Origin of the sequence: Alishewanella sp. WH16-1 (assembly GCF_001441695.1) — a bacterium.
In the GTDB taxonomy this organism is placed as follows: domain Bacteria; phylum Pseudomonadota; class Gammaproteobacteria; order Enterobacterales; family Alteromonadaceae; genus Alishewanella; species Alishewanella agri.
In genome coordinates this window covers 1-57,671 of sequence record NZ_LCWL01000122.1, presented here as the reverse complement: position 1 = coordinate 57,671, position 57,671 = coordinate 1, and the positions used below count along the sequence as shown (strand labels likewise).

The window sequence follows — 57,671 nt, the reverse complement described above, 5'->3', positions numbered from 1 at the left end:
AAACTAAATGCACGAAGGTGTAATGAAGGCGTGGTTAGAGTCTTCACATCTTGGCGGTGGTAACATGGCCTATGTGGATGAACTCTATGAATCCTACTTAGCAGAGCCCACCAGTGTTGGTGACGAATGGCGCGAATTCTTCGCCAAGTTACCAAAAATCGATGGGGTCGATCTCGAAACCCGGCATAGTGATGTCCGGCAACAGTTCGCTGAACTCGCTAAAAACAAACACCGTGAAGTGGTGGTGGTTAACAGCGGCAGCGGTGCCGACAGTCGTCAGGTTAAAGTGCTGCAATTAATCAACTCCTACCGCTTCCGTGGTCACCAGCATGCCAATCTTGACCCGTTAAACCTGTGGAAACAGCCGCGGGTACGTGATCTGGAGTTGTCATTCCATGACTTGTCTGAAGCTGATTACGATACCGAGTTCCATGTTGGATCATTCGCTGCCGGTCAGGAAACGATGAAATTAGGCGATTTGCATAAAGCCCTGGAGCGCACTTACTGCGGTTCTATTGGTGCTGAGTATATGCATATCGTATCGACTGACGAGAAACGCTGGATCCAGCAACGTCTGGAAAGCATTCAGTCACAACCACGTTTTGATAAAGCCACTAAACTACAGATTTTAAAAGGTCTGGTCGCTGCTGATGGCCTGGAAAAATATTTAGGTTCGAAATTCCCGGGTGCCAAGCGCTTTGGTCTGGAAGGTGGCGATGCCATGATCCCGATGCTCAAAGCGATGATCCACCGTGCCGGTGAGCAGGGTGCACAGGACTCTGTTATTGGTATGGCACACCGTGGCCGCTTAAATACGCTGATTAACGTACTGGGTAAAAACCCGTCGAAACTATTTGACGAGTTCGCCGGTAAATACGAAGTGGTGGGTGCCGGTGACGTGAAATACCATATGGGTTTCTCGTCTGACTTTGAAACCAAAGGCGGTATCGTTCATTTAGCTCTTGCGTTTAACCCGTCGCACCTGGAAATTGTTAACCCGGTCGTGCTGGGTTCAGTGCGTGCCCGCTTAGACCGTCGTGGTTGCACTGATGGCTCCTTGGCTCTGCCAATTACTATTCACGGTGACTCTGCGTTTGCCGGTCAGGGTGTGGTAGCTGAAACCTTTAACCTGTCGCAAACCCGTGCTTTTAAAGTGGGCGGCACCGTCCGCATCGTGATTAACAACCAGGTTGGTTTTACCACCTCGAACCCGGAAGACACACGTTCTACACCGTACTGTACCGATATCGCTAAGATGGTACAGGCACCAATTTTCCACGTTAATGGTGATGATCCGGAAGCCGTGGTACTGGTGGCGCAACTGGCTGTTGATTACCGCAACACCTTTAAGCGTGATGTGGTGATTGATCTGGTGTGTTACCGTCGTAATGGCCACAACGAAGCGGATGAGCCGAACGCGACCCAGCCGCTGATGTATCAGAAGATTAAAAAGCATCCAACGCCACGTGAAATCTATGCTGAGAAACTGCAGTTAGAAGGTGTGGTCACAGCTGAAGAAGTGAAAGCGCTGATCGATGGTTACCGCGATGCATTGGATCAAGGCGATTGCGTGGTTGAAGAATTACGGCCAATGGCACCCACTTCTGTAGATTGGACGCCATACCTGAATAAAGATTGGGATAGTCCTTATGACGCCAGCGTAGCAGTGGATAAACTGGTCGCATTGGGTGAAAAAGCGATTCAGGTGCCGTCAACGCATGCCCTGCAACGGCAGGTCGGTCGCGTCTATGAAGACCGCGCGTTAATGCTGAAAGGTGAGAAGAAAATCGACTGGGGCTTTGCCGAAATTCTGGCCTATGCAGCCACTGTTGCTGAAGGTAGCCGGATCCGGATTGTCGGTCAGGACTCTGGCCGCGGTACTTTCTTCCATCGCCATGCGGTACTGCACAGTCAAACCGATGGCAGCACCTACACACCGCTTGAACATATTGATGAAAAGCAAGGCGTGTTTCAGGTCTTCGACTCAGCACTGTCTGAAGAAGCGGTATTAGCCTTTGAATATGGTTATGCCACGGCAGAACCTCGCGCCATGGTGATCTGGGAAGGTCAGTTTGGTGACTTCGCCAACGGTGCCCAGGTGGTCATTGACCAGTTCTTAAGCTCAGGCGAGCAGAAGTGGGGCCGTCTCTGTGGTTTAACGCTGTTATTACCACACGGTTATGAAGGTCAGGGCCCGGAGCACTCTTCAGCCCGGTTAGAGCGTTTCCTGCAACTGTGTGCCGACCACAATATGCAAGTTTGTGTGCCAACCACACCGGCTCAGGTATTTAATATGCTGCGTCGGCAGATGGTGCGGCCAATGCGCAGGCCACTGATCGTGATGTCGCCAAAATCGTTACTGCGTCACCCACTGGCAACCTCTACGCTGGAAGAGCTGGCGTCAGGCGTCTACCATAACGTGATTGGTGAGATTGATGAGCTGAACCCGGCCGATGTGAAACGCGTGGTGTTCTGTAGCGGTAAGGTGTACTACGAACTGCTGGAAGAGCGGCGTAAGCGCGAGCAGAAAGACGTGGCAATTATCCGGGTTGAGCAACTGTATCCATTCCCGCATCAGGAAATGGCGCAAGCACTGGCAGCCTATCAGCATGTGACTGATTTCGTCTGGTGTCAGGAAGAGCCACAAAACCAGGGCGCCTGGTACTGCAGTCAGCATCACTTCTGGGCCGCTATTCCGCAAGGCGCTAAGCTGACGTATGCCGGTCGTGAAGCCTCGTCTTCACCGGCTGTTGGTTACCTGTCGGTACACAACAAGCAGCAGCAAGCGCTGGTAAATGACGCTCTGACCCTGAAATAAAACGCTTTGCAGCCCGCTGTGGCGGGCTGTTATAACTGATAAGACCAACCGTTAAAGGTGAAAAAGTGGAAATTAAAGTACCCGTATTACCGGAATCTGTTGCAGATGCAACTATCGCCACCTGGCACGTAAAAACCGGTGAAGCCGTAAGCCGTGATCAGGTATTAGTCGATATCGAAACGGACAAAGTTGTGCTGGAAGTCGTCGCTCAGGCCGATGGCGTGATGGGCGAGATCCTGCATGATGTTGGCGCCACTGTAACGGCTGAGCAAGTCATCGGTAAGATGTCTGCCGGTGGTGCGCCAGCTGCGAAAGCAGAAGCACCAAAAGCAGAGGCTGCACCAGCCGCCGCTGCGCCAGCTGCCAGCGATGACAGTGATGATGCGTTAAGCCCGTCAGTGCGTCGTTTAATTGCCGAAAAAGGTCTGGATGCCAGCAAAATCAAAGGCACCGGCAAAAACGGCCGCGTTACCAAAGAAGACGTTGAGAAATTCCTAGCCGCCGCACCTGCTAAAGCCGCCGCGCCTGCCGCTGCTGCACCAGTGGTTGCTGCCGGTGATCGTAGCCAGAAACGCGTACCGATGACCCGTCTGCGCAAGACCATCGCCAATCGCTTACTGGAAGCGAAAAACTCTACCGCCATGTTAACTACCTTCAATGAAGTGAACATGAAGCCGATTATGGATCTGCGTAAGCAGTACCAGGACGTATTTGAAAAGCGTCACGGTATCCGTTTAGGTTTTATGTCGTTCTATGTTAAAGCCGTGACCGAAGCGCTGAAACGCTTCCCGGAAGTGAATGCGGCGATCGATGGTGATGATATTGTTTATCACAACTACTTCGATGTCAGCATCGCGGTATCTACGCCTCGTGGTCTGGTCACGCCAGTACTGCGTGACTGTGACAAGATGAACCTGGCCGAAATCGAAAAAGCCATTAAAGATCTGGCTATCAAAGGCCGTGATGGCAAACTGGCGATGGACGATCTGATGGGTGGTAACTTCACCATTACTAACGGTGGCGTATTCGGCTCTCTGATGTCTACCCCAATTATCAACCCACCACAGTCAGCGATTCTGGGGATGCACAAGATCCAGGACCGCGTGATGGTAGTCGACGGTAAGATGGAAATTCTGCCAATGATGTATCTGGCGCTGTCTTACGACCACCGTATCATCGATGGTAAAGAGTCTGTAGGTTTCCTGGTAACCATTAAAGAGTTACTGGAAGACCCAACCCGTATTCTGCTGGATATCTAAGCGGTAAGAGCGGATAAAATGCTGTGGTGCTAACCACAGCATTTTTAATTAAAGCAGGTTGGCTGTATAATTCGCGCCGACTAACAAGACGGGCTGCAGTTGCTGTAGCTTTCAATCACAAATGAACGGAAAATAGCCATGAATTTGCACGAGTATCAGGGTAAGCAACTGTTTGCCCAATATGGTTTGCCTGTATCTAAAGGCATCGCTGCAGCCACTGTAGAAGAAGCAGTAGCCGCAGCCGATCAGATCGGCGGCGATATGTTTGTTGTTAAGGCTCAGGTTCACGCTGGTGGCCGCGGTAAAGCGGGCGGCGTTAAGCTGGTCAAGAGCAAGGACGAAATTCGCGCCTTCGCAGAAAAATGGCTGGGTAAGAATCTGGTAACTTACCAGACAGACGAAAAAGGTCAGCCGGTTAGCCGTATTCTGGTAGAAACCTGTACTGATATCGCCAAAGAGCTGTATTTAGGTGCGGTAGTGGATCGTTCTTCACGCCGTATCGTGTTTATGGCCTCTACCGAAGGTGGCGTGGAAATTGAAAAAGTTGCCCACGAAACCCCGGAAAAAATCTTAAAAGCCACTGTTGACCCGCTGGTTGGCGCTCAGCCATACCAAGGCCGTGAACTGGCATTCAAACTGGGCCTGGAAGGCAAGCAAGTTAACCAGTTTGTTAAAATCTTCTTAGGTTTAGCTCAGCTGTTCCAGGATAAAGACCTGGCGCTGTTAGAAGTCAACCCTCTGGTTATCACGCCTGCTGGCGATCTGCACTGTTTAGATGCCAAGCTGGTAATCGATGGTAACGCCTTATACCGTCACCCGGATTTAAAAGCGATGCAGGATCCTTCACAGGAAGATCCACGTGAAGCGCATGCTGCTTCATGGGAACTGAACTATGTGGCTTTAGGTGGTGATATCGGTTGTATGGTTAACGGTGCCGGCTTAGCTATGGGTACCATGGACATCGTAAAATTACACGGTGGCCAGCCAGCTAACTTCCTCGACGTTGGCGGCGGTGCGACCAAAGAGCGCGTTGTAGAAGCATTCAAAATTATCCTGTCTGATGCTGCCGTTAAAGCAGTATTTATCAATATCTTCGGTGGTATCGTGCGTTGTGACATGATCGCTGAAGGTGTGATCGGCGCCGTAAAAGAAGTCGGCGTTAAGGTACCAGTAGTTGTGCGGTTACAAGGTAACAACGCTGAACTGGGTGCGAAAGTACTGTCAGAAAGTGGCCTGAACATTATTGCTGATACCGACTTAACTGGCGCTGCCCAGAAAGTGGTTGCAGCTGCGGCCAAGGCATAAGGGGTAAGCAATGAGCGTTTTAATTAACAAAGACACCAAAGTAATTTGTCAGGGTTTCACTGGCGCCCAGGGTACTTTCCACTCTGAGCAAGCTATTGCTTACGGTACTAAGATGGTTGGCGGTGTAACGCCAGGTAAAGGCGGTCAAACGCATTTAGGTCTGCCAGTGTTTAACACGGTAAAAGAAGCGGTTGATGCCACTGGCGCCGAAGCTTCTGTGATCTATGTACCAGCACCATTCTGTAAGGATTCCATCCTGGAAGCAGCTAACGCCGGTATCAAACTGATCGTCTGTATCACTGAAGGTATCCCGACGTTAGATATGCTGGATGCCAAAGTAAAATGTGACGAATTAGGCGTACGCTTAATCGGCCCGAACTGCCCGGGCGTCATCACACCGGGTGAATGTAAGATTGGTATTATGCCAGGCCACATTCACAAGCCAGGTAAAGTCGGTATCGTGTCACGTTCAGGCACCCTGACTTATGAAGCCGTTAAGCAAACCACGGATTACGGTTTTGGTCAGTCTACCTGTGTTGGTATCGGTGGCGACCCAATCCCGGGTTCTAACTTTATCGATATCCTGAAGTTATTCCAGGAAGATCCACAAACTGAAGCCATCGTGATGATCGGTGAAATCGGTGGTTCTGCTGAAGAAGAAGCCGCGGCTTATATCAAAGCCCACGTCACTAAGCCTGTAGTATCTTACATTGCCGGTGTCACTGCACCTGCTGGTAAGCGCATGGGCCACGCTGGCGCCATCATCTCTGGTGGTAAAGGTACTGCCGATGAGAAGTTTGCTGCGTTAGAAGACGCCGGTGTAAAAACCGTGAAGAGCTTAGCCGATATCGGTAAAGCCCTGAAAGAGCTGACTGGCTGGTAATTATTACTGTCCGGTAATGCAAACAAAACCTGCCATTGGCAGGTTTTGTTATTTTAGGCTCTTTTTTTCGCCAATTCCTGATTTTTAGTTGATTTTTGTTCCCAGCGCTTTAACATGAAATCAGGCAATTCAGCGCTGATTCAGTTTCGTGTTGCCATTTAATAATAAATATCAGGGAACTCTCTATGAAAAATCCTTTACCATTATCCAGGAAAAATCCGCTGGCGCTGGCTGTCGGTGTGATTTTGACCGGCTCCATGTTTCAACTGCAAGCGCAAGAACAGAACACTGAGACCGAGCAAGCAGAAGAGAAAGCCGAGCGTATTCAGGTTATCGGCAGTCGGATCCGTACCGACGGCTTAGATCAGGCAACACCCATCGAAATTATTAATGCCAGTGTCGCTGCCAGTCAGGGTATTAATAATTTAGGCGAGTTGCTGCGTAATTCTACTGTCGCTGCGGGCTCGAACCAGATCACTGCCGCTGCCTCGACTGCTTTTGTAACAGAAGGTGGTGTTGGCTCTGAAAGTATCTCATTACGGGGTTTAGGTGCTAACCGTACTTTAGTGCTGTTAAACGGTCGTCGTGCTGGCCCTGCTGGTACCCGTGGTCAGGTAGCGTCTTTTGATCCTAACGTATTACCGTTGTCTGCTATTGACCGGGTTGAAATTCTGAAAGATGGCGCCTCATCTCTATATGGTTCTGATGCAGTAGCGGGTGTTATCAACATCATCACCAAAAAGGTGACGAGAGTACGCTGAACTTTAACACCTCGCAACCGATGGATAGTGGCGGTGAGAACTTTCAGTTAAACGGTACCTATGGTAAGACCTTCGGCCGCGGTTCATTCCGGGTTGTTGGTGACTATAAGATGCAGAAAGAACTGGCCCAGGGCCAGCGCAGCTTCTTTAATTGTGCTGAGCGCTATATCTTTGATGCTAACACAGGTGAGCGCGCAGATCCGATCGATCCAAGAACCGGCAATTACCACTGTAACGATTTATTGTGGGGTCATATCTGGATTTACGATTATCAGGGCGATGGGGGTAACGTACCTGGTGGTGCTAAGGCGCAGTTTGATTATGATGGTAACCTGGGGCAGTTTATTCCGGGTTTTGCTTCTGATCCAAATAATCCAGACTTTATGGTTACTCCACCGGGCTGGTTCCCGGTCGCCTATGACCGTTTATCAGATTCGGTAACCAATGCGGATCATCCGTTCCAGGACTTAGAAACCCTGATTCCAAAAAATGAACTGATGACCCTCTACGCGCAAGGCGACTATGAGCTGACCGATAATACCAGCCTGTATGGTGAAGTGTTATTAAACCGTCGTACTACAACCACTAATGGTTATCGCCAGTTCTGGAGTTATAAGTACAACGAAGACTTCTTTGCGGGTGATCCATTAAGTGCAGGCTGGACTGGCGCACAGTGGCTGAGCCCAACACCGATCACTGATCACTCCGGTGAAAAGATTACCGTTGATTATCGTCGCTTTGTCGTTGGTCTGAACGGGGACTTTGGTAACTGGTACTGGGATTTAGCCTACCAGAATAGCTATAGCAGTGGTGATTACAAGTCAAAGTTAATTTACGATGATGCTATTACACCGTACAACTTTAGCTCAGGTTCTTGTGCCGGTGAAGTGACGCCGGTGCGTGGTGTGCCTTGTATCGATGTGCCCTGGTTAGATCCACAGTTCCTGGCCGGTAATATCTCGCCAGAAGTACGGGCTTTCCTGTTCGGTGAACAGACCGGTAATACCGTCTATAAACAGCAATCTGTAGAAGGCTTTATTTCTGGTGATTTAATGGAATTACCGGCTGGCCAACTGGGTTCTGCTTTCGGTTTCCAATATCAGAAAGATTCTATTAATGACGTTCCTGGCCCTGAAACCTTGCGTGGCAACGCCTGGGGTCAGACTTCAGCGGGTATTACCACGGGTGAACATAACAGCCGTGCTGTATTTGCTGAATTGCAGGTGCCGCTGGTTAAGAGCCTGCCATTAATGGAGTCGCTGGATCTGACACTATCAGGTCGCTGGACCGACGTATCTTCTTACGGTAGTGACAGTACCTATAAAGCGGGTCTAAATTGGAATATCGCGAATGGTTTCCGGATGCGGGCCTCTCGTGGTACCTCATTCCGTTCACCGGCACTGTTCGAATTATATCTTAACAACCAAACCAGCTTTGTTGCGCAGCGGTCAATTGACCCTTGTATTAACTGGGGCGATGGTTTAGCTGCAGGCACAACACGCGAAATCGTTGCCAACAACTGTGCTGCAGATGGTATTCCGGCAGACTTTGCCGGCGGCGCTATTACTGCGACGGTCACCACTGGCGGTGGTGCTGGTCAGTTAGGAGCTGAAACCTCAGTATCTGAAACTATCGGTTTAGTTTGGTTACCTGAGTTTGATACTCATCGTTTTAGTGCATCAGTCGACTATTTTGATATTACTATCACTGGTGAAGTAACAAACCTGTCTGCAGGTCAGATTGTTGGTAACTGTTACAGTTCAGAAACTTTCAGTACGGAGCCGCTGTGTACACAGTTTGACCGGGATCCAACCGATCTGCGGATTACCGATGTAAGGGGTGGTTATTTAAATATCGCGACTCAGGTTAACCGGGGTTTAGATTTTACCGTTAACTACGGTACTGATACGCCTATTGGCCGCTTCTCTGCCACTTACCAACATACCCGTCAATTGGAAGCATCACGTCAACTGTTCGCAAACAGTGATCCAATTGACCGTACTGGTGAGTTCGGTAGTCCAAAAGACGTGGGTAACCTGATGGTAGGTTTAACCTATGAAGACTGGACCTTTAATTGGAATGCGCGTTATGTTGGCGAGGTATCAAACTATGAGCGCTATGGTGTGGGTACCTATCGTGATACCGGTAGTTACCGCGGCCAGACGGTGAAACTGGTACTTCACTCAGATGCCGTGATTTATCATGCCTTCTCAGTGACCAAAGAGTTTACTACCACTGGCCTGGATCTGACCTTTGGTGTGGCGAATGCGTTTGATAAAGAGCCGCCAAAAGTCAGTGCTATCGGTGGTGTAACCCGGCTAGGTACTTCAGCATTCTATAGTCAGTACGACTGGTTAGGTCGTCGTCTGTTTATGAATGTGTCTTACAATTTCTGATTGTAAGTTAAGTTAAAAAATGCCGACTTCGGTCGGCATTTTTGTTGCTAACCCCAAGGCAGTTACTGCTTAAAATAAGTCTTTCGTGTATGGGATCTCGTCTGTATGCCAACAGTTTTAGCAAAACCTGATACATTAAATGATATCAATGGCCAGTTCAGCCAACCGCCATTACAACAGCCGGTATTTCTAAACTCAGTACCAAAATGTGGCACGCATTTGCTGCGCAATATTTTTCGGATGTTTGTACCAGTGGCACAACAATACCATCAAGCCTTCGTTCAGATCCCAAACTTAAAACAATGTTTACCGGCTTTTAGCCTTAGCCAACCGATGTTGAGTTGGGGGCATTTATTGTTTTCCGATGATTCTGCGCTGGCGACACAATCGGCGGTACATTATGTGATCGTGCGTGATCCCTACGATTGGGTGCTTGCCCGGGCCCGGTTCTTTCTGTCAGATACTTTTAAAGGTCAGATGGATCATTTAAAAGGCGGGCGGGTGAAAATCGAAGAAATGCTAAATATGATGATTTTTGGCATCTATCAAAAGGCACCAACACTGAATGAAATCTACACCCATAATGCTATCGCCTGGCTGGGTACCGGCGTGAAACTGGTGCGTTACGAGGATGTCATTACCCATCTGAAAAACCTGGATAGTCCGGCCGCAGAACATTATTTCACTGACTTACTGCAGCCGGTATTGATTGAGGGTAAGTTACCAGCAGACTGGCGGCAGCGTATCGAGTTAGGTTCAGATCGCAAGCAAAGTGGCACCTATCGCGAGAATCTGGCTGGAGCGACAGTCGAATTACCTGATGAATTGCCCGTGATGCAAAAGCAGCTTGTCGAATATGCTGCACCGGGATTGCGTCGTATGCTTGGCTATTTTTAATTTTAGTACCATGACGCCTATCGTTCAGGACTTACAGCGACTAACCCGGCTTGAGCGGGCCTGGTTGGCCAGCTTTATGGGTATTATTGTTTTCACGACGTTGTGGTTCAGTGCCAGCGGAACAGACTGGCAGAGTTGGCAGTCAATCACGTTAAACTGGCTGATCAGCCCGCTGAGTGCAATCAGTGGTGTGCTTTGCGTCGTGATGGTGGCCAAAGGCTTACTGTCAAACTGGATTTGGGGCCTAATCAGTGCCAGCAGTTACGGCCTGATTGCCTGGACCTCCGGCTATTATGGTGACTGGTTATTAAATTGGTTTTATTTTTTACCGGCACAATTCTTTATTTATTATAGCTGGCGCCATCAGTTACACAGTGAAACCCGGCAGGTCCGGGTGCGGCGTCTCGGTTGGCATTGGCTATGGGTGTTGGTCGTTGTAGGGGTTGGTGTTACCGCTTTGGCGCAAATGCTCAACGGCCTGGATGGCTTTATCAGCGACGCGCTAAAGCGCAACTCTGCGGTCTATGAGAGCCTGCAAACGCTGACGGGTTTTGGCCTGAGCGGCCCCTTACTGGATGCCAGCACGGTGGTACTGCAAATTACCGCACAATTATTAATGATCCGGATGTTTGCGGCGCAGTGGCCATTCTGGATAGCCACCAATGTGCTGACCATCTTTGCCTGGAGTTTGGTCTTGCTGACCACACCCGACTCAGCGCCTTATGCGGTTCCCACCTTATTAATGTGGATCGCCTTTTTAATTAATTCAGTATATGGTGCCGTCAGCTGGCATCGCGGAGCGAAAGCAGCGTGAACAGAGTAGGGGTTTTCCCGGGTAAATTTTTACCGCCACACCGTGGTCATCTGACCGCCATTTTACGCGCCCATGCGCTTTGTGATGAACTTTATGTGGTGATCAGTGAACGGCCGCAGGAAGATGGTGAGCTCTGCGCCCAGGCCGGTATTCCTTATATCGATGGCGTACTGCGCCAACGCTGGTTATCGCAGGAGCTGCAGGGGTTGGGTATTAAGGTGCTGTTACAACAGGAAGGACAGATTCCGCCTTTTCCACAAGGGTGGGGCGAGTATGCGGCCTTATTACGGCAAAGTGTACCGGTGCCGTTTCAGCTGATCTTTGGTGGTGAAGAAAGCTACCGCACTGGTCATCAGCAGCATTTTCCGGATATTCAGTATCAGGTGTTGGATCCACAGCGCACCCAGTGGCCGATTAGTGGCACTGAGATCCGCAACCACCCCTATTTACACTGGGATTATATTGCTGGTGCCGCGCGGCCATTTTTTGCCCGCAAGGTGTTGATAACCGGTCCGGAGTCCTGTGGTAAAACCACCTTAACCCGTAAGCTGGCAAAGGTGTATTGCACCTCCTGGTCAGAAGAGCTGGGGCGGGATTATCAGGAAGAAGTGGTCGGCGGTAATGGCGATCTCTTTAACCTGGAAGATTTTAACCGTATTACCCACCTGCAGTATGAGCAGGATTATCAGGCGCTGCGCAGTGCCAACAAAGTCTGTTTTTTTGATACCGATGCGGTGGTCACTGCCTTTTTTAGTCAGGTGTTTCTGGGGCAGTTGGCCAGCCGTATCGAAAGCTTTATCGACCCCAACAAGTATGACTTGATTATCGCACTGGAGCCAACGGTGCCCTGGGTGGCGGATGGTATGCGAGAACTGGGCGATCCCGGTGTGCGTCAACAAAGCTTTGAGCAGTTACTGGCGCTTTATCAGCAGTATGGTTTCCCGGCGGAGCGGATCCTGCGGGTCAGTTCAGCTAATTATTATGAACGGCTTGAGGCTTGTATCGGCGCTGTTGACGCTTTGTTGGCCGCCAGGTAGCCGTGGGGCGAAAATCTCAGTAGGCATTGCAGCCAGATATAGCCAGCGGGCTTTTCGCTGCTATAATGCCGCATCATTTACGTCTTCGTTTTATAGGATTATGCAGTTTATGTCGGACGTCGCGAATCGCCCAACTAACTTTATCCGGCAAATTATTGATGCCGATCTGGCCAGTGGCAAACATCACAGTGTGCAAACCCGTTTTCCGCCCGAGCCAAACGGTTATTTGCATATCGGTCATGCGAAATCGATTTGTTTAAACTTTGGCATTGCCGAAGACTATCAGGGCCAGTGTAATCTGCGCTTTGACGACACCAACCCGGAAAAAGAAAACGTTGAGTTTGTGGAATCGATTCAGCGCGACGTGAACTGGCTGGGCTTTCAGTGGTCAGGTGCCGTACGTTACTCTTCTGATTATTTTGAGCAGCTGTATGGTTATGCGGTTGAGCTGATCAACAAAGGCCTGGCCTATGTTTGCTTCCTGAATGCGGAGCAAATGCGTGAGTATCGCGGTAATCTGACCCAGCCTGGCAAACCCAGCCCATACCGCGACACCAGCCCGGCAGAGAATCTGGCGCTGTTTGAAAAAATGCGTGCCGGTGGTTTTAAAGAGGGTGAATGTTCCCTGCGCGCAAAAATTGATATGGCCTCCAGCTTTATCTGTATGCGGGACCCGGTGATTTACCGGATTAAATTTGCCCATCACCATCAAACCGGTGATAACTGGTGCATTTACCCGATGTACGATTTTACGCATTGTATTTCGGACGCGCTGGAAGGTATTACGCACTCGCTGTGTACGCTGGAGTTCCAGGATAACCGCCGTCTTTATGACTGGATCCTGGATAACATCACCATTCCTTGTCACCCGCAGCAAATCGAATTTTCGCGCTTGAATCTGGAATTTGCGGTGATGAGTAAGCGTAAGCTGCAAACTCTGGTTGAGCAACAGCTGGTCAGTGGCTGGGATGATCCGCGGATGCCGACCATTGCCGGTTTACGTCGTCGTGGCTATACGCCATCCGCGATCCGTGAATTTGCCAAGCGCATTGGTATTACCAAACAAGATAACGTCATTGAGATGAGCGCGCTGGAAGCCTGTATCCGGGAAGATCTGGATGCGACAGCACCGCGGGCCATGGCTGTACTCGATCCAATCAAGGTGACTATTACCAACTATCCGGCCGACAAGCTGGAGTGGTTAACTGCGCCAAACCATCCAAAAGAAGATATGGGTGAGCGTAAACTGCCATTTGGCCGTGAGCTCTATATTGACCGTGCTGACTTCCGGGAAGAAGCCAACAAAAAGTATAAGCGGCTGGTGTTAGGTGGCGATGTGCGGCTGCGTAATGCTTATGTGATCCATGCCGATGAAGTGATTAAAAACGAGCAGGGCGAGGTGGTCGCGCTGAACTGTACTTATTTGCCGGAAACCCTGGGGGAAAACCCGGCTGATGGTCGTAAGGTTCGTGGCGTGATCCATTGGGTTGAACAAAGTCAGGCGCTGCCAGCCGAGTTCCGGGTGTATGACCGTCTGTTCAGCGTACCCAATCCGGCGGCTGAAGATGACTTTATCAGCACGGTAAATCCTAACTCACTGGTTGTGAAGCACGGCTTTGCCGAACCCTCGCTGCAAACCGCCGTAGCGGAAAAAGCTTATCAGTTTGAGCGCGAGGGCTATTACTGCGCCGATAACAAGGACTCACAGCCAACTAAGCTGGTATTTAACCGCACCGTCGGCTTGCGTGATAGCTGGGGTAAAGACGAAGAGTAAGCTGCGTTAAAGGCGGCAGGCGCAGGCCTGCCGCTACCTCTGTTGTTTTATCAATAGCTATTTTGGCAACTGTTATTTCTTTAACAGCATGCCAACCCCGATAATGGCGGCAATAGCACCACCTACTAAAAACCAAATGGCATTATCAGTGGGGTTGCCAGTAACCATTTCGGTTACCTGTGACGCGGTAGAGTTGTACTCGGTATAGCCAAAGTACAGTAGGATGGCACCTGCCACCAGTAAAGCCAGTCCGATTATCTTATTCATCACATTCTCCTGTTGTGTTGTGGCATTAAAAGCAGTTAACTTTAGGCAGCTAGGGCGTGTTGACGTTTGCTGCTTAGATTTTGTTCGCACTGGCGGCGCTTTGATCGCGAAACGAGGAGCGCAGTTTAGTTATTCTAAATAAGTGACGAGTGCCAAAGAGCAAAGCGCCGCCAGCGCGAACCCTTCGGGCAGCGTTTGGCTGGCGTTTCTACTGCGTTATCGCTTGTTCATGTAGAATAACTACACATCACAAGCTCTGCCTTGTATAAACACCAGCCAAACGGCTGCAAAAACAAGCAGCAAACGTCAACACGCCCTGCTAAATTGGTCAACATGCTGTGCTAACTGTAGCTAAATTGGCTTAACTTTGGGTGAATTCTTTAGCGGATGACGTGATGGAAATTTTTTTAGCCGTTTTATTCTTTGCTTTTTCGACCACGATTACGCCGGGACCGAATAACATTATGATGATGTCCTCTGGTGTGAACTATGGTGTTAAAGCCAGTTTGCCACATTGGTTGGGTATTTGTCTGGGCTTCCCGCTGATGGTGCTGCTGGTCGGTCTAGGCTTTGGTCTGGTGTTTGAACGCTACCCGCATTTACATCAATTAATCAAAGTGGTTGGCACCGTCTATCTCATTTATCTGGCCTGGCGGATCGCCAGCGCCCGGCCGGAGACCATCGCTACCGGTAAAAGTAAGCCTTTTAGCTTTTGGCAAGCCGCAGCGTTTCAGTGGGTGAATGGGAAAGCCTGGGTTATGGCTTCCGGGGCGGTAGCGGCCTTTACCACGGTAACAGGGGTGTACTGGTGGCAGGTAGTGATGATTACGTTGGCCTTTTTGTTAGTGGCTTTTCCTTGTGTCGGCGTGTGGTTGCTATTTGGTGCGGGTTTGCGCAAGGTTCTGAATAACCCGATCGCACAGCGGATTTTTAACATACTGATGGGTTTGATTTTGTTACTGTCTGTTTTTCCTGTGATACTGGAGCTTTGGCGCTATTATTTTAGCGCGGCAAACTAGACGATGTGGGCGCTTAACTGATGAATGCAGCAGCTGAAAAAATCAGTTTGGAACATGAAGCAGCACGCATTTTTATGCGGCATTATGAGCAGCGTTTTGGCGTTAAGATGCGGCATATCTGGCACAATGAACCGCGGCGTCCGGATGTGTCCTGTTACTATGACAATCAGCGGCTGGATCTGGAGATTGCTCATTTATATGGTAGCGAAGCCGAAGCCATGCATATACTTGGGCGCGAACTGAGTCAGCAAACACACCAGGAGTTACTGGCACTGCTGCGCTTACCGGTCGAACAGCGCATGCTGGAAGCCTTAAACCGGATTATTTGTAATAAGGCGCAAAAATATTACGAAAGTGAGAAAGTCTGGTTGGTGATCCGTAACGCTAACCCCCTGTGGCGGCGCGAGGATATGCTGGCGCACTGCAACAAATTGCACTTACCCCAGCAACACCCCTTTGAACAGATTTGGGTGGTGGGTGATATGTTGGGGGTATCCGGTATTTTACCGTTATATCCCAGGGCGTTGTTGCAAGCGGAGGCGCAGCGTTGTTAGGCATTTACCGCCGTTTTGCGCGGCGACTTTACCCTTGGCGCAGCCTGTTATTGCTAGCGGCATTGGGCGCCGGCCTGGCTTTTGTGGCGGTATTATTTACCGGTGCAGAGCAGGGGGCTTATTTATTACCCTTGTTAGTAACCGCCTTACTCTGCGGTTGCCTGTTATTAATGGTGCAGTTATTTTCAAAGCTGCCGCGCGGGGATGTCAGTCGCTGGCGGCGCTGGTTAACGGCGCTGGTGCAATGGCTAATGGCGCTCATACTCACTGCAATCTTACTGGTTTGGTTTTTTCTGTTTTTAAAAACCCTGTCCGCTATAATCCGGCAACTGTTTTTTTAGGTTGTGATTATGTTATCCGCTCAGTTACCGGCCCCGCGCTGGGAAATCTTTTGTAGTGTGGTTGATAATTTCGGTGATATCGGGATTTGTTGGCGCTTAAGCCGGCAACTGGTGGCCGAATTTCGGTTAACGGTGACCTTATGGGTTGACGATCTGACAAGTTTTCAGCGGCTGTGTCCGGAGGTTAATTGTCAGGCAGAGCAACAACAGTTGTCCGGTGTCGATGTCCGGCACTGGCATAGTGATATCGACTGGCAGCAACAGCAGCCGGCCAATGTCATTATCGAAGCACTGGCCTGCACCATTCCTTTTGCTTACCAGCAGCAGATGGCGGCGCAAAGGCTAAAACCGCTGTGGCTGAATCTCGAATATTTGTCGGCAGAAAGCTGGGTCGAAGATTGCCATACCCTGGGCTCACCGCAGCCACAGTTACCTCTGGATAAGTACTTTTTTTTTCCGGGCTTTACCGCTAAAACCGGCGGTTTGCTGTGTGAGCAGGCTCTGGTGCGGACACTGGATCAGTTTGCACAGGATAGACAGGCACAACAGCAGTTTTGGCAGCAGCTAAAGCTTGACGACGCCCTGCAGTATTCGCGGCGTATATCCTTATTCGCCTATGGCCAGCAGCAACTTGGCACGCTGTTTCAGCGTTGGCAGCAAGCTGGCAGCACGACACTCTGTCTGATCCCGGTCGGGCAACTGGCAGAGCAGGCGATGGCAATTTGCGCCGGGCTGAAGCCAGGGCAGCCCTGGCGGCAAGGGCAATTAACGCTTTGTATTCTGCCGTTTTTACCGCAACCTGAGTATGACAAGTTGCTGGCCGCCTGTGATATTAACTTTGTGCGTGGTGAGGATTCGATTATCCGTGCCCAGTGGGCGGCAAAACCCTTTATCTGGCAAATCTACCGCCAGGATGAGCAGGCACATCTGGATAAGTTAGCGGCGTTTTTTAAGCGTTATACTGCCAACTGGCCCGGGAGCCTGGCGGCTGCACTCTGGGATTTTTGGTTGCAATGGAATACCGAACAACCGCTAATTGACAGTTGGCAGCAATTCGAAAGTCAACTTGATGAAATTAAGCAAAAAAATCACGAGTGGCGCCAGCAGTTAATTGCTAATGGCGATCTTGCGACTAACCTCGTGCGTTTTGTTGAAAAAAAAATTATAATGCCACGCAATTTTTCCTAACCAGAAGATCTTTCAATTATGATGAAGACAGCTCAAGAAGTCCGCGCCGGCCAGGTTATTATGGTAGGTAGCGAAGCCATGGTGGTTTTAAAAGCCGAATTTAACAAATCAGGCCGTAACGCTGCTGTGGTAAAAATGAAGTTAAAGAACCTGCTGAACGGTCAGGGCATGGAAACAGTTTACCGTGCCGATGACAAGTTCGAGCAAGTTATGCTGGAAACTAAAGAAGTTACCTATTCCTACTTCGCTGATCCAATGTATGTGTTTATGGACGCTGAGTACAACCAGTACGAAATTGAAGCCGAATACATGGGCGAAGCGCTGAAGTATCTGGTTGATGGTATGGAGTGTTCAGTCGTGTTCTACGGCGAGCGTCCAATCTCGGTTGACCTGCCAACAGTAGTGGTACGCACTGTGACTTACACTGAACCAGCCGCCCGTGGCGATACCTCTGGTAAAGTGATGAAGCCAGCCAAAATTGAAACCGGTTTTGAATTGATGGTTCCAGCCTTCGTTGAAGAAGGTGACAAAATTGAAATCGATACCCGTACTGACGAGTACCGTAGCCGCGCCAAGTAATGGCAGGTTAAAAAAAGGCGCGTTAGCGCCTTTTTTACTTCATTCGCAATGCTGCCGCTTAGCTGGCAAATCCGACCCGGACTGATACTATGACTAACAACGATATTTTGCGTCGTTTACGCTTTATTTTGAACATCAATAACAGCAATCTGGCAGCGACCTTTGCCTTGGGCGGTCTGGTGGCCAGTAAAGAGCAAATTATCGGCTGGCTGGCAAAAGAGGAAGAGCCGGAGTTTGTTGCCTTACTCGATATCGAACTGGCGCAGTTTCTGAATGGCCTGATTACCAGTAAAAGGGGGATGCGTGAAGGCGAGCAGCCGGTGGCAGAGAGTCGCTTGAATAACAACCTGATCCTGCGTAAGTTAAAAATTGCTTTTAATCTGCGTGATGATGACTTTCTGGAATTGCTGCAACTGGCTAACTTCCGCTTAGGTCGCTCAGAACTCAGTGCCTTTTTCCGTAAACCTGATCACCCTCATTACCGGCAATGCCAGGCACAGGTGCTGCGTAACGTGTTAAAAGGCTTGCAGTTAAAGTTGCGGCCGACTGCAGCGGGCTAATCAGCTGCTTTGTTGCAGAATATCGCCCAGCGTAATATCCGGGTGACTCTTCTTTAGTTGCGTTAGGTATAGCAGGGCGCAACTATAGGCATCTTCCAGTGCATGATGCTGGGCACTAACCGGCAAGTTATAGCGCTGCAGACACTGTGGTAGCCTGAGTGCGTCTTTCTTCATTACGGTGCCTTGCTTCTGCATGCGGTGCCATTCGATATTCAGGGTATCAATAAACTGCATCCGCGGCGCCTTACCATACTGTCGTTGAAAAGCCAGCTGCAAGAATGCCCGATCCAGCCGGCAGTGGTGCGCCAAAAACAGATAGCCGGGATAATCGGTCAGTAATTGCTGTAATACGTCGCTTAACTCACTGGCATTTTTCAGATCTTTATCATGTACACCATGATAAACCGCACTTTGACCGACGCTGACCGGAGGTTTAATTAAAAAATGTTTAGCCTGGCTTAGCTCAATCTGCTGTTTAACGATAGGAACCCAGCCAATACTGACAATATGGTCCTGGCGGGCATGCAGGCCGGTCATTTCCAGATCAATCGCCAAATAGTTACACTGACGCGCCGGGGTGGTTAGTGCTGGTAAGGCAACAGCATTAAACTGTTTAACCTGCTCATACAACGGTGATTTTTTTATTAACCAGCCAAGCATATTACATCTCTTTACAGAAGCGGTGTTTTACTGAGGATTGCGCATTGTTAATTACTGCAAAGCTATCTTTTAGTTGATGGCGTTGTAAACCAGATAATACCGCCGGATCAAGCAAGTTACTGGCATCATGCCCCTGAGCAATATCATGCAGGTGTTTATCCCAGCGTAACTGTGCCAACACATCAAAAGCATCAGACAGGTTCTGGCTTTCTTTACTATCAATCACGCCGATCGCTGCCAGTTGTTGCAAGCGTTGCCGGGTATTCACTTCGGTTATACCATTTGCCAGCGCATACACCCGCACGATATCGGTAATCAGGCTGATACCGCGCTTTTTCAGATCCAGACCTTTTTTCTGTTTACCATCATGTTCCAGAATAAAGTTACGTAAAAAACTCAGTGGTGCCGTACGTTGCAGCGATGTTTGGGTCAGTTGCATCAAGAACAACGCATGGTTAGTGCGGGCCAGAATGTCCTGTTGTAAGGCGTTAAACAGCCCCTTTGAGCCTTCAACTACCCGCATATCAAAAAAGATGCTGGCTTTTAAGATCGCATCCGGCGTTGGTGAGGAGATCCATTTGGCAAATTTACCGGACCAGCCTTTCAGACTCATTCTAAGCTCGGGATTGCTGGCCATAATATTACCCGGACAGAGTTTAATACCGCAGCGGGCCAGGCCCTGACAAACGAAATCAGCCAGACGGGCAAAATACTCACCGATCTCGCCGGTCGGTTCTTTCTCCAATAATAAGGCATTATCCTGATCAGCATTAATGCTTTGATCCATTCGTGCCTGGGAGCCAAAACATAGCCAGCTAAAGACGCAAGGGGCAGGGCCCAGCTCTTGTTGTGCCAGCTTAATTAAGCGTTGGGTCAGAGCATCGGTAATGGTAGTAATAATATGGCCCGCCTCATGCGCCGGTACCTGTTGTTTGCCCATTACCAGGGCCAGATTATTAATCTGCAGGGCACACTGCTCCAGGCCATCAATACTGGGCTGACGGTGGATTTCGCCAATCAGGTAAACCGGGTGATCCTGCTGCGAGCGAATAATGTCGGTCGCGGTAATCATACTGAAGCTTAAACCTTGCTCCAGCACCGGCAGGTGATGAATATTAAAGCGGCTCATTAACTGTACTGCTTCGAACAGATAAGCGTGTTTATCGATAGTATGTGGCTTTGGCGTCATCACTTGTTGCACTGGTGTGGTCGCCGGTAAATTAGCTGCCAGGACCCGGGTGCGTAAATCACGGTCAGTCAGAATGCCGGTGAGGCGCTCGTCCTGCTCGACTAATAATGACGACACCCGCTTTTCTGTCATCAGTTGTGCGGCTTGCTGCACGCTGTGCTCGCCACTAATCGAAACTTTACGGGCTTGCACGATATCGGACACTTTTAAGGTAAAGCGGGAGCTTTGTTGTTCTTTATACTGGTGTAAGCGACGGCCAAATAAGCGCTGAAAGAAAATATCAATATTTTTATATTGATAGCGTAATTGATGGAAAGCATCAGCGGGTAGCCAGAATAATAAGCCATCCTCTTCGCATATCAGCTGGTCATTATCTGCCAGCCCGGTTAACAACAACTGATAACCGTAAAAATCGCCTTCTTCGAGTTTGGTGAGCAGCTGTTGCTGATCGCTGTACAGAGCAAAAATTCCGGTACGAATAATCAGCAGCCGCTCTTGGGCAATTTCGACATTTTCGCCAGCCTGGCAGTAGTAAACGCTAAGTTGCAAGGCCAGTTCTGCTAACTGCGCACTGTCGAGCTGATCAAACGGCGTGGTGCGCGCTAAAAACTTACTAACCTCAGTGACTTCCATCAGGGCACCTGTTTTACTTAGTTTTAGCCTTGGCACAGACCAAGGCGAGTAACGGATCTTCAGCCTCTAGCGGGCGCCAATCTTCAGTTAACGCATCGCCCGGCGCCGGTATCTGTAGCGCCTCAGTAAAATCGGCTCTGGCATTGGCGGTGCAATGGATGACTTGCGGCACCCGGCGGGCACTCATCCGGCGTTCGAAAAAATACAGATCAACCAACATCAGCTCCGGGTTAAGCTGATTCACTGCAGCATTTTGGATATCTGCGGCAATAAAGCGCAGCGTTTGCGGATACCAGAAGCTCCAGGGGCGCCACGGTGCCGTTTCCTGTACTGTTCTGACGACTTCTACACCTTCGGGTAAACGACTACTTTGATGTTCAAACCAGCTATATTCGCTGTGGATCTGAAAGCCGAGCATACCGGCACCGGCAAATACCGGTATTAACCAGCGGGGGGCTTTTTTACGGCTGAGGGTACGGATAAACAGTGCGATACCTGCAGCGCCAAGACCGGCAAAAATCGTTGCAATAAATTCCCACAACATAATGGATTTCCTAAAAAATTCGGGCTTTCAACTGAAAGCCCGAGTGTACTGCAGAACAACAACGGATAGCGACTATTGTTGTTCTGCACCTGCTGTTAATGGTCGACAGCTTTTCCTGCGCCGCGTGGGTAACGCACGCTTTCAACCAGATCCTGTACCCGTTGTGGTGGAGCCGCAGTCACTGAAGACACCGCGAAGGCCACAGCAAAGTTGATCATCGCACCAACTGCACCGAAAGACAGTGGCGAGATACCAAACAGCCAGTTATCAGGGGTATTCGCGAAAGTCGCGGTACCTGGGATAAAGAACCAGCCTAAGTACAGGAAGATATAGATAACGGTGGATAGTAAGCCTGCCAGCATACCGGTGATAGCGCCGACATTGTTAATCCGCTTGGAGAAGATACCCATCATCAGTGCCGGGAAGATAGAGGCTGCTGCAATACCAAACGCCAGTGCGACTACCTGGGCGGCGAAACCGGGCGGGTTCATACCCAGCCAGGTCGCGACCACGATAGCAACCGCCATCGAGATCCGCGCGGCTAACAGTTCGCCTTTCTCACTGATATTTGGATTAATCGACCCTTTGATTAAGTCATGGCTGACAGCTGATGAAATGGCCAACAACAAACCTGCTGCCGTTGACAGTGCAGCTGCCAGACCACCGGCGGCAATTAAGCCCAGTACCCAACCTGGCAGATTAGCAATTTCAGGGTTAGCTAATACCAGAATATCGTTGTTTACTGTCAGCTCATTACCGGCCCAACCACGTTCTGCGGCTTTTTCAGCAAAAGCTGGCGCATCATTGTAATGTTGGATCCGACCGTCATTGTTCTTATCTTCAAACTTGATTAAGCCGGTTTTTTCCCAGTTTTTAATCCAATCCGGGCGCTCAGCATACTGAATCGCATCGGCAGTAGGACCCGCTGGATAGATAGTATTTAACAGATTCAGACGTGCCATAGAAGCCACAGCAGGTGCAGTTAAATACAGCAGGGCAATAAACACCAGTGCCCAACCAGCAGACCAACGGGCGTCGGCTACTTTAGGTACAGTGAAGAAACGGATAATAACGTGTGGTAAACCGGCAGTACCAATCATCAGTGACAGCGTGAATAACACCATGTTCAGCTTGTTGGATACATCCGCGGTGTAATCCTGGAAGCCGAGCTCACGCACGATCTCATCCAGTTTTTGCAGTAACGGCACACCTGATTCAACGTGAGTATCAAACAGACCCAGCGGTGGCAGGAAGTTACCGGTTAATTGCAGTGAAATAAAGACTGCAGGAATAGTGTAGGCGATGATGAGTACGATGTACTGGGCAACCTGAGTGTAAGTGATACCTTTCATACCACCCAATACCGCGTAGGCAAATACCACCACCGCCGCAATCATCAGACCCGTATTACTGTCTACTTCCAGGAAGCGTGAGAACGCCACACCAGCACCGGTCATCTGACCGATTACATAGGTTACTGAAGCGATGATTAAACAGGCTACGGCCACTAAACGTGCGCCAGAGCTGTAGAAGCGGTCGCCGATAAAGTCTGGCACGGTGAACTTACCAAATTTACGTAAGTACGGGGCCAGTAACATGGCCAGTAGCACGTAGCCGCCGGTCCAACCCATCAGATAGGTTGAGTTGGCATAACCACCGGCAGCAATTAAGCCGGCCATTGAAATAAACGAGGCCGCTGACATCCAGTCGGCGGCCGTTGCCATACCATTCATTACCGGGTTAACGCCGCCGCCGGCAACGTAGAATTCTTTGGTTGAGCCAGCACGGGCCCAAATTGCGATGCCGATATAGATCGCAAAAGACCCGAGAACGAAGATTAAGTTAATTGCAAATTGACTCATAAGCGCCTTACTCCTCGTCTAAGCCGAATTCTTTATCCAGCTTATTCATTCTCCAGGCATAGAAGAAGATTAAGGCGATAAAGGTGAGAATCGAACCCTGTTGTGCAAACCAGAACCCTAAGTCAGTACCGCCAACACTAATGCCGGCCAGCATTGGGCGCAGTAAAATCCCAAAACCGTAAGATACGACAGCCCAGATCACCAGGCTGATGACTATGAGGCGCAGGTTTGCGCTCCAATAAGCGGCGGCATTCATGTTATGATCTGCCATAGTTGTGTCTCCTTTAGTTTATTTTTTATAGAGCAATCTTAATCTAGCAGTAGTTCGCCATGGCGCTAGCCCGACTTTAGTCGAAGGCAGGGCACCTGGCATTGACAGCTAGCCCGGGCACAACCACAGTTAGCTAAAAAATAATAACGGAGAGACGTGTGACTGTCTGGACTGTAGCCCTGTTGGCCTTGCTGTACGTCGGTGGATTGTTCTGGATTGCCAACTGGGGCGAGCGCCATGCCGACGATCGTCTGATACGAAAGTATGGGGGCTTAATTTACAGTTTGGCGCTGGCGGTGTACTGCACATCCTGGACCTACTATGGTGCCGTTGGTACAGCCGTAACCCGTGGCTGGGATTATATGGCAATCTACCTTGGACCGATCCTGCTGTTTGTTTTTGCCCAGCCGTTTTTATTCAAGCTGCTGTATGTCTCGAAAAAGCAAAACGTTACCTCTATTGCTGACTTTATTTCAGCGCGTTATGGCAAAAGGCGGAACATTGCGACGCTGGCCGCGGTAATTTGTTTAATTGTTGTTGTACCCTATATTTCACTGCAGTTAAAGGCGGTCGCCGGCTCTTATCAGGTATTACTGGGTGGTGTCTTTGATGACAGCCAAGTGGTGTGGTATCAGGACAGTGCCTTGTTAAGTGCTGTCGCGATGGCGTTCTTCGCGATTTTATTTGGTACCCGCAAACTGCACTTAACAGAACAAAACCGCGGCGTGATGGTGGCAATTGCCTTTGAATCGGTAGTGAAACTCTTTGCACTGCTCACGCTGGCGATTGCAGTTTATGTGTTTATTCTCGATACCGATCAATCAGCGATCCGTGCCTTTACCGAGCATTCCATTAAGCAACAAGAGAAACTGGATACGCCGGGTCTGGTAGAATTTATTACCAAAACCATACTGGCAATGGTGGCGGTGTTTTTACTGCCGCGACAATTTCATGTCGCCTTTGTCGAAAATGTTTCGCACCATCATTTACGGCATGCCCGGCGCTGGTTCTCCGGCTATTTATTGCTGGTCACGCTGGTGGTCATTCCGATTGCCGTAGCCGGCATGCAATTATTTCCGGGGATCCTGGCACAGGCCGACAGTTTTGTGTTGTTAATTCCGTCCAGTATGGAATGGAATGCACTCAGTATTATCGTCTTTATCGGCGGCTTCTCGGCTGCTACCTCGATGATTATTATTGCGACCTTAGCCCTGTCGACCATGATCAGTAATGATGTGGTCATGCCGGGCTTGTTAAAGTCAACCAAACAAAAGGGTATGTCGCACGATTACAGCCTGCTGATTTTACTGGTACGCCGCACCATGATTATCGTGGTGATGGGCCTGTCATACCTGTATTACAGTATCTTCGCCCGCAATTACGAACTGGCCGAAACCGGTTTACTGGCCTTTGCCCTGACCATTCAGCTGGTGCCGGCGGTGGTTGGCGGCTTATATTGGCGCCGCGGCAATGCCTATGGCGTCTATGCTGGCTTAAGTGTAGGTTTGGTGCTGTGGTTCTATACGCTGATGCTACCGCAATTGGTCAATGCCGGGGTACTGAACAGCGACATTATGCAGCATGGTTTGCTTGGTTATGGCTGGTTATTACCAACCTCGATGTTTGGCATCCAACTGGATTCACTCAGTCATGGTGTTCTGTTGTCGTTAGGTTTTAACACCCTGTGTTATGTGCTGTGCTCCTTACTGACCAATGTCAATCTGCAAGACCGGCTGCAAGCCGTGGCCTTTGTAAAGCCTAATCTACCGATCAACCATCAGGACACGCCGGCAAGGCGCATCCGCATTCACAATAGCGATTTAAAAATTTTACTGGAGCGCTTTGTTGGCGCGCAGCGAGCCAGCGAGTGCCTGGCTGAATTTGGTCGCAAGCAACAACAAAACATCCAGTTGGATGACCTACCCAGTGTCGGCCTGGTCGAGCACGTCGAGCGCGAGCTGGCCGGGGTCATAGGCGCTTCGTCAGCCTCAGCCATGGTCAATGCGGTGCTGGAGGGACGGCAGCTGGCATTTGAAGATGTCGTAACCCTGTTTGATGATACTACCCAGGCGATTCAATTCTCGCGCAAAATTTTGTTCTCTACGCTGGAACATTTAAGTCAGGGCGTCAGCGTAGTCGACCGTGATCTGAATCTGGTGGCCTGGAACAAGGCTTATCTGGAGATGTTTAATTACCCTGAGGGCATGATTCGGGTCGGCCGGCCGGTAGCCGATATCGTGCGGTTAAATGCGGAACGCGGTTTATGTGGGCCGGGCGATCCGGATGAACATGTCGAGAAACGTATCTTACATATGAAAAACGGTACCGCCCATGTGTTTCAACGTGTCAGGCCCGATGGTCGGGTAGTGGAGATGCGCGGCAATCCGATCCCGGGCGGCGGCTTTGTCACCAGCTTTACCGATATCTCTGACCATGTACGAGCGGTACAGGGGCTGGCGGAGGCCAAGCAGTATCTGGAAGATCGGGTGCAGGAACGGACGCAAACAATTTCTGAGATGAACCATGAGTTGTTGGCAGAAGTTGCGCGGCGCCGCGAGACCGAACAACAGCTGCTGCAGGCCAAAGCCGAAGCCGAAGCGGCTAATGCGTCAAAAACCCGGTTTCTAGCTCTGGCAAGCCACGATATTTTACAGCCTTTGAATGCTGCCCGCTTATTTACCGCAGCACTGGCTGGGATCCAGGACCGCCAGCAGCAGGGACCTATTCTGAATCAGTTGGACAATTCGCTAAAAGCTTCAGAAGAGCTGATTTCGACACTGCTGGAAATTGCTAAGCTGGATGACGGTAAACTGCAACCTAATGTGCAAGCTGTTGCGTTAAAAGATCTGCTGGCACAACTGGCCGAAGAATACCGCTTGATTGCCAGTCAAAAAGGCCTGACGTTAACCGTACGCAGCAGTACTTATCAGGTGAGTACCGATGGCACTTACTTGCGGCGTATCTTGCAGAATATGCTGTCTAACGCAATTAAATACACCACTAAGGGGCGTATTCTGCTCGGTTGTCGCAAGCGCGGTAACGAATTAGTGGTACAAGTCTGGGATACCGGGCCGGGTATCGCGGAGCCTGATTTACAACGGATCTTTGAAGACTTTTACCGGATTGACGCGACTGCCAAAGGCCAACAAGGCGTAGGCCTGGGGCTTGGCGTGGTGCATCGGATGGCGAAGTTGTTGGGGCATCGCCTCAGCGTCCGCTCCTGGCCGGGCAAGGGCACCGTATTTAGCATTGCTTTGCCATTGATGGCGCGCAGTAGCCGCCAGGAAGTGATCGTCAATGCGTCATTGCAACAGCGACCCTTGCCTGGCTTAAAAGTAATTTGTGTCGATGATGACGCGGCAAATCTTGCCGCGTTAAAGGTATTGCTGGAACAATGGCAAATCAGCGAAGTGCAATGTTTCTATGATGAACAGGAGCTATTGGTCTATGCGCCGATACATCCGGCGCCGGACGTGCTGCTGTTGGATTATCAGTTAGGCCAGCAGGTGAATGGTTTAGAACTATACCGACAGATCCAGGCTTATTGGGGTAAGGTACCAGGGATTTTAGTCTCAGCATCGCCGCAAGCAGATTTGGCCGGTCTGGCAAAAGAAGAAGGCTTGATGTTCCTATCCAAACCGATAAAACCCGGTGCACTGCGTGCCACGCTGAATCACTTTAAAATGCTAAAACGCGCCGGAGCCTGAGCTCCGGCGTGAATCTGCTGGCTAGTGGAGTGTGAAGTCGTTAGTGTTGCTGCGCCAGGGCGCGATCGACCGGTGGCTCCAATGTTAGACGCTGTGCCTGGATCACCACCTGGGTGCGATTAGTGCAACCCAGTTTGCGGAAGATAGCCGTAATATGCGCCTTAACCGTGGCTTCTGAGATATGAAGATCGTATGCGATTTGCTTGTTTAACCAACCTTCGGTTAAATAGTACAGCACCTTGTATTGTTGCTGTGTCAGCTGCGCAACTTTGGCGGCCAGATCAAGATCCTGCTCTGTATCTTGCTGATCCAAAACATATTTTTTAAGTTCGGCCGGTACCCAAAGCTCACCCTCCAGCACCGCATTCAGCGCATTACTGATATCTTGTGGCTTGGCTGATTTCGGCACATAAGCGGAAGCACCGAAAGCCATCACACGGCGAATCACATCAAGATCTTCACTGGCGGAAATCACCACTATTGGTAGGCTGGGATAGTTTTTCCGCAGTTGAATCAGGCCGAGAAAACCACAGTTACCCGGCATATGTAGATCGAGCAGTAACAAGTCGGCGTCAGGATGTTGTTCCAGCGCAGCACAGGTACTGTCAAAACTATCGGTTTCAATTGTTGCTTTAGTGGCAAAGGTGCTGCTAATGGCATTAATCAGTGCATTGCGAAACAGCGGATGATCATCTGCGACGATAAGCTTCGCCATTGTTTCCTCCAGCGGTGTTTACCCTGTTTATTGTTATAAAAAAGACCGCGTTGTTGCGGCCTTTTTGTTGCGACTGGAGACTCGCGCTCTCAGGAGATAGCGTCAGGTGTGTTTATTTCCGATTTAAGCGGTTATTTACCAACAGCTCAACAACTGAAGGATCGGCTAATGTCGAAATATCACCTAACTGATCATGCTCGTTCGCGGCAATTTTCCGCAGGATTCGGCGCATAATCTTACCTGAGCGGGTCTTCGGCAGGCCTGCTGGAGCCCACTGTATCAGATCTGGCGACGCAATGGGTGAAATTTCTTCACGCACCCAGGCTCTGATGGCTTTGGTCAGCTCTTCGCTCGGTTCAACCCCCACGCGTGGCGTGACATAAACGTAAATGCCCTGGCCTTTTAAATCATGTGGATAACCCACTACCGCAGCCTCAGCGATGGCTTCATGCGCAACTAAGCAGCTTTCAATCTCGGCAGTACCCAGACGGTGGCCCGAAACGTTTAGCACGTCATCGACGCGGCCCGTTAACCAGTAATAACCATCCTCGTCACGGCGCGCACCGTCACCGGTAAAGTAGGTGCCAGGGTAAGTACTGAAGTAGGTTTGCTCAAAGCGCTCATGATCACCGTACAGGGTACGCATTTGACCCGGCCAGCTGTCGGTAATCACCAGATTGCCTTCACCTACGCCATGAACCGTTTTACCTTCGTTATCAACGATGGCTGGCTTGACGCCGAAGAAGGGGCGGGTAGCAGAGCCAGGCTTTAATGCAGTGGCTCCAGGCAGTGGTGTAATCAGGATACCGCCGGTTTCAGTTTGCCACCAGGTGTCAACGATTGGGCAGTTACCTTTACCAATTTTCTCGTGGTACCAGTTCCAGGCCTCAGGGTTAATGGGTTCACCCACGCTACCCAGTACCCGCAATGAACTCAGGTTGGCACCTTCTACCGGTGCATCGCCATGCGCCATCAGGGCACGGATGGCAGTCGGCGCGGTATACAGAATAGTAACGTTATATTTATCAACAATTTGCGCTATACGTTTTACGCTGGGGTAGGTGGGTACGCCTTCAAACATTACGCTACGGGCACCGTTAGCCAGTGGGCCGTAAATAATATAGCTGTGACCTGTTACCCAACCGACGTCCGCTGCACACCAATAAATATCGTCATCATGATAGTCAAAGATATACTGATGTGTCATGGCCGCGTAAACCATATAGCCGCCGGTGGTATGCAGTACACCTTTCGGTTTACCGGTTGAGCCTGAAGTATAAAGAATAAATAATGGATCTTCTGCATTCATTGGCTCAGGTGCACATTCTTTCGGTTGTTTGGCCAATAAGTCGTGATACCAGACGTCACGGCCCTGGTGGAAATCGATAGGGCGGCCAACGTGTTTAATGACAATGACGTTTTTAACCGGATTGCTTTCGCCAAGGTGGCCCAGAGCGATATCAGTATTATCTTTTAAATTCGTTGCACGGCTGCCACGCAGTGCCTGATCGGTGGTGATCACCAGTTTGGAATCACAGTCAATAATACGGCTACCCAGGGCGTCTGGTGAGAAACCAGCGAAGACGACAGAGTGCACCGCGCCGATGCGGGCACAGGCTAATAAAGCAACAGCTGCTTGTGGAATCATCGGCAGATAAATTGTGACCCGATCACCTTTACCGACGCCAAGTGCTTTCATGCCATTTGCCAGCTGGCAAACTTCTTCATATAACTCACGGTAGGTTACCGTTTTTTGTACACCAGGCTCATCACCTTCCCAGTAAAAAGCGATTTGGTTACCGCGTTTTTCTAGGTGACGATCAAGGCAATTCACGCTGGCGTTCAATACACCATCGGCAAACCACTTAATACTTACCTTACCCAGTTCATAGCTGGTGTCTTTTACCTGTGTATATGGCTTAATCCAGTCCAGACGCTGGCCATGTTTCGCCCAAAACGCATCAGGTTGTTCTACGGATTCACGATACATTGCCAGATATTGCTCATCAGTAATAAGAGCGCGTTGTTTTATATTTTCCGGTACCGGATAAGTTGTTGTCTGTGTCATATATCGTCCCCTGCCAAACATCTTAAAATAATGAGGTATTTCTAAAGGAGCATTCACACAAAAGGAATTAGACCATAGTCTAGACGAGCTAAGGCGGTTGTGCTAACTGCGACTAAAGGCTAATTGCGAAGTTGCAGACTGTCGACCACAGTTTGGTTAGAATAACCGCGACGTTAGTACAACTATAAAAAACGATGGAGAACTCCAGATGAGACAAAGAAAGACGCTCAACACCCTAACGGCAGCCATTGCCCTGGCACTCACTGCTGGTGTCGCTCAGGCAAACAATGGTTTTAAAGTAGGTGATACCGAAGTTACCTATGGTGGTTTTATTAAATTAGATATGATGTATACAGAGTCAGACGGCGAGATTGCGGCGTTAGGTCGGGATTTATACGTACCATCTTTAACACCGATTGGTGGCAATAGCACCTCACGTTTTGATTCGCATGCCCGCCAGTCACGTTTCTTCTTCGGCACTTCAACTGACTTAGGTAACGGTGAGAAGCTTACCGGTCGTTTAGAATTCGATATGATGACCAGCACCAATGGTAATGATGAGCGCACCACCAACGGCTATAGCCCCGTTATTCGGCATGCCTTTGTTACCTACAAAAACTGGACTGTTGGCCAAACCTGGTCGAACTTCATGGATTTACAATCCTTACCTGATACGCTTGATTTCGTGGGTAATACGGATGCCGCAGTCTTTATCCGGCAACCTCAGGTTCGTTATACGTCCGGCAATTTCTCTGTAGCGATTGAAAACCCAGAAAGTACCGTAACGCCATTCGGCGGTGGCGGTCGTATTACTACTGATGATAATGCGACTCCGGATCTAACCTTTGGTTACAATTTTAAAACAGATAATGCCTCGTTCCGTTTAGCTGCTTTACTGCGTCAAATCGCGATTGATGACGGTCTGTATGATGACACTGTCACCTCTTATGGTGTTTCATTTAGCGGTAAATTTAATCTGGCGAATAAAGATGATATCCGTTTTACCCTGAATCACGGTAAAGGTTTGGGTCGTTATGTTGGCCTGAATACCATTAACGGTGCGGTACTGACTGGTACCACTAATGCAGCCAATCTGGAAGCCATTGATGTGACCGCATTCTCAGTCGCTTATCGTCATTTATGGAACGACAAGTGGCGCTCGACTTTCCTGTACTCGATGTTAAGTGCTGATAACGATCAAACGCTGACAGGTACCGGTGTAACGAAGAGCACGCATAGCTATAGCGCCAATGCTTTGTATCAGTTCAATCCGAAATTTATGATGGGTATCGAGTACAAGTTCGCTAACCGCGAAATCGAAAGCGGCTTGGATGGTGATATGCACCGCATTCAGTTTAGCGCTAAATACGACTTCTAATTTCGCTGCGTACTAACAAGAAACCACCGCTCCGACGGTGGTTTTTTTTCGGGGGCGCTGGTCAAGGCGCATCCAATAAAAAGCCCGGTATTAACCGGGCTTTGAGCTTGATAAACCTTGGAATTATTCAGCTTGTCCAGGTTTGGTCATTGGTGCTGTTACAGCTTGCCGTGCGAATGCCGAGCCCGCAGGGCGGGCCGAGGATTGCACCGCCGGGCGCTCTTCTGCACTGGCGGCAGAGATGACGATCTCTTGCTGCTGCTCCGTTACCGCTTGCGGTTTAGTCATTTCAGCAACCACCATCTTACTGAAACGTCCGCCGGCGGCCGTTGTTGCAGCAGCAGTCGCTACCGGGGCCGCAGCTTTTGCTACAACAGATTCAGTTACAGAAGTCGTCGCAACTGCCTCAACAACTGCTGCTGTTTCTGGCTCAGGCTCAGCTGGTGCTACTGCAACAACCGGCTCCGGCTCTGGCAAGGCGAGGCTTTGCTGCGCCGGGCTGTCCGAAACGACTTCAGGGTGCTGTATTGTAACCGCTGTTGTTTCATCGTCACTTTCAGCGCGGGAATCGTTTACATCAGGTGTTGACTCGTTGTCAGCTACCGCCTCAACCTTAGCAGGGCGACGACGGCTACGGCTACGCGCAGGTTTTTCATCCTCAACACTATCTGCGATGGTGTTTTCACCTTCAGCAGTGACCACAGCGGCAGTAGTAACAGTTTGTTGCGATTCCGTTGCTGTTGTTGCCGGGGCTTCAGCTGGCGCAGCCAGAACATCCGCATTGGATTGTTCGGCTGTCTCAGTAGCGCTGTCTGCAACGCTTTCGTCATCAGTTGTGGCATCGGCAGACTGCTCTTTGCGACGCTTCTGGCCCGCTGCACGCAGATGGCGTGGTGAACGACGGCTGCGGCTGCGTGGCTCAGATGCTTCTGCAGCTTGTTCAGCTGAGGTGTCTTTGTTTTGCTCTGATTCCGCAGTTTGCACTTCGGCGCTGTCTGCCTCGATAGCGCTGTGCTCTGTCGCAATAGTGCTGGCTATTGGCGCAGCCTCAGTCGTCACTACCACTGGCGTTGCGGGGCTGACATCCGCAGGCGTTTCGTCCTTAGTGACTACCGGCAATACCGTGTCAGCTGCGGCTTCGGCCTTAGCGATACGCACTGAACGTTGTAACTGACGCCGAGCGCGACGCTCAGCGGCAGCGGCGCGGCTATTTGGCTCGTCTGCTTCCTCACGTTCTACCTTATCAACCTTAGCTTCAGCCGGTGCTTTGCGGGCCTCTTGCTGCCGTGGCTGGCGTTCCTGTTGTTTCGGACGCTCCTGGCGCTCCGGACGACTGGCCGGGCTTGCTTTTTCTTCGCTTACCTTGTCCTGTGCTTTATCCGCAACTTTCTCAACCTGATCGCGACGCTTGTTGTTACGATTATTGCGTCTTCTGCTATCACCACGCTCACCACGTTGTTCCGGACGAGCGGCTGGTTTTTCTTTCGGCTTATCCGCCGGTTTTTCCGTTGCCGGTGCCGCAAATAAACCCGATAACCAGGTCGCTAAACGGCTGAATAAACTTGGTGTGCTGGCCACAGGGGCTGCAACGTCGGCAACAACAGCTTTCGGTTGTGGTGCCGGCGCAGCATTTTGCGCCATACTCAGCGCTGAAACTGCCGGTTTTTCTTTTATTGCATCCGCAGCAGGCTGGTACAACTTAGAGGTGTGCTCTGGCACCTTGGTCAGGTTATAACTGACATCTTCGATCTCTTCATCGATGCGGATGCGGATCACTTCGTAGTTTGGTGTTTCCAGATGCTCATTCGGGATCACGTACACCTGGACGCCATTGCGCTGCTCGATGCGACGTACGCCTTCGCGTTTTTCGTTCATCAGATAAGTAGCAACGGATACTGGCACCTGTGCCTGTACCTGGCTGGTGTTATCTTTAATCGCTTCTTCTTCGATTAAACGTAAAATTGACAGGGCAGAGGACTCAACGCTGCGGATAGTGCCACGGCCATGACAACGCGGACAGACATGACCGGCTGACTCACCCAGTGACGGACGTAAACGCTGCCGTGACATTTCCAGCAGACCAAAACGCGAAATCCGGCCAATTTGTACCCGGGCACGGTCTTGCTTCACAGCGTCTTTTAAGCGGTTTTCCACTTCACGCTGATGCCGTACCGGCGTCATATCGATAAAGTCGATCACGATCAGACCGCCCAAGTCACGTAAGCGCAGTTGGCGGGCGATTTCATCGGCCGCTTCCAGGTTGGTATTAAAGGCGGTTTCCTCGATATCGCCACCTTTAGTGGCTTTAGAGGAGTTAATATCAATCGCAGTTAAGGCTTCGGTACTGTCGATCACGATAGAGCCGCCAGAGGGTAAACGCACTTCACGACGGAAGGCAGTTTCGATCTGGTTTTCAATTTGATAGTGCATAAACAGCGGCACTTCACCCTGATACATCTTGACGCGGTGCGCGAAGTCCGGGCGGAACTGTTGGATATAAACCTTGGCTTCTTCGAAAATCTTCTGGCTGTCGATCAGGATCTCGCCAACATCGCGGCGCAGATAATCACGAATCGCACGGAATACTACATTGCTTTCCTGATGGATCAGGAAAGGGGCGGCACGTTTCTGCGCTTCCTCAGTAATGGCCGACCAGTGTTTCAGCAGGGCTTTTAAGTCGTAATCCAGCTCTTCGTAGGATTTACCGACGCCAGCGGTACGCACAATCAGACCCATGCCATCCGGCATTTCCAGCTGGCCTAAGGAATCTTTTAATTCCTGACGCTCATCGCCTTCAATACGACGAGAAATACCACCGGCGCGTGGGTTGTTTGGCATTAGTACCAGGTAAGAACCGGCCAGGCTGATAAAGGTGGTCAGTGCCGCGCCTTTTTGGCCCCGTTCTTCTTTATCGATCTGAATAATGACTTCCTGACCTTCTTTGACCACTTCTTTGATGTTTGGACGACCATCGAAGCTGTAACCGGCTGGGAAGTATTCGCGGGAGATTTCTTTTAGCGGCAGGAAACCGTGGCGGTCTGCACCATAGTCTACGAAGGCAGCTTCTAAACTCGGCTCGACCCGGGTGATTTTACCTTTGTAAATATTGGCTTTCTTTTGTTCATGGCCTGGGCTTTCAATGTCCAGGTCATAAAGTTTCTGGCCATCGACCAGGGCTACGCGGATTTCTTCTTCCTGCGTGGCATTAATTAACATTCTTTTCATTGTATGGTGACTCTATTGCGAAGCCACAACACAACAACCGGGCACCTGAGTGTCAGCTGTTATCAAACACGGAAGGGTGCAGTCTCACGACTGGGTGCTTGAGGGAACCTAATTTTACGTTTTACAACTCCGCTGCCGGCTAAACAGCGCCTGGCAGCGAGGTTTTCGTTATGCTTTCTGACACACAGCGCCTGCAGGCGTTGTGTTCTGACTAATCTTTACTGTTGTTGCCCGGTGACCGGACTTTGTGGTTTGCCGTTATTGGTAACAAATTACTCAACATTACCTCAGGCAAGTGGCAGTGGATTAACGCCGGGGTTATAAAAAACATTGGTTTTCACCACGATTTCGGTATGATCACATCCCCTGACGGTGCCGCACAAATTCTCTTATGTCACTTTGAGCGCCCTAATTGCCGTATTTCGGCACAATTAGCGGGCTGATTATCCCACTAATCTGCTGCGGTTAGCAACTTAATTGTAATTTTAGCTGAGTATTTTGCAAAGATGACCGATGAAATAAAATTGCCAGTACAAATGATTGAAATTGAAGATGATTTCATCGGTCAGCGCATAGACAACTTTTTAATCGCCCGGCTGCGCGGTGTACCAAAAAGTGTGATTTATCGCGTTTTGCGCAAAGGTGAGGTGCGGGTGAATAAAAAACGCATCAAACCTGAGTATAAATTAGAGCAGGGTGATGTGGTGCGGGTGCCACCGTTAACCGTTGCCAGCGAACCCGATGCGGTATCGGTGAAACTGAGTCTGGTCAAAGATCTTGAGCAGCATATTTTGTATGAAGATAAAGATTTGATCGTACTGAATAAACCCTCTGGCATGGCGGTGCATGGTGGCAGTGGTTTACAGTTTGGTGTAATAGAAGCGCTGCGGGCGCTGCGCCCGGATGCTAAGCATCTGGAATTGGTGCACCGGTTGGATCGCGATACCTCGGGCTGTTTGTTGATCGCAAAAAAACGCTCAGTTTTAACGCATTTACACGAGCAGCTACGCAATAAAACGGTAGAGAAAAAATACTGGGCGCTGGTCGCCGGCGATTGGGATAACAAAGTACGCAAGGTCACAGAGCCGCTGCGTAAAAATACGCTGCAGTCCGGTGAGCGGGTTGTCAAAGTGGATGCTGCGGAAGGCAAGCCATCGGAAACCCGGTTTCGGATTTTGCAGCGCTATCAGGAAGGCACCCTGGTTGAAGCCTTTCCGGTTACCGGCCGTACCCATCAGATCCGGGTTCATACCGCCTGTAAAGGCCATCCGATTGCCTGTGATGACAAATACGGTGATAACCAGTTTAGCCAGCAGATGCAGCAAATTGGACTTAACCGGCTGTTTTTACATGCCTTTAGCTTAAGCTTTATCCATCCGATCAGCGAGACCACGATGCGCTTTGAAGCGCCACTGGATCCGAAATTAAGCCAGACTCTGGAACGGTTAAACCGTAAGTAACAAGTTGAGTCGTCGTAACGACGTGGAGTAGTGATGTCAGCAGTAAAACTGGTTATTTTCGATTGGGACGGTACCGTGATGGACTCGGTCGGACGTATCGTGTCTTCAATGCGTGCCGCCGCAGCCTTAACCGCATTAGAGGTTCCCAGCCATGATGCGGTAAAACAAATTATTGGCCTGAGTCTGGATCCGGCCTTTGACCAGCTGTTTCCGACCGCCGATAAAGCCCAGCGGCAGCAGATATTTGAACATTACCGCGATCAATATGTGCTGCATGACACCACGCCTACTCCCTTGTTTGCAGGTGCTGAGGCAACGTTAAAGCAGCTGGCTGAGCAGAATATCCTGCTGGCTGTGGCAACCGGTAAGGCGCGCAAAGGGCTGGATCGGATGTTTGCCGAAACCGGGCTGGCACCATACTTTGCCACCAGCCGCTGTGCCGATGAAGCGCAGTCAAAGCCGCATCCGGATATGCTGCAGCAAATTATCACTGAACTCGGTGTTAATGCGGAACAGGCTATTATGGTCGGCGATACCAGTCATGACTTAAAGATGGCACAGGCGATTAATATGCCAAGGGTAGGGGTAAGCCATGGCGCCCATCCGGTATCGGTGTTGGCGCAATATCAGCCGCTGGCGATTATTGACCATTTACCCGAGTTAACCTCACTCGTGGTGCAGTAACAGGTTTAAGCCTTCATCACGTAACATCGCCAGCAGCCTGAGCAGTGGTAAGCCAATCAGGCTGTTAGGGTCATCACCTTGCAGTTTGTCAAACAGGGCGATGCCCAGCCCCTCGCTTTTAAAGCTGCCGGCGCAGTCCAGTGGCATTTCCCGCGCCACATAATGGCTAATCTCGGCATCGCTCAGCTCACGGAAATGCACCACAAAAGGCTCAATCACTTGCTGCACCTTGCCGGTTGCTGCATTCACCACGGCCAGCCCGGTTAAAAACGTCACTGCCTGACCGCTAAACCGTCTGAGCTGGGCTTCAGCATTAGCTACAGTATGTGGCTTACCAAGTATTTCCCCCTGAAATACCGCCACCTGATCCGACCCTATCACTAAACCGGCACTTAGCGTCGCGGCTACAGCCATGGCTTTAGCGAGCGCCAGCCGGTTAACCAGAGCTTCTGCTGTTTCGTCAGGTAAAGGGCTTTCATCGACCTCGGGTTTAACGCAGCTAAACTGCGTAGTCAGCTTTTGCAGCAAGGCCCGCCGGTAAACAGAGGTCGAGGCCAGATAGAGTGCCGGATGCTGCTGGGTAGTCATTTTTCATCCTTAGGGTGATTTCGCGCTATGATTCAGGGTGCGGCCGCACTATAATGCCAAGCCGCGCTATTCGCCAGAAAGCTGCGAGAAATATGTTAAAAAACCTGCAGAACCCTTTGACACTCTGGGACTGCTTCTATATGATGCGCGCCTTATGCAAAAAGTGAAAATACCTGTTACGCTGGATCCGGTAAAGGCAGCGCAAAAGCGGTCGGACTACGAAGGCATTATAGTGCTGAATACCTTAAGCCGACTGTCTGAGAGTTTGCTGAGTAACGACGGCGATGTAACAGTCAGAATTGAATGCGGAACTGACCAGCAGGGACTGACTGTACTACAGGGTACAGCGACTTGTCTGGTAAGTGTAAAGTGTGAGCGATGTGGCGAAGCGATGCCGCTAACACTAGACTGCAGTTTTGCATATACTCCGGTTAACGGAGATGATGACGCGGCTTTGGAGTTGATTCCTGAGCGCTACGACGTGATCGAACGAAATGAGCACGGCGAAATTAATTTACGGCAGTTGATTGAAGACGAGTTAATCCTGACGCTTCCGCTGTTCCCGATGCATGCCCCTGAAGATTGTTCAGTCAAACCAGAGAGCATGAGTTTCGGTGATATCGGACCTGAACCGGAAAAGCCTAACCCGTTTGCAGTGCTGCAAGAATTGAAAAAAAAGTGATTTAGGAGAAATACAATGGCTGTTCAGCAAAACAAAAAATCTCGTGCACGTCGTGACATGCGTCGTTCACACGATGCTTTAACTGGCCCAACGCTGTCAGTTGACTCAACTTCAGGTGAGACGCATCGCCGTCACCACATTACTGCCGACGGTTTCTATAAAGGCCGTAAGGTAAAGTAAGTCCGGACCTTTGTCCTGACGGTCTTTACTGGTAGTAAAGTGCAGCCGCTAAAGCCATCTCTGGCTTTAGATATGATGGGGGGCGACTTCGGCCCCCGATCTACTATACCTGCCGCCCTGGCAGCGTTAACAGAATTCCCTGAGCTTGAATTAACCTTCTGTGGCGATAAGCCGCTGTTAAAGCGTTTGTTAGCCGAATCTGGCGTCAATGCGCATCCGCGAATCCACTTCGTTCACAGTGACGATCAGGTTTCAATGGCCGATAAGCCTTCTTTGGCGTTACGTACCAAACGCGACTCTTCCATGCGCCATGCGCTTGATTTGGTTGAGCAGGGGGCAGTACATGCCTGTGTCTCTGCCGGTAATACCGGTGCCTTGATTGCCATGGCGCACTATGTACTGAAAATGCTCAATGGCGTCGAGCGCCCGGCGCTGGTCAGCGCTTTACCCAGCTGTAATGGCAAGCCAGTGTATATGCTGGATTTAGGCGCTACAGTAAATGCAGATGCCGACACCTTATTTCAATTTGCCGTCATGGGCGCGGTGATGGCTGAAGAAGTCATTGGAATCCGGGCGCCACGCGTGGCACTGCTAAATATGGGCGAAGAAGAGATCAAAGGCTCAGATCAGATCAAACGTGCCTCGCAGTTGTTACAGGAATGTCGCGACCTGAATTATATCGGCTATATCGAAGGTAATGATATTTTTTCCGGTAAAGCGGATGTGATTGTCTGCGATGGCTTTGTCGGCAATGTGGCGCTAAAAACCTGTGAAGGGGTGGCGAAACTGATCCTGAAACGGGCGCAGCAGGGCGTGAAGCAGCGGCCTTTTGCTGCTTTATTAAGCTGGCTGTGTAAACCTGCTTTAAAAAGTCTTTATCAGGGGGTGAACCCCGACCAGTATAATGGTGCAAGTCTGATAGGATTGCGCGGTATTGTAGTGAAAAGTCATGGAAATGCGACGAAAGACGCATTTTTAAGTGCCATCCGACAAGCGGTGTGCGAGGTTCAACGCCAGGTACCTGCAAAAATAAAAGATCGGCTGGAACAGGTTCTGATAGATAAAGCATAGGCCAGCATGTACTCAAGAATTATTGGTACCGGAAGTTATTTTCCGGCAACAGTTCGCACTAATGCGGACTTAGAGTCTATGGTGGAAACCACAGACGAATGGATTATCGAGCGCACGGGCATTAAAGAGCGGCGCATTATCGGTAAAGACGAAAGTGTGGCAACCATGGGCGCTGCGGCGGCCCGCAAAGCGTTGGAAGCGGCTAACGTCGATAAAGACAGCGTTGATATGATTATCTGCGCCACCACCAGCGCCTCGCGCGCCTTACCCAGCGCCGCCTGTGAAATCCAACGCGAGTTGGAAATCCCGGCTATTCCGGCGTTTGATATTGCTGCCGCTTGTGCCGGCTTTTGTTACGCGCTAAGTATTGCTGATCAATATATTAAAACCGGTCTGGCGAAGCGCATCCTGGTGATTGGCTCAGACTGCCTGTCACAGCTGATCAGCCCGGAAGATCGTTCTATGGTGATCCTGTTTGGTGATGCGGCTGGTGCCGTGTTACTGGAAGCGTCAGAACAGCCAGGTATCCTATCAACTCATATTCATGCCGACGGTAAATATTCAGAATTACTCTATGTTGATAACCCTATTCGCGGTGACGAAGCCTCGGTGCATAACTCCTGGGGTAGTATGAAGGGGAATGATGTCTTTAAAGTTGCCGTGACTAAGCTGTCTGAAGTGGTTGAGCAAACTCTGGCTGCTAACCAGATGGATAAATCGCAAATCGACTGGCTGGTGCCGCATCAGGCTAACTTACGGATTATTGCTGCCGTAGCGCGTAAGCTGGATATGTCGATGGATCAGGTGGTGATTAACCTGGACCGTTATGGCAATACCTCAGCTGCGACCGTACCGACTGCACTAGACGAGGCGGTGCGTGATGGCCGTATTCAGCGTGGTCAAACCTTGTTATTAGAAGCCTTTGGCGGCGGTTTCGCCTGGGCTTCGGCACTGGTTCGCTACTAAGCTTTTATTTCAATGAAAATTCTTAATTCCAATGCAGGCACCTTTTAACAGGGTATAACGATGACGAAAAAACTTGCAATTGTCTTTCCTGGTCAGGGTTCACAGAGTGTTGGCATGTTAGCCGATCTGTATCAAACTTATCCGCTGGTACAGGATACGTTTAACGAATCTTCAGCAGCGCTGGGTTATGATTTATGGGCACTGATTGCGAATGGCCCGGAAGAGCAGCTGAATGAAACCCAGCGGACCCAGCCGGCATTATTAACGGCTTCCGTTGCCGTCTGGCGTGTATGGCAGCAACAAGGCGGCGCGACACCCGCTTATTTTGCCGGCCACTCGTTAGGAGAATACTCAGCACTGGTTTGTGCGGGCGTATTGTCACTGGCCGATGCGGTAAAACTGGTGGAAAAGCGTGGCCAGTATATGCAACAGGCAGTACCAGCCGGAACCGGCGCCATGGCGGCGATTATTGGTCTGGATGATGCAGCTATCGCCAAAGCCTGTGCCGACGCGGCTCAGGGTGAAGTTGTGGCGCCGGTTAACTATAACTCACCAGGTCAGGTGGTGATTGCCGGTCATAAAGCGGCAGTGGAGCGGGCCGGTGAGGCTTGTAAAGCCGCCGGTGCCAAACGTGCACTGCCGTTGCCAGTAAGCGTACCGTCACACTGTGCACTGATGCGCCCGGCGGCTGACCAGTTAGCGACCGATCTGGCTGCACTAAACTTTCAACAACCGGCTATCCCGGTAGTCAATAACGTTGACGTACAAATTGCCAGCAACGGTGATGCGATTAAAGATGCGTTGATTCGTCAGCTATATAGCCCGGTGCGCTGGACTGAAACCATTGAATATTTCGCCGCCCAGGGCGTAACCGAAGTACTGGAGCTGGGTGCAGGTAAAGTATTAAGCGGCCTGATCAAGCGGATTAACAAAGAGCTGAATACCAGTTCGATTACAGATAGCGCCGCGCTGAGCGCAGCCCTGACAACAGAATAAGGTAACAAGATGACGCCATTTATTTCATTAGAAGGTAAGGTCGCGCTGGTAACAGGTGCCAGCCGTGGTATTGGTAAAGCTATTGCTGAGCAACTGGCAGCCCTGGGTGCCAAAGTGGTCGGTACCGCGACCAGCGAAAAAGGCGCTGCAGCTATTTCGGATTATCTGGGTGCCAATGGTAAAGGTCTGGTGTTGAACGTAACGGATGCCGATTCTGTTGAGCAATGTCTGGCACAGATTAAAGAAAGCTTTGGTGAGATCGATATTCTGGTAAATAATGCCGGTATTACCCGCGATAATCTGCTGATGCGGATGAAAGATGAAGAATGGTTTGATATTATGCAGACCAATTTAACGTCGGTGTATCGCCTGAGCAAGGCGGTACTACGTAGCATGATGAAAAAGCGTTTTGGCCGTATTATTACCATTGGTTCTGTTGTAGGTTCAATGGGCAATGCCGGGCAAACCAACTACGCCGCGGCGAAAGCCGGTGTGTTGGGCTTTACTAAATCCCTGGCACGCGAAGTGGCATCTCGCGGTATTACCGTCAATGCGATTGCACCGGGTTTTATTGATACCGATATGACGAAAGAGTTGTCGGACGAGCAAAAAGAAGCTATTTTCTCGCAAGTCCCTGCAAATCGTTTAGGGCAGCCAGAAGAAATTGCGGCGACAGTGGCATTTCTGGCGTCCACGCAGGCAGCCTATATTACCGGTGAAACAGTTCACGTTAACGGCGGTATGTATATGGTGTAAGCAAATCAGGTTTGACCAGCAAAAAATGCCGAGTGCATTGCTTGCATCAACCCCTGCTTACGCATAAACTAGCGCCAAACCAAATTGCACGATTTGTTGCGATTTAGATGAGAAAAAGGAAGAAAAGATGAGCAACATCGAAGAACGCGTTAAAAAAATTATTATTGAACAGCTGGGCGTAAAAGAAGAAGAAGTGAAGAACGAAGCTTCTTTCGTTGACGACCTGGGTGCAGACTCACTGGATACAGTTGAGCTGGTAATGGCGCTGGAAGAAGAATTCGATACTGAAATTCCAGACGAAGAAGCAGAGAAAATCACCACGGTGCAATCAGCCATTGATTACATCAAAGCCCACGCTGAATAAGCCGAAAGCTTGAGAAACGGGTAGCGAGGCTACCCGTTTTCATTTTAAGAATCAGAAAAACAGGTATTTACGGAGGACACGGTGGCAAAACGTCGTGTAGTGGTAACAGGTTTAGGCATGTTGACGCCGCTGGGCAATGATGTGACCAGCAGCTGGCAGGGATTGCAGCAGGCAAAAAGCGGCATTAGCCTGATTGAGCACTTTGATACCAGTGCTTATACAACTAAATTTGCCGGCTTAGTCAAAGACTTTGATGTAGAGCCGTATTTTCCGGCAAAAGACGCTAAGAAAATGGATTTGTTTATCCAGTACGGCGTCGCTGCTGCGATGCAGGCCTTTCGTGACTCTGGCCTGGAAATCAACGAAGTGAATGCACACCGTATCGGTGCCGCTATCGGCTCTGGTATTGGCGGTTTAGGTTTAATTGAAGAAAACCATACCAAGCTGATGAATAGTGGCCCGAAGCGGTTATCGCCATTCTTTGTGCCATCAACCATTATCAATATGATTGCTGGTCAGCTGTCGATTATGCTGGGCTTAAAGGGCCCGAATATCAGTATCGTCACTGCCTGTACTACAGGTGTACACAATATTGGTCAGGCGGCGCGGATGATTGCTTATGGCGATGCTGATGCCATGGTCGCCGGTGGTGCTGAAAAAGCCTCAACTGAGCTCGGTATGGGCGGTTTTGGTGCAGCCCGAGCCTTATCAACCCGTAACGATGCCCCGCAACAAGCCAGCCGGCCCTGGGATAAAGACCGTGATGGCTTTGTACTGGGCGATGGTGCTGGTGTGATGGTGCTGGAAGAATATGAGCATGCCAAGGCGCGTGGTGCGAAAATTTACGCTGAGCTGGTTGGTTTTGGCATGAGCGGTGATGCTTACCATATGACCTCGCCTCCGGAGAACGGCGATGGCGCTGCCCGGGCGATGAAAAATGCACTGAATGACGCCCAGGTTAACCCGGAGCAAGTGCAGTATATCAATGCTCACGGCACCTCAACGCCGGCTGGTGATATCGCGGAAACCATGGCGATTAAAACCGTATTTGCCAACAACCTGGATAAACTGATGGTGAGTTCATCGAAATCGATGATTGGTCACCTGTTAGGTGCTGCCGGTTCAGTAGAATCTATTATCACCGTGCTGTCGCTGCAGGATCAGCTGGTGACACCAACCATTAACCTGGATAACCCAAGCGAAGGTTGTGACCTGGACTATGTGCCGCATCAGGCGCGTCAGGCGAAGCTGGAGTACGCGCTGTGTAATTCCTTTGGTTTTGGTGGTACTAACGGTTCGATTTTGTTTAAAAAAGTTTAAACTAAGCCAGCGTTAACCGAAAAAACCGCAGTTTGTTACTGCGGTTTTTTTATGCAGCTAAAACCACTTAAACGCGCTTTGCTTTGCAAGGCGGCAGCCTTAAGGCATACTGAGCCCAACCTTGTGCAAAGCGGTCGCAAATTTTAGTAAAGAACAGATATGGCTGATTTTATTCTGATTGATTCGCCTGTTACTGCCGCAGTCGCCGGTGGTTGTCGCGCTTTACAATATGGCGATGGTCTTTTTACCACGATGCGGGTCTGTAACGGGGAAATTGCGCTCTGGCCATTACATTTGGCGCGTTTGCAGGTCAGTGCTAAGCGGCTCGGATTCGCTGAACCAGACTGGCAACAGCTGGCAACCTGGTTACAGGCGCAAGCGCAACGCCAATCTGAAGACTGTGTATTTAAATTGCTAATCTCCCGGGGTATTGGTGGCCGCGGTTATGCACCGGATCCGCAGGTGCAAGTGAGTTGTTATCTGTATCAGGCACCGCTACCGGACTATACCGCGCTTAGAGCGAAAGGTTTAAAGGTTGGGGTAGCAACCTTGCGACTGGCCCGGCAACCGGTATTAGCCGGTTTAAAACACTGTAACCGGTTGGAACAGGTGATGCTGAAACAGCAGCTGGCTGTTACAACACTGGATGATTTTATTGTTGCCGATACTAACGACTTGGTGGTTGAGGGCACGGCTGCAAATTTGTTTTATCAGTTAGCTGGGCGCTGGTATACACCGCCGCTGGATGCTTGTGGCGTGGCTGGGGTAATGCGCAAACATATCATGTCGCAACTACCGCAGATTGCTGAGCGCGAGCTGCCGCTGCAGGAGTTACCGGCAGTAACGGCGATGTTTTTTACTAATGCATTGCTGGGAATAGCCGCAGTGCGTGAATTGACAGACCGCACGCTGGATCTGAGCGCCGTACGGTCAATACAACAACAGGTACTATGTTAAGACGTCTATCTTATTGGTTACCGGTGCTGCTGGTGTTTTTACTGGTCGCTGGTAACAGTTACTGGCAGCAGGTACAACAACGACTGCTGGCGATGCCTATTCAGTTTACGGACGAGCTGTTTGAGCTGCGCGCTGGCGCATCGGCGCGTCAACTCTGTGAGCTGTGGCAACAACAGCAACAATTGAGTGCCTGGCAGTGTCAGCAACTTAAATTCTACTTGCGCCAACATCCAGAGCAGGCGCAATTGCAGCAGGGGTTATACCGGGTAAGCTCGCCAATGTCGCTGTCGCAGGTCCTGGCATTATTTCGCTCTGGTCGGGTTGCTCAGTTTAGTGTCACCCTGATTGAAGGCGAAACTCTGGTACAAAGCTGGCAACGTTTTGCACAGTTACCTTATTTACAACAGGATCTGACGCAAATCGCGGAATTACAGCAGCTGTTACGCTGGCCGGCTGAGTGGGGCGAATTAGCGCCGATGCCAGAGCTGGCGCAACAAATGGAAGGGCTGTTTTTTCCGGATACCTATTTTTATACTGCCAATAGCAAAGCCAGCAGTATTTGGTTGCGTGCTCACCTGGCATTACTAACGCAGCTGGAGCAAGCCTGGCAACAGCGACAGCCCGATTTGCCGCTACAAAACCCTTATCAGTTATTGACGCTGGCCTCGATTATCGAAAAAGAAAGCGGTTTGCAAGCCGAACGCGGTTTGGTCAGTTCGGTATTTGTTAACCGCTTAAATACCGGGATGCGACTGCAAACCGATCCGACAGTGATCTATGGCGTAGCAGATTATAATGGCCGCATTACTCGCGCCCATTTACGCGATCCGCATCCTTACAACACCTACCGGCATCATGGTTTACCGCCAGGGCCGATTTCACTGGTTAGTTTAAGTGCGCTAAAAGCGGCAGCCGCACCTGAGCAGAGCGATTACTACTACTTTGTCAGCCGCGGTGATGGTTCTCACGTGTTTTCACAAACATTGGAGCAGCATAACAGCGCAGTACGAAAATATATTCTTGGACAAAATAATGAGCAGTAACGGCAAATTTATCGTTATCGAAGGGCTGGAAGGGGCAGGTAAAAGTACTGCTATTGCCACCGTAAAACAGTACCTGGAAAGCCGCGGCCATCAGGTGGTTTGTACCCGGGAGCCGGGCGGTACACCACTGGCAGAGCAGTTACGGTCTTTGGTTAAACAAGCCGATCTGCAAGAGAAGGTTGCGCCGGAAACCGAGCTACTGTTGATGTACGCCTCACGGGTGCAGCTGTTAACTAATGTGATCCGGCCGGCGCTTGCTGCGGGTAACTGGGTACTGGCTGACCGCCATGATCTGTCGTCACGGGCTTATCAAGGCGGCGGCCGGCAGCTCGGTGACAGCTTGTTGGATACGCTGCGTACAGCGGTACTGGGCGACACGCGACCCGATCTGACCTTATATCTGGATATCGATCCGGCGCAGGGTTTGGCCCGCGCGGCCAGCCGCGGTGAGTTAGATCGGATAGAGCAGGAGCAACTGAGTTTTTTTCAGCGTACCCGCGCCAAATATCTGGAGATCGCCGCCAAGGAACCCAACATCATGGTGATTGATGCCGGGCAGCCACTGATCCAGGTGCAGCAGGCGCTGCGGCAATCGTTACAGGCGGCAGGAGTCTGAGATGGCGCTGCTGAATAGCCAGGCCTATCCATGGTTAAACGACAGTTTGCAGCAGTTGTCACAGTTGTATCGTCAACAACGACTGGCGCATGCCTTATTATTTAATGGCCCGGAAGGCATTGGTAAACTTGAGCTAGGGCATATGCTGGCGGCGTTAGTGTTGTGTAAAACGCCGGCGGCTGCAACGGCTTGTGGCCAGTGTAAGAGCTGCCTGTTACTGGCAGCCGGTAATCATGCCGATCTGTTGTTGTTACAGCCGGAAAACGCCAGTCTGGGTGTGGATGAAATTCGCCGTTTAACGGATTTTACTCAGGGTAAAGCACAACAAAGCGGTAATAAAGTGGTGTTATTGCGCCATGCTGAGCGGCTAACCGAAGCGGCAGCCAACGCCTTGTTAAAAACGCTGGAGGAACCACCGCAGGGCTGTTTCTTAATCCTCTGTACTGCACAGGCGCAGCGCCTTAAGCCGACAATTTTAAGCCGTTGTCAGCGCTGGGATCTGGCGCCTCTTAGCGCTTCGCAACTAAGCGATTATTTGCGAACACAGCTGCAGGGTCCTGTTCCGGATTTTATTGTCAGCTTTAGCGGTGGAGCACCGTTAAAAGCGATCAGTCTGTTACAAAGTAGCGAACTGGAGACACTGCAGCAACTTATCACGCAATTGCAGCAGTTTATCCGCAGCACTGAACCGTTAGCACCGCTGCTAAAACAACTGGAAGGACGCAGTGATCTGACCTTACTGCTAAGCTATGTATTGCGTGAACAAATAGTGACGATGCCGATGTTAGCACCAGCGCAGATGCAGGGGTTGCAACAAAGCTTGTTCCGCTTCTGTCGTGACGAGCAACAGATTTTAGGGCAGAATAAAGCGCTGGCGCTAAGTGCGCTGTTAACGGAGTGGCGGGCTTTACTCAGAGCCGGTCGGCCGGGACGCGATTAGGAGGCAAAATGGAAGAGTTAGCACTGGGTTTTACTGATACCAAAGAGCTGTATCGTTGCTATATGCCGTTTATGAAAAACGGTGGTCTGTTTATTCGCTCGGCCCGGCATTACCGAATGGGGCAGTCGCTGGCGCTAAGTGTAACCTTGCCCGATGCCCTGGAGCCGGTGCTGGTTACCGGTAAGGTTGCCTGGGTCTCGCCACTGGGTGCCCAAAGCTCGAATCCGGCGGGGATTGGCGTCGCCTTTATTGATGATAAGCATAATCTGAGTAGTCGGATTGAAAAGTTACTGGGTGGTATGCTGCATAGCAATGAACCCACCTATACCATGTAGTTATTGCCGGTAGCGCCTTGCCGCTCCGGTTTTTGTCTGAGGTTGTTTTGTTTGTAGATTCACATTGTCATTTAGATCGGCTGGAGCTGGATAAACTCGGGCTTTCGTTGGAGCAGGTGCTGAACAACGCTACACAGCGTAATATTGAACACCTACTGTGTGTTAGCGTATCGTTGGCAGAATATCCGGCAATGGCTGAGCTGGTAAAACCGTACGCGCAAGTGTCGGTATCTTGTGGTGAACACCCTTTGCATCAGAGTGATAGTGTTGACGTCGACTTGTTAGCCCGCTTGGCAGCGCAGCCAGAGGTAGTGGCGGTAGGCGAAACTGGTCTGGATTATTTTTATAACCCGGACAGCAAGCTCAGCCAGCAAGACGGCTTTGTTAAACATATCAGTGTCGCCCGGCAATTAAACAAGCCATTGATTATCCATACCCGGGATGCACGCGCCGATACCATTAATTTAATGAAAACGCACCAGGCTGGCGATGCTGGTGGCGTATTGCATTGCTTTACTGAAAACTATGAGATGGCAAAGGCGGCGCTGGATCTGGGTTTTTATATTTCTATCTCCGGCATTATGACATTTCGTAACGCAACCGAGCTACGCGAGGTAGTAAAAAAGCTGCCTTTAGACCGGCTATTAATTGAAACCGATGCGCCTTATCTGGCGCCGGTACCGCATCGCGGTAAAACCAATCAACCGGCTTATGTGACTGACGTTGCCGCGGCCATGGCTGAGGTTAAGGTAGTAACTTTAGAGCAGCTGGCGCGGCAAACAACGGCAAACTTCTATCAGTTGTTTACGTTAGCCGCGGCAAAACGACAGGCTGCATAAAATATTCGGCCGTAACCCCGTAGATAAAAGAAGCCCGGAACCAATCCAAATTGTTCCGGGCTTAGGGGAATGGCTCATAGGGAATGAGCCGTGCGCTATCGAGAAGAAGTTACCTAAAGTAAAATCAAGTGTAGCTAAGCTGCGCTAATTTTCATGTTCCTTAAGTTGCGAAAAGTTATTTACCCAATCTTTTCATTGTTCAACTTATGCCCAAGTTATCCCCAGCTTATGCCGGCAATTATGCACAGCGACTGAATTTGACCTGTAATAGGGTCAGATATTGTTATCATTATGTAAGCTAAAAATCTGGCTTTATATTCTAAAAAAATCTAAAAATTCATCACAAGCTGAATCGACTCCGGTACTAGCTACTGTCTCTGACTCCGGTATGCTTGTCGTACCGGAGTCCTTAAGCATTAATATGTACTTTAGTCTGATTGTCGACAATCCTGCCGATTTTAACTTGACACTGGCGTTAAATAAGCCTAAAACTTACCCATTCTTTGTTTATGTCGACAATCAGCTATGAATCCTGCTTTGCAACGCCCCGCTGTAACCGCTGCTGATCGTGTACTGCAAGAGCTGTTGCGCGCCATTGTGGCCGGTGAAATTGCGCCGGGCTCTAAGATCAGCGAACCGGAGCTGGCGAAACGCTTTGATCTTAGCCGCGCGCCGCTGCGTGAAGCCTTAGCAAGGTTAGAGCGTTGCCACTTACTGGAACGCACGCCGAATGCCGGGGCACGGGTAGTGAAATTGTCGACAGAAAATTTGTTATCGCTGTATCAACTGCGTGAAGAATTAGAGGGCTTAGCCTGTCGGTTAGCGGCCTCACAAATGAGCGATGCCGAAATTCGTGAGATGCAGGATTTGTTAGATCAGCACCTTAGCTCGCAGCGGGTGCGTGAGGGTGAGAGTTATTACCAGGAAGCCGGCGATCTGGATTTTCATTACCGTATTATTCTTGGCAGTAAAAACCCGTATTTAATCAATATTCTAACCGACGAGCTGTATCACCTGATGCGGATGTACCGGGTGCAGCTTGGCATGAATGGCCCGCGCGTATCGCGGGCATTTGACGAACATAAGGCTATTATTAATGCCATTGCCAATCGCGATGGTGAACTGGCCGACTTATTGATGCGCCGGCATATCGCTGCCTCCAGGCGCAATATCGAACATAAACTGTCTGAACTAGAGCAACAGGGGAACTAAGATGAGCAATTTAACCGCCGGCCAGAAATTCCGTGCCGCCATTACCGCCAATTCGCCACTGCAAATCGTCGGCACCATTAATGCCTACACCGCGATGATGGCCGAGCGTACCGGACATCAGGCGCTTTACCTGTCTGGTGCTGGCGTAGCCAATGCCTCTTTTGGTTTACCTGATTTAGGCATGACGTCGTTAAATGATGTCTGTGAAGATATCCGCCGTATTACTGGCGCCACCAGCCTGCCACTGTTAGTGGATGCCGATACCGGTTGGGGTGGGGCTTTTAATATTGCCCGCACGGTAAAAGAAATGACCCGTGCCGGCGCAGCGGGCTTTCATATTGAAGATCAGGTGGCGCAAAAGCGTTGTGGTCATCGCCCGAATAAAGAAATTGTCAGCCTCGATGAAATGGTCGACCGCGTTAAAGCCAGTGTTGATGCCCGTACTGACGAGAGCTTCTTTATTATGGCGCGCACTGATGCGTTAGCCCAGCAAGGTTTAGATGCGGCCATTGAGCGAGCCATTGCCTGTCAGGACGCCGGTGCCGATGCCATTTTTGCTGAGGCGGTGCATACGCTGGAACAATATAAAGCCTTTACCTCAGCGTTAAAGGTGCCGGTACTGGCCAATATCACTGAGTTCGGTCAAACCCCACTGTATAACAAAGCTGAGCTGGCTAGCGTGGGTGTGGCGATGGTGCTGTATCCGTTAAGTGCCTTCCGTGCCATGAACAAGGCCGCACTCAATGTGTATCAGTCGATTCTGGCAAACGGCGATCAGAAAGCCGTGGTAGACAGCATGCAAACCCGCGCTGAGCTGTACGACTTTTTAAATTACCACAGCTTCGAACAAAAACTGGATCAGCTGTTTAGCAGCAAAAAATCTTAAGATAACTATTTTACATTTTTAATTATTACTTTTAGCCAAAATCCTTGCCGCTGCAGCAAGGCAGCAAGTGAGTGAATCCTCGGGAGCATAGTCTACTATGTGACCGTGGTTCGCGAACGCAGCTAACACCGCTGCAGTGACAAGGATGAAGGCTAAACAGAACAGGAGCAACAAAACCATGTCAACAGGTAAAGTACTCTCAGGCGCAGGTTTGCGCGGCCAGGTAGCAGGTAAAACCGCCTTATCAACAGTAGGTAAGACCGGTTCAGGCTTAACCTATCGGGGCTATGATGTAAAAGATTTAGCCGCCAACTGTACCTTTGAAGAAGTGGCGCACTTAATTTTAAAAGGCGAATTGCCAAATAGTGCTGAACTTGCCGCTTATAAAGCCAAATTAAAAAGCCTGCGGACATTGCCTCAGGCATTAAAAGATGTGTTAGAGCGGATCCCGGCCAATGCCCATCCGATGGACGTGATGCGTACCGGTTGCTCAATGCTGGGTAATCTGGAAATGGAAGATAGCTTTGCCCAGCAGCAGGACGTGACCGACCGGATGCTGGCGATTTTCCCAGGGCTGGTTAACTACTGGTATAACTATAGCCACCATGGCAAGCGCGTAAACGTGGAAACCGACGCTGATTCTATTGCCGAACAATTCCTCTGGACCTTGCACGATAAAAAGCCAGAAGCTTTACACGTCGAAGTAATGCAAGCCTCGCTGATTTTGTACGCTGAGCATGAATTTAACGCCTCCACCTTTACTGCCCGGGTGTGCGCCTCGACGCTAAGCGATATGCACTCCTGTATTACCGGCGCTATCGGCTCACTGCGCGGCCCATTGCATGGCGGTGCGAACGAAGCGGCGATGGAGCTGATTGAGAAAATGGCCAATCCGGATGATGCCGAGCAAAAACTGCTGGGCATGCTGGAGCGCAAAGAAAAGATTATGGGTTTTGGTCATGCCATTTACTCAGAGTCGGATCCGCGTAATGCTGTGATCAAAGAGTGGTCAGAAAAACTGGCCAAAGCCAATGGCAATACCAAGCTGTACGATGTGTCCGTTCGTTGTGAAGCGGTGATGTGGCGTGAAAAAAAACTGTTCTGTAACGCCGATTTCTTCCATGCCTCGGCCTATAACTATATGGGTATTCCCACCAAGCTGTTTACGCCGATTTTCGTGTGCAGCCGCTTAACCGGTTGGGCTGCGCATGTGATGGAGCAGCGCGCCGATAACCGTATTATCCGGCCAAGTGCGGATTATGTGGGTGTTGAGCCACGTACTGTGAAACCTATTGAATCAAGATAGAGTTTAGGTACCCGAGCATCGGATTGCTCTAAGCCAAGTCTTGAAGGCATGGTGCCTGACAAATGCGTTTGGAACGCATTTGGGCAGGCACTGGCCCGCAAGGGTGAACGTCAGGATGACATTCACAATGAAGCCTACAGGGATGTATTCACGGCGGCTTGGCGTGAGCAATCCGGTTCGACGTTGCACGCCTGACTCTGAATCCAAAGTGCTATGCAGATAGAGACCAACCATGAATAGCCAATACCGCAAAAATTTACCAGGTACCCAGCTCGACTACTTTGACGCCCGCGAAGCGGTAGACGCCATTGAGCCGGGTGCTTATGCCAAACTCCCATACACCTCGCGCGTGCATGCCGAAAACCTGGTACGCCGCTGCGATCCGGCGCTATTGCCAGATGCGTTAAAACAGCTGATTTACCGCAAGCGCGATATCGATTTTCCGTGGTTTCCGGCCCGTGTGGTCTGCCACGATATTTTAGGCCAAACCGCACTGGTTGATTTAGCCGGTTTGCGTGATGCCATCGCGGAAAAGGGTGGTGATCCGGCCAAAGTGAACCCGGTGGTGCCAACGCAGCTGATTGTTGACCACTCATTAGCCGTAGAACATGCCGGTTTTGAAAAAGACGCCTTTGAGAAAAACCGCGCCATTGAAGACAGACGTAACGACGATCGCTTCCACTTTATTAACTGGACCAAGAAAGCCTTTAAAAATGTGGATGTGATCCCGCCGGGTAACGGCATTATGCATCAGATTAACTTAGAGCGGATGTCGCCGGTGATCCATGCCAAAGATGGCGTGGCGTTTCCGGATACCTTAGTGGGTACCGATAGCCATACGCCGCATGTGGATGCTTTAGGTGTAATCGCCATTGGCGTCGGTGGTTTAGAGGCCGAAAGCGTAATGCTGGGCCGCGCCAGCTGGATGCGGCTGCCGGATATTATCGGCGTAGAGCTAACCGGCAAAGCGCAATCAGGTATTATGGCAACCGATATTGTACTGGCGCTGACCGAGTTTTTGCGTAAAGAAAAAGTGGTATCAAGCTATTTAGAATTCTTTGGCGAAGGTGCCGACAGCCTGAGTTTAGGTGACCGGGCTACCATTTCTAATATGACACCAGAATACGGTGCCACTGCAGCGATGTTCTCTATCGATCAGCAAACGCTGGATTATTTAACCCTGACAGGCCGCGAGAGCGCACAGGTGAAACTGGTAGAAACCTATGCCAAAGCCGCTGGTCTGTGGAGCGAAAGTTTAAAAACCGCTGAATATGAGCGCGTATTACGCTTTGATTTATCCAGCGTTGGCCGCACCATGGCTGGCCCATCGAACCCGCATGCCCGCTTATCGACCAGCGATTTAGCCGCGAAAGGCATTGCCGGTAAGTATGAAATTGAAGAGGGCAAGATGCCGGATGGCGCGGTGATTATCGCGGCCATTACCAGCTGTACCAATACCTCTAACCCGCGCAATGTTATTGCCGCAGGTTTGCTGGCGCGTAATGCCAATAAGCTGGGATTAAGCCGCAAGCCATGGGTGAAAACCTCGCTGGCGCCCGGCTCCAAAGCGGTGCAACTGTATCTGGAAGAGGGTGGTTTGCTGCCCGAGCTGGAGCAACTGGGCTTTGGCATTGTCGCCTTTGCGTGTACTACCTGTAATGGTATGAGCGGCGCGCTGGATCCGGTGATTCAGCAGGAAATTATTGACCGTGATCTGTACGCCACAGCAGTGTTATCGGGTAACCGTAACTTTGATGGCCGAATTCATCCTTATGCTAAGCAGGCGTTTTTAGCATCACCTGCGTTGGTTGTCGCCTATGCGATTGCCGGTACTATCCGCTTTGATATCGAAAAAGATGTACTGGGCTACCATAACGGTAAAGCCATTACCTTAAAAGATATCTGGCCAAGCGATGCCGAAATTGATGCCGTAGTAGCACAAAGCGTAAAACCAGAGCAATTCCGCAAAGTGTACGAGCCGATGTTTGCGCTAAGTGTGGATTACGGTGAGCAAATTAGCCCGCTATATAACTGGCGACCACAAAGTACCTATATCCGCCGCCCACCATACTGGGAAGGCGCACTGGCCGGCGAACGGACTTTAAAAGGTATGCGACCGCTGGCGATTTTGCCGGATAATATTACCACTGACCATTTATCACCCTCGAATGCCATTTTGCTGGACAGTGCGGCCGGTGAATATCTGGCCAAAATGGGCTTACCGGAAGAAGACTTTAACTCTTATGCCACGCACCGCGGCGATCATTTAACGGCACAGCGCGCTACCTTTGCTAACCCCAAACTGTTTAACGAAATGGTGCTGGAAAACGGCAAGGTAAAACAAGGTTCGCTGGCGCGGGTTGAGCCGGAAGGCAAGGTAATGCGGATGTGGGAAGCGATTGAAACCTACATGGATCGCAAACAACCGCTGATTATTATTGCCGGTGCCGACTACGGCCAGGGTTCATCACGCGACTGGGCCGCCAAAGGTGTGCGCTTAGCGGGTGTGGAAGCCATTGTGGCTGAAGGTTTTGAGCGCATTCACCGTACCAACTTAATTGGGATGGGCGTATTACCGCTGGAGTTTAAGCCAGGCACCAACCGTAAAACCCTGCAGTTAGATGGTACTGAGACCTATGATGTGAAAGGCGCCCGCACACCACGTACCGATTTAACGCTGGTAATTAACCGCGCTAACGGTGAAGTAGTGGAAGTACCGGTCACCTGCCGTTTAGATACCGCCGAAGAAGTGTCGATTTATGAAGCCGGTGGTGTGCTGCAGCGCTTTGCGCAGGACTTTTTGCAAGGAGCGGTTTAATGAGCGTCGGTCAGATCAAAATTCCCGCTACCTATATGCGTGGCGGAACCTCGAAAGGCGTGTTCTTTAAGCTGACTGACTTACCCGCTGCTGCCCAGCAGCCGGGTAAGGCGCGGGATAACCTGCTGCTGCGGGTAATTGGCAGCCCGGATCCTTACGGTAAACATACGGATGGCATGGGCGGCGCGACCTCGAGCACCAGTAAAACGGTGATCTTAAGCAAAAGCAGCAAGCCCGAGCATGATGTTGATTATCTGTTTGGTCAGGTCGCTATCGATAAACCCTTTATTGATTGGAGTGGCAACTGCGGCAACTTAACTGCGGCGGTAGGCGCTTTTGCGATTAGTAATGGTTTGGTCGATGCCGCGCGGATCCCGCAAAATGGCCCGTGCACGGTGCGGATTTGGCAGGCTAATATTGGCAAAACCATTATTGCCCATGTGCCGATGACAAAGGGTGAGGTGCAGGAAACCGGTGACTTTGAGCTAGATGGGGTAACCTTTCCTGCGGCGGAAGTGCAAATTGAGTTTCTAGATCCTGCTGCCGATGAAGGCGAGGGCGGTGGTGCCATGTTCCCAACCGGCAATTTAGTGGATGATTTAGAGGTGCCAGGTATTGGTACCTTTAAAGCCACGCTAATTAATGCCGGCATTCCGACCATCTTTGTTAATGCCGCGGATATTGGCTACACCGGTACTGAACTGCAGGACGCGATAAATAGCGATGCGGCGGCGTTAGCGCGCTTTGAAACTATCCGCGCCTATGGCGCAGTAAAAATGGGTCTGATACAGGATATCAGCGAAGCGGCCGCCCGCGCCCACACACCAAAAATTGCTTTTGTCGCGCCGCCACAAAGTTATATGGCGTCCAGCGGTAAAACCGTTGCTGAGAGCGAAATTGATTTGCTGGTACGGGCCTTATCAATGGGTAAATTACACCATGCGATGATGGGCACGGCAGCGGTGGCCATTGGTACGGCCGCGGCAATACCCGGTACCCTGGTAAATTTAGCCGCCGGCGGTGGTGCCAGAGAAGCAGTACGCTTTGGCCATCCATCTGGTACCTTACGGGTTGGTGCCGCGGCCGCTGAAGTAGCTGGTCAATGGACGGTGACCAAAGCCATTATGAGCCGCAGCGCGCGGGTGCTGATGGAAGGCTGGGTAAGGGTGCCTGGCGATTGTTTTTAAGGGACGCTTTTAGTGGTTATCGATTTAACAGGGCGCTATCAGCGCTCTGTTTTTTGACAGAACTGAAAAGAGACACAGTAATGGTCACGGCCGGCAATACAACTGCAGTTGGCGCGGGAAATTGGTATCAAAAGCCCGGAGAAGATCAGGCTGGTGGTCGTTGATCAGGTCCCTTTCCCTTACGAAAACCTGCTACTAAAAACCGTGGGCGAAGCCGTGGGGTTTATCGGTGAAGGTATTATCAACAATGCCCAGGTGTTTGGTTATGCCATTTATGTGAGAAAAGGCTATCAGTTAACGACGCCTAAACTGGCGCATGAGTTGGTACATGTGCTGCAAATTGAACGTACCAGCTTGCAGCAGGTGATAACGCAGCATTTTAGTGATCTCGTCACCTATGGTTATGACAACTCGCCCTTGGAGGTTGAAGCCTTTCAGGCTAATGAGAAGTACCGTGATGTGTTATAGCGTTCAGGAGTTCGCGTCACAGCTTCGCTGTTGGTCGTTTTTTTCGGGCCGTTGACCCAGTAACAGGCAGTATCTTCTATAGTTAGATTATGCCTGCGTTAAGGTGCAACACCACTACCGACCAAACTTTGTAGCAATATCATGCAAACCAACCCGGTTGTACATTTTGAAATCTACGTCGACGATATGTCGCGGGCCAGAGCGTTTTATAACCTGATCGGACTGCATTCTATGCAATAGTTTGGTTTTACTATAACCAGTTGAAACCCACGCCAGGCACAGGCGCGGCTACGCAAAAGCAATCCAGCGCCCGGCGATAATAATGGCCAGCCAGAGCAGCAAGGAGCACGCCGCAGCCAACTTTAAACCCGAGCTAACCTGGCCACCGCTTTGTGCTTGCTGCCAGCTCTGGCTGTATTGCACCAGTAGTAGGTTAAGTAGTGCCAACGATAATAATGCGAGTTTCAGCAAAAACGCCGGGTTATGTAAATAGTGCTGTGGTTGTACACTAAATAATAGTAAACCGCTCGCTATCGCTAAGCCTAAGCCCAGACCCGCTATGCGGCTTAGCAAACTCAGAACTTCAGCCAGTGAGTTTTGTCTCAGCACACCTAAAAGTCGTAAATCCAGCAGAAGAATATTACCCAGCAGAATACCAATACCCACGATATGCAGACTGCTTAGCAGCGGATAAGCTAACTCTGAGTGACGAATGGCGCTGGCGAGCGCCGATTCCGCCAGGGTGCTGCTTAGCGACTGCAGCATTACTCGTCTTCGCGCACCAGTTGCGGATAAAAGGTATACACCTTGCCATTAATGGTGGCTCTTACTGCTTTAATAATGCGCTCGTCGCTTTTCGCTGAGCGATGTCCGCGGATCAACACGGTATCACCAACGGCGGCTTCACCCTCGACAAAGCCAGCATCGCGGGTTTGACGCGGATTACCTAATACCATTCCATCTTAAAGTTTGTTCAGTACAGCCCACTCTCTAGAGCACATCTTGATCACTCGATGGGTATCGCTGATAAAGCTGTTCCAAGCCTCGCTGCACGCTTCCACTATCGCTTCATAGTTTTCAAAACAACGGTTCGCTAAATGATGTTGGCGCAGCCAACTCCATACCTGCTCTATCGGGTTGAGCTCTGGCGAATACGGCGGCAGTTTTAAAATCGTCAGATTATCAAAATCGTCAGCAATATCATCCGTATGCCAACCCGCGCCATCCATGATCACAACAGCAAATCGGCCTTTTGCTGTTGCAGCAGAGAGCTGCGCTAAGTGCTTTTTCATC

General features: G+C 50.3%; 52 protein-coding genes and 1 pseudogene. 40 read left to right on the top strand and 13 right to left on the bottom strand.

Translation table 11 applies throughout. The features are described 5' to 3' along the window. Positions 1-7: 7 nt before the first annotated feature. The 10 genes and pseudogenes from AAY72_RS12745 (at position 8) to glnS (ending at position 13,944) form a co-directional block, all read left to right on the top strand. Positions 8-2,818, top strand: a complete 2,811-nt coding sequence (locus AAY72_RS12745) for a 2-oxoglutarate dehydrogenase E1 component (protein WP_057787957.1) — start codon at positions 8-10, stop codon at positions 2,816-2,818. A gap of 62 nt (positions 2,819-2,880) precedes the next feature. Beyond that, positions 2,881-4,077, top strand: a pseudogene (gene odhB / locus AAY72_RS12740) (2-oxoglutarate dehydrogenase complex dihydrolipoyllysine-residue succinyltransferase); the annotation flags it as partial. 138 nt (positions 4,078-4,215) lie between these two features. Continuing rightward, the gene (gene sucC, locus AAY72_RS12735; RefSeq protein WP_008983710.1) at positions 4,216-5,382 is read left to right on the top strand and encodes an ADP-forming succinate--CoA ligase subunit beta; all 1,167 of its coding nucleotides are present in this window, start codon (positions 4,216-4,218) and stop codon (positions 5,380-5,382) included. A gap of 10 nt (positions 5,383-5,392) precedes the next feature. Next, positions 5,393-6,265, top strand: a complete 873-nt coding sequence (gene sucD, locus AAY72_RS12730) for a succinate--CoA ligase subunit alpha (protein ID WP_008951868.1) — start codon at positions 5,393-5,395, stop codon at positions 6,263-6,265. Between the two features lie 185 nt (positions 6,266-6,450). Beyond that, the gene (locus AAY72_RS16860) at positions 6,451-7,026 is read left to right on the top strand and encodes a TonB-dependent siderophore receptor (RefSeq protein ID WP_197408416.1); all 576 of its coding nucleotides are present in this window, start codon (positions 6,451-6,453) and stop codon (positions 7,024-7,026) included. A 20-nt stretch (positions 7,027-7,046) separates the two neighbouring features. Further along, on the top strand, positions 7,047-9,422 hold the full coding sequence (locus tag AAY72_RS12725; protein ID WP_197408415.1) for a TonB-dependent receptor domain-containing protein: 2,376 nt from the start codon (positions 7,047-7,049) through the stop codon (positions 9,420-9,422). A 105-nt stretch (positions 9,423-9,527) separates the two neighbouring features. Continuing rightward, complete coding sequence (locus AAY72_RS12720) at positions 9,528-10,319, top strand: hypothetical protein (RefSeq protein ID WP_057787953.1); 792 nt, start codon at positions 9,528-9,530, stop codon at positions 10,317-10,319. Then, positions 10,306-11,133: a nicotinamide riboside transporter PnuC gene (pnuC, locus tag AAY72_RS12715; protein ID WP_231728968.1), complete on the top strand. Its 828-nt coding sequence runs from the start codon at positions 10,306-10,308 to the stop codon at positions 11,131-11,133. Before AAY72_RS12720 ends, pnuC begins: the two co-directional genes overlap by 14 nt. Continuing rightward, a complete protein-coding gene (gene nadR, locus AAY72_RS12710; protein WP_057787951.1) occupies positions 11,130-12,170 on the top strand; it encodes a multifunctional transcriptional regulator/nicotinamide-nucleotide adenylyltransferase/ribosylnicotinamide kinase NadR in 1,041 nt (346 codons plus the stop codon). The genes pnuC and nadR overlap by 4 nt, the downstream gene beginning before the upstream one ends. Before the next feature lie 109 nt (positions 12,171-12,279). Then, positions 12,280-13,944 (top strand): glutamine--tRNA ligase, encoded by a 1,665-nt coding sequence (gene glnS / locus AAY72_RS12705; RefSeq protein WP_057788070.1) that lies wholly within the window; start codon positions 12,280-12,282, stop codon positions 13,942-13,944. A 72-nt stretch (positions 13,945-14,016) separates the two neighbouring features. Here glnS and AAY72_RS12700 read toward each other — a convergent pair whose 3' ends face one another. Then, positions 14,017-14,211 carry a DUF3185 family protein gene (locus AAY72_RS12700; RefSeq protein ID WP_008983704.1) on the bottom strand — a complete coding sequence of 65 codons (195 nt, stop codon included), beginning with the start codon at positions 14,209-14,211 and terminating at the stop codon, positions 14,017-14,019. A gap of 395 nt (positions 14,212-14,606) precedes the next feature. Between AAY72_RS12700 and AAY72_RS12695 the strand changes: the two genes are divergently transcribed. The 6 genes from AAY72_RS12695 (at position 14,607) to AAY72_RS12670 (ending at position 18,452) form a co-directional block, all read left to right on the top strand. Then, entirely contained in the window at positions 14,607-15,230 is a 624-nt protein-coding gene (locus tag AAY72_RS12695) for a LysE family translocator (RefSeq protein ID WP_008983703.1), read from the top strand. A gap of 20 nt (positions 15,231-15,250) precedes the next feature. Next, complete coding sequence (locus AAY72_RS12690; protein ID WP_057787949.1) at positions 15,251-15,784, top strand: hypothetical protein; 534 nt, start codon at positions 15,251-15,253, stop codon at positions 15,782-15,784. Further along, positions 15,778-16,125 (top strand): hypothetical protein, encoded by a 348-nt coding sequence (locus AAY72_RS12685; RefSeq protein WP_057787947.1) that lies wholly within the window; start codon positions 15,778-15,780, stop codon positions 16,123-16,125. The genes AAY72_RS12690 and AAY72_RS12685 overlap by 7 nt, the downstream gene beginning before the upstream one ends. 9 nt (positions 16,126-16,134) lie before the next feature. After that, complete coding sequence (earP, locus tag AAY72_RS12680) at positions 16,135-17,313, top strand: elongation factor P maturation arginine rhamnosyltransferase EarP (protein ID WP_057787945.1); 1,179 nt, start codon at positions 16,135-16,137, stop codon at positions 17,311-17,313. A gap of 21 nt (positions 17,314-17,334) precedes the next feature. After that, positions 17,335-17,892 carry an elongation factor P gene (gene efp, locus AAY72_RS12675; protein ID WP_008983699.1) on the top strand — a complete coding sequence of 186 codons (558 nt, stop codon included), beginning with the start codon at positions 17,335-17,337 and terminating at the stop codon, positions 17,890-17,892. Positions 17,893-17,981: 89 nt separating this feature from the next. Then, positions 17,982-18,452 (top strand): DUF1456 family protein, encoded by a 471-nt coding sequence (locus AAY72_RS12670; protein WP_057787942.1) that lies wholly within the window; start codon positions 17,982-17,984, stop codon positions 18,450-18,452. Here the strand turns inward: AAY72_RS12670 and AAY72_RS12665 are convergent, their stop codons facing one another. From AAY72_RS12665 to AAY72_RS12645, 5 genes are all read right to left on the bottom strand, one after another. After that, complete coding sequence (locus AAY72_RS12665; protein WP_057787939.1) at positions 18,453-19,112, bottom strand: exonuclease domain-containing protein; 660 nt, start codon at positions 19,110-19,112, stop codon at positions 18,453-18,455. It lies immediately after the preceding gene. Position 19,113: 1 nt separating this feature from the next. Then, complete coding sequence (locus AAY72_RS12660) at positions 19,114-20,934, bottom strand: DUF294 nucleotidyltransferase-like domain-containing protein (protein ID WP_057787937.1); 1,821 nt, start codon at positions 20,932-20,934, stop codon at positions 19,114-19,116. 13 nt (positions 20,935-20,947) lie between these two features. Further along, complete coding sequence (locus AAY72_RS12655; RefSeq protein ID WP_057787935.1) at positions 20,948-21,478, bottom strand: hypothetical protein; 531 nt, start codon at positions 21,476-21,478, stop codon at positions 20,948-20,950. Positions 21,479-21,573: 95 nt separating this feature from the next. Beyond that, a complete protein-coding gene (locus tag AAY72_RS12650) occupies positions 21,574-23,340 on the bottom strand; it encodes a sodium:solute symporter family protein (RefSeq protein ID WP_057787933.1) in 1,767 nt (588 codons plus the stop codon). A 7-nt stretch (positions 23,341-23,347) separates the two neighbouring features. Next, on the bottom strand, positions 23,348-23,611 hold the full coding sequence (locus AAY72_RS12645; protein ID WP_008983693.1) for a DUF4212 domain-containing protein: 264 nt from the start codon (positions 23,609-23,611) through the stop codon (positions 23,348-23,350). Positions 23,612-23,769: 158 nt separating this feature from the next. Here AAY72_RS12645 and AAY72_RS12640 point away from each other — a divergent pair, with 158 nt between their 5' ends. After that, complete coding sequence (locus tag AAY72_RS12640; protein WP_057787931.1) at positions 23,770-27,318, top strand: PAS-domain containing protein; 3,549 nt, start codon at positions 23,770-23,772, stop codon at positions 27,316-27,318. A 40-nt stretch (positions 27,319-27,358) separates the two neighbouring features. Here the strand turns inward: AAY72_RS12640 and AAY72_RS12635 are convergent, their stop codons facing one another. Together AAY72_RS12635 and acs are read right to left on the bottom strand one after the other, a co-directional pair. Further along, positions 27,359-28,033, bottom strand: coding sequence for a response regulator (locus AAY72_RS12635; RefSeq protein ID WP_057787929.1), 675 nt, complete (start codon positions 28,031-28,033; stop codon positions 27,359-27,361). A 112-nt stretch (positions 28,034-28,145) separates the two neighbouring features. Continuing rightward, entirely contained in the window at positions 28,146-30,101 is a 1,956-nt protein-coding gene (gene acs / locus AAY72_RS12630) for an acetate--CoA ligase (RefSeq protein WP_057787927.1), read from the bottom strand. 208 nt (positions 30,102-30,309) lie between these two features. Here acs and AAY72_RS12625 point away from each other — a divergent pair, with 208 nt between their 5' ends. Then, complete coding sequence (locus AAY72_RS12625; protein ID WP_057787925.1) at positions 30,310-31,479, top strand: DcaP family trimeric outer membrane transporter; 1,170 nt, start codon at positions 30,310-30,312, stop codon at positions 31,477-31,479. 123 nt (positions 31,480-31,602) lie between these two features. Here AAY72_RS12625 and rne read toward each other — a convergent pair whose 3' ends face one another. Continuing rightward, positions 31,603-34,695, bottom strand: a complete 3,093-nt coding sequence (gene rne / locus AAY72_RS12620; RefSeq protein ID WP_057787923.1) for a ribonuclease E — start codon at positions 34,693-34,695, stop codon at positions 31,603-31,605. 515 nt (positions 34,696-35,210) lie between these two features. Between rne and rluC the strand changes: the two genes are divergently transcribed. Both rluC and AAY72_RS12610 read left to right on the top strand, forming a co-directional pair. Then, entirely contained in the window at positions 35,211-36,164 is a 954-nt protein-coding gene (gene rluC, locus AAY72_RS12615; protein WP_057787921.1) for a 23S rRNA pseudouridine(955/2504/2580) synthase RluC, read from the top strand. 33 nt (positions 36,165-36,197) lie between these two features. Next, positions 36,198-36,848 carry an HAD-IA family hydrolase gene (locus AAY72_RS12610; protein ID WP_057787919.1) on the top strand — a complete coding sequence of 217 codons (651 nt, stop codon included), beginning with the start codon at positions 36,198-36,200 and terminating at the stop codon, positions 36,846-36,848. On the opposite strand, the gene AAY72_RS12605 is transcribed toward AAY72_RS12610, so the two are convergent. Continuing rightward, a complete protein-coding gene (locus tag AAY72_RS12605; RefSeq protein ID WP_057787917.1) occupies positions 36,831-37,436 on the bottom strand; it encodes a nucleoside triphosphate pyrophosphatase in 606 nt (201 codons plus the stop codon). The two genes, AAY72_RS12610 and AAY72_RS12605, sit on opposite strands and share 18 nt — an antisense overlap. A 154-nt stretch (positions 37,437-37,590) precedes the next feature. Here AAY72_RS12605 and yceD point away from each other — a divergent pair, with 154 nt between their 5' ends. The 20 genes from yceD to AAY72_RS12510 all read left to right on the top strand — a co-directional run bounded on the left by yceD (position 37,591) and on the right by AAY72_RS12510 (position 56,378). Then, a complete protein-coding gene (yceD, locus tag AAY72_RS12600; RefSeq protein WP_057788069.1) occupies positions 37,591-38,118 on the top strand; it encodes a 23S rRNA accumulation protein YceD in 528 nt (175 codons plus the stop codon). Between the two features lie 15 nt (positions 38,119-38,133). Next, entirely contained in the window at positions 38,134-38,298 is a 165-nt protein-coding gene (rpmF, locus tag AAY72_RS16580) for a 50S ribosomal protein L32 (protein WP_008951891.1), read from the top strand. Between the two features lie 39 nt (positions 38,299-38,337). Then, positions 38,338-39,369 carry a phosphate acyltransferase PlsX gene (gene plsX / locus AAY72_RS12595; protein ID WP_057787915.1) on the top strand — a complete coding sequence of 344 codons (1,032 nt, stop codon included), beginning with the start codon at positions 38,338-38,340 and terminating at the stop codon, positions 39,367-39,369. Positions 39,370-39,375: 6 nt separating this feature from the next. Then, positions 39,376-40,335 (top strand): beta-ketoacyl-ACP synthase III, encoded by a 960-nt coding sequence (locus tag AAY72_RS12590; RefSeq protein WP_057787912.1) that lies wholly within the window; start codon positions 39,376-39,378, stop codon positions 40,333-40,335. Positions 40,336-40,395: 60 nt separating this feature from the next. Beyond that, positions 40,396-41,331, top strand: coding sequence for an ACP S-malonyltransferase (gene fabD, locus AAY72_RS12585; RefSeq protein WP_057787909.1), 936 nt, complete (start codon positions 40,396-40,398; stop codon positions 41,329-41,331). 9 nt (positions 41,332-41,340) lie between these two features. Then, positions 41,341-42,087 carry a 3-oxoacyl-ACP reductase FabG gene (gene fabG / locus AAY72_RS12580; protein ID WP_231728966.1) on the top strand — a complete coding sequence of 249 codons (747 nt, stop codon included), beginning with the start codon at positions 41,341-41,343 and terminating at the stop codon, positions 42,085-42,087. 127 nt (positions 42,088-42,214) lie between these two features. Then, positions 42,215-42,451, top strand: a complete 237-nt coding sequence (gene acpP / locus AAY72_RS12575) for an acyl carrier protein (RefSeq protein ID WP_008983680.1) — start codon at positions 42,215-42,217, stop codon at positions 42,449-42,451. Between the two features lie 81 nt (positions 42,452-42,532). Further along, entirely contained in the window at positions 42,533-43,771 is a 1,239-nt protein-coding gene (fabF, locus tag AAY72_RS12570) for a beta-ketoacyl-ACP synthase II (protein ID WP_057787907.1), read from the top strand. Positions 43,772-43,930: 159 nt separating this feature from the next. Further along, positions 43,931-44,728, top strand: a complete 798-nt coding sequence (gene pabC / locus AAY72_RS12565; RefSeq protein ID WP_057787905.1) for an aminodeoxychorismate lyase — start codon at positions 43,931-43,933, stop codon at positions 44,726-44,728. Continuing rightward, entirely contained in the window at positions 44,722-45,771 is a 1,050-nt protein-coding gene (gene mltG, locus AAY72_RS12560; RefSeq protein ID WP_057787903.1) for an endolytic transglycosylase MltG, read from the top strand. The genes pabC and mltG overlap by 7 nt, the downstream gene beginning before the upstream one ends. After that, complete coding sequence (gene tmk / locus AAY72_RS12555; RefSeq protein ID WP_057787901.1) at positions 45,761-46,387, top strand: dTMP kinase; 627 nt, start codon at positions 45,761-45,763, stop codon at positions 46,385-46,387. The genes mltG and tmk overlap by 11 nt, the downstream gene beginning before the upstream one ends. A 1-nt stretch (position 46,388) precedes the next feature. Further along, on the top strand, positions 46,389-47,327 hold the full coding sequence (holB, locus tag AAY72_RS12550; RefSeq protein WP_057787899.1) for a DNA polymerase III subunit delta': 939 nt from the start codon (positions 46,389-46,391) through the stop codon (positions 47,325-47,327). An 8-nt stretch (positions 47,328-47,335) separates the two neighbouring features. Continuing rightward, entirely contained in the window at positions 47,336-47,662 is a 327-nt protein-coding gene (locus AAY72_RS12545) for a PilZ domain-containing protein (protein ID WP_008983674.1), read from the top strand. Positions 47,663-47,709: 47 nt separating this feature from the next. Then, positions 47,710-48,501 (top strand): TatD family hydrolase, encoded by a 792-nt coding sequence (locus AAY72_RS12540; RefSeq protein WP_057788067.1) that lies wholly within the window; start codon positions 47,710-47,712, stop codon positions 48,499-48,501. 525 nt (positions 48,502-49,026) lie between these two features. Beyond that, positions 49,027-49,713, top strand: coding sequence for a GntR family transcriptional regulator (locus AAY72_RS12535; protein ID WP_008983672.1), 687 nt, complete (start codon positions 49,027-49,029; stop codon positions 49,711-49,713). 1 nt (position 49,714) lies between these two features. Beyond that, complete coding sequence (prpB, locus tag AAY72_RS12530) at positions 49,715-50,599, top strand: methylisocitrate lyase (RefSeq protein WP_008983671.1); 885 nt, start codon at positions 49,715-49,717, stop codon at positions 50,597-50,599. Between the two features lie 178 nt (positions 50,600-50,777). Continuing rightward, positions 50,778-51,905: a 2-methylcitrate synthase gene (gene prpC / locus AAY72_RS12525; protein ID WP_057787897.1), complete on the top strand. Its 1,128-nt coding sequence runs from the start codon at positions 50,778-50,780 to the stop codon at positions 51,903-51,905. Positions 51,906-52,137: 232 nt separating this feature from the next. Continuing rightward, the gene (gene acnD / locus AAY72_RS12520) at positions 52,138-54,723 is read left to right on the top strand and encodes a Fe/S-dependent 2-methylisocitrate dehydratase AcnD (RefSeq protein WP_057787895.1); all 2,586 of its coding nucleotides are present in this window, start codon (positions 52,138-52,140) and stop codon (positions 54,721-54,723) included. Further along, complete coding sequence (gene prpF / locus AAY72_RS12515) at positions 54,723-55,910, top strand: 2-methylaconitate cis-trans isomerase PrpF (protein WP_057787892.1); 1,188 nt, start codon at positions 54,723-54,725, stop codon at positions 55,908-55,910. The genes acnD and prpF overlap by 1 nt, the downstream gene beginning before the upstream one ends. A 108-nt stretch (positions 55,911-56,018) precedes the next feature. Further along, positions 56,019-56,378: a hypothetical protein gene (locus AAY72_RS12510; protein ID WP_231728965.1), complete on the top strand. Its 360-nt coding sequence runs from the start codon at positions 56,019-56,021 to the stop codon at positions 56,376-56,378. A 288-nt stretch (positions 56,379-56,666) separates the two neighbouring features. On the opposite strand, the gene AAY72_RS12505 is transcribed toward AAY72_RS12510, so the two are convergent. The 3 genes from AAY72_RS12505 to AAY72_RS12495 all read right to left on the bottom strand — a co-directional run. Then, positions 56,667-57,143: a DUF6644 family protein gene (locus AAY72_RS12505; protein WP_057787889.1), complete on the bottom strand. Its 477-nt coding sequence runs from the start codon at positions 57,141-57,143 to the stop codon at positions 56,667-56,669. After that, positions 57,143-57,334 carry a hypothetical protein gene (locus tag AAY72_RS12500; protein WP_231728964.1) on the bottom strand — a complete coding sequence of 64 codons (192 nt, stop codon included), beginning with the start codon at positions 57,332-57,334 and terminating at the stop codon, positions 57,143-57,145. Before AAY72_RS12500 ends, AAY72_RS12505 begins: the two co-directional genes overlap by 1 nt. A gap of 6 nt (positions 57,335-57,340) precedes the next feature. Continuing rightward, a partial coding sequence (locus tag AAY72_RS12495; protein WP_231728963.1) for a transposase occupies positions 57,341-57,671 on the bottom strand: 331 nt, incomplete at its 5' end.

Excerpts from the sequence above, each read along its gene's own strand:
- AAY72_RS12745 (WP_057787957.1), top strand. The coding sequence starts at position 8 with ATGCACGAAGGTGTAATGAAGGCGTGGTTAGAGTCTTCACATCTTGGC.
- sucC (WP_008983710.1), top strand. The coding sequence starts at position 4,216 with ATGAATTTGCACGAGTATCAGGGTAAGCAACTGTTTGCCCAATATGGT.
- sucD (WP_008951868.1), top strand. The coding sequence starts at position 5,393 with ATGAGCGTTTTAATTAACAAAGACACCAAAGTAATTTGTCAGGGTTTC.
- AAY72_RS16860 (WP_197408416.1), top strand. The coding sequence starts at position 6,451 with ATGAAAAATCCTTTACCATTATCCAGGAAAAATCCGCTGGCGCTGGCT.
- AAY72_RS12725 (WP_197408415.1), top strand. The coding sequence starts at position 7,047 with ATGGATAGTGGCGGTGAGAACTTTCAGTTAAACGGTACCTATGGTAAG.
- AAY72_RS12720 (WP_057787953.1), top strand. The coding sequence starts at position 9,528 with ATGCCAACAGTTTTAGCAAAACCTGATACATTAAATGATATCAATGGC.
- glnS (WP_057788070.1), top strand. The coding sequence starts at position 12,280 with ATGTCGGACGTCGCGAATCGCCCAACTAACTTTATCCGGCAAATTATT.
- AAY72_RS12700 (WP_008983704.1), bottom strand. The coding sequence starts at position 14,211 with ATGAATAAGATAATCGGACTGGCTTTACTGGTGGCAGGTGCCATCCTA.
- AAY72_RS12695 (WP_008983703.1), top strand. The coding sequence starts at position 14,607 with ATGGAAATTTTTTTAGCCGTTTTATTCTTTGCTTTTTCGACCACGATT.
- AAY72_RS12690 (WP_057787949.1), top strand. The coding sequence starts at position 15,251 with ATGAATGCAGCAGCTGAAAAAATCAGTTTGGAACATGAAGCAGCACGC.
- earP (WP_057787945.1), top strand. The coding sequence starts at position 16,135 with ATGTTATCCGCTCAGTTACCGGCCCCGCGCTGGGAAATCTTTTGTAGT.
- efp (WP_008983699.1), top strand. The coding sequence starts at position 17,335 with ATGAAGACAGCTCAAGAAGTCCGCGCCGGCCAGGTTATTATGGTAGGT.
- AAY72_RS12670 (WP_057787942.1), top strand. The coding sequence starts at position 17,982 with ATGACTAACAACGATATTTTGCGTCGTTTACGCTTTATTTTGAACATC.
- AAY72_RS12665 (WP_057787939.1), bottom strand. The coding sequence starts at position 19,112 with ATGCTTGGCTGGTTAATAAAAAAATCACCGTTGTATGAGCAGGTTAAA.
- AAY72_RS12660 (WP_057787937.1), bottom strand. The coding sequence starts at position 20,934 with ATGGAAGTCACTGAGGTTAGTAAGTTTTTAGCGCGCACCACGCCGTTT.
- AAY72_RS12655 (WP_057787935.1), bottom strand. The coding sequence starts at position 21,478 with ATGTTGTGGGAATTTATTGCAACGATTTTTGCCGGTCTTGGCGCTGCA.
- AAY72_RS12650 (WP_057787933.1), bottom strand. The coding sequence starts at position 23,340 with ATGAGTCAATTTGCAATTAACTTAATCTTCGTTCTCGGGTCTTTTGCG.
- AAY72_RS12645 (WP_008983693.1), bottom strand. The coding sequence starts at position 23,611 with ATGGCAGATCATAACATGAATGCCGCCGCTTATTGGAGCGCAAACCTG.
- AAY72_RS12635 (WP_057787929.1), bottom strand. The coding sequence starts at position 28,033 with ATGGCGAAGCTTATCGTCGCAGATGATCATCCGCTGTTTCGCAATGCA.
- acs (WP_057787927.1), bottom strand. The coding sequence starts at position 30,101 with ATGACACAGACAACAACTTATCCGGTACCGGAAAATATAAAACAACGC.
- AAY72_RS12625 (WP_057787925.1), top strand. The coding sequence starts at position 30,310 with ATGAGACAAAGAAAGACGCTCAACACCCTAACGGCAGCCATTGCCCTG.
- rne (WP_057787923.1), bottom strand. The coding sequence starts at position 34,695 with ATGTTAATTAATGCCACGCAGGAAGAAGAAATCCGCGTAGCCCTGGTC.
- rluC (WP_057787921.1), top strand. The coding sequence starts at position 35,211 with ATGACCGATGAAATAAAATTGCCAGTACAAATGATTGAAATTGAAGAT.
- AAY72_RS12610 (WP_057787919.1), top strand. The coding sequence starts at position 36,198 with ATGTCAGCAGTAAAACTGGTTATTTTCGATTGGGACGGTACCGTGATG.
- AAY72_RS12605 (WP_057787917.1), bottom strand. The coding sequence starts at position 37,436 with ATGACTACCCAGCAGCATCCGGCACTCTATCTGGCCTCGACCTCTGTT.
- yceD (WP_057788069.1), top strand. The coding sequence starts at position 37,591 with ATGCAAAAAGTGAAAATACCTGTTACGCTGGATCCGGTAAAGGCAGCG.
- rpmF (WP_008951891.1), top strand. The coding sequence starts at position 38,134 with ATGGCTGTTCAGCAAAACAAAAAATCTCGTGCACGTCGTGACATGCGT.
- AAY72_RS12590 (WP_057787912.1), top strand. The coding sequence starts at position 39,376 with ATGTACTCAAGAATTATTGGTACCGGAAGTTATTTTCCGGCAACAGTT.
- fabD (WP_057787909.1), top strand. The coding sequence starts at position 40,396 with ATGACGAAAAAACTTGCAATTGTCTTTCCTGGTCAGGGTTCACAGAGT.
- fabG (WP_231728966.1), top strand. The coding sequence starts at position 41,341 with ATGACGCCATTTATTTCATTAGAAGGTAAGGTCGCGCTGGTAACAGGT.
- acpP (WP_008983680.1), top strand. The coding sequence starts at position 42,215 with ATGAGCAACATCGAAGAACGCGTTAAAAAAATTATTATTGAACAGCTG.
- pabC (WP_057787905.1), top strand. The coding sequence starts at position 43,931 with ATGGCTGATTTTATTCTGATTGATTCGCCTGTTACTGCCGCAGTCGCC.
- mltG (WP_057787903.1), top strand. The coding sequence starts at position 44,722 with ATGTTAAGACGTCTATCTTATTGGTTACCGGTGCTGCTGGTGTTTTTA.
- tmk (WP_057787901.1), top strand. The coding sequence starts at position 45,761 with ATGAGCAGTAACGGCAAATTTATCGTTATCGAAGGGCTGGAAGGGGCA.
- holB (WP_057787899.1), top strand. The coding sequence starts at position 46,389 with ATGGCGCTGCTGAATAGCCAGGCCTATCCATGGTTAAACGACAGTTTG.
- AAY72_RS12545 (WP_008983674.1), top strand. The coding sequence starts at position 47,336 with ATGGAAGAGTTAGCACTGGGTTTTACTGATACCAAAGAGCTGTATCGT.
- AAY72_RS12535 (WP_008983672.1), top strand. The coding sequence starts at position 49,027 with ATGAATCCTGCTTTGCAACGCCCCGCTGTAACCGCTGCTGATCGTGTA.
- prpB (WP_008983671.1), top strand. The coding sequence starts at position 49,715 with ATGAGCAATTTAACCGCCGGCCAGAAATTCCGTGCCGCCATTACCGCC.
- prpC (WP_057787897.1), top strand. The coding sequence starts at position 50,778 with ATGTCAACAGGTAAAGTACTCTCAGGCGCAGGTTTGCGCGGCCAGGTA.
- acnD (WP_057787895.1), top strand. The coding sequence starts at position 52,138 with ATGAATAGCCAATACCGCAAAAATTTACCAGGTACCCAGCTCGACTAC.
- prpF (WP_057787892.1), top strand. The coding sequence starts at position 54,723 with ATGAGCGTCGGTCAGATCAAAATTCCCGCTACCTATATGCGTGGCGGA.
- AAY72_RS12505 (WP_057787889.1), bottom strand. The coding sequence starts at position 57,143 with ATGCTGCAGTCGCTAAGCAGCACCCTGGCGGAATCGGCGCTCGCCAGC.
- AAY72_RS12500 (WP_231728964.1), bottom strand. The coding sequence starts at position 57,334 with ATGGTATTAGGTAATCCGCGTCAAACCCGCGATGCTGGCTTTGTCGAG.